General features: G+C 51.4%; 57 protein-coding genes (2 of these 57 cut by a window edge). 16 read left to right on the forward strand and 41 right to left on the reverse strand.

Annotation, left to right across the window (positions count from 1 at the left end; translation table 11 throughout):
• From KI379_RS25460 to KI379_RS25470, 3 genes are all read right to left on the reverse strand, one after another.
• On the reverse strand, nt 1–335 hold the 5' portion of the coding sequence (locus KI379_RS25460) for a DinB family protein (protein ID WP_212985320.1). The gene continues 208 nt to the left of window position 1, outside the view; 335 of the gene's 543 nt are visible here — the first part of the coding sequence; the start codon lies at nt 333–335; the stop codon falls past the left edge of the window.
• 66 nt (nt 336–401) lie between these two features.
• Entirely contained in the window at nt 402–1349 is a 948-nt protein-coding gene (locus tag KI379_RS25465) for a helix-turn-helix transcriptional regulator (protein ID WP_212985321.1), read from the reverse strand.
• 43 nt (nt 1350–1392) lie between these two features.
• Nucleotides 1393–2007 carry a TetR/AcrR family transcriptional regulator gene (locus KI379_RS25470; RefSeq protein ID WP_212985322.1) on the reverse strand — a complete coding sequence of 205 codons (615 nt, stop codon included), beginning with the start codon at nt 2005–2007 and terminating at the stop codon, nt 1393–1395.
• A gap of 127 nt (nt 2008–2134) precedes the next feature.
• On the opposite strand from KI379_RS25470, the gene KI379_RS25475 reads away from it, so the two are divergent.
• Both KI379_RS25475 and KI379_RS25480 read left to right on the forward strand, forming a co-directional pair.
• Nucleotides 2135–3340 carry an MFS transporter gene (locus KI379_RS25475; protein ID WP_373309616.1) on the forward strand — a complete coding sequence of 402 codons (1206 nt, stop codon included), beginning with the start codon at nt 2135–2137 and terminating at the stop codon, nt 3338–3340.
• A gap of 40 nt (nt 3341–3380) precedes the next feature.
• On the forward strand, nt 3381–4340 hold the full coding sequence (locus KI379_RS25480; RefSeq protein ID WP_212985323.1) for an aldo/keto reductase: 960 nt from the start codon (nt 3381–3383) through the stop codon (nt 4338–4340).
• Nucleotides 4341–4446: 106 nt separating this feature from the next.
• Here the strand turns inward: KI379_RS25480 and KI379_RS25485 are convergent, their stop codons facing one another.
• A complete protein-coding gene (locus KI379_RS25485; RefSeq protein ID WP_076173870.1) occupies nt 4447–5103 on the reverse strand; it encodes an SDR family NAD(P)-dependent oxidoreductase in 657 nt (218 codons plus the stop codon).
• Between the two features lie 223 nt (nt 5104–5326).
• Here KI379_RS25485 and KI379_RS25490 point away from each other — a divergent pair, with 223 nt between their 5' ends.
• On the forward strand, nt 5327–6187 hold the full coding sequence (locus tag KI379_RS25490) for a helix-turn-helix transcriptional regulator (protein WP_244879435.1): 861 nt from the start codon (nt 5327–5329) through the stop codon (nt 6185–6187).
• Nucleotides 6188–6335: 148 nt separating this feature from the next.
• Nucleotides 6336–7208 (forward strand): SDR family oxidoreductase, encoded by an 873-nt coding sequence (locus KI379_RS25495; RefSeq protein ID WP_212985324.1) that lies wholly within the window; start codon nt 6336–6338, stop codon nt 7206–7208.
• A gap of 52 nt (nt 7209–7260) precedes the next feature.
• Here KI379_RS25495 and KI379_RS25500 read toward each other — a convergent pair whose 3' ends face one another.
• From KI379_RS25500 to KI379_RS25545, 10 genes are all read right to left on the reverse strand, one after another.
• Entirely contained in the window at nt 7261–7665 is a 405-nt protein-coding gene (locus KI379_RS25500) for a pentapeptide repeat-containing protein (protein ID WP_212985325.1), read from the reverse strand.
• 93 nt (nt 7666–7758) lie between these two features.
• Nucleotides 7759–8694 (reverse strand): sigma-70 family RNA polymerase sigma factor, encoded by a 936-nt coding sequence (locus KI379_RS25505; RefSeq protein ID WP_212985326.1) that lies wholly within the window; start codon nt 8692–8694, stop codon nt 7759–7761.
• An 80-nt stretch (nt 8695–8774) separates the two neighbouring features.
• Nucleotides 8775–9443 (reverse strand): FMN-dependent NADH-azoreductase, encoded by a 669-nt coding sequence (locus KI379_RS25510; RefSeq protein ID WP_212985327.1) that lies wholly within the window; start codon nt 9441–9443, stop codon nt 8775–8777.
• 149 nt (nt 9444–9592) lie between these two features.
• Nucleotides 9593–10732: a toxic anion resistance protein gene (locus tag KI379_RS25515; RefSeq protein ID WP_076173875.1), complete on the reverse strand. Its 1140-nt coding sequence runs from the start codon at nt 10730–10732 to the stop codon at nt 9593–9595.
• A 28-nt stretch (nt 10733–10760) separates the two neighbouring features.
• Complete coding sequence (locus KI379_RS25520; protein WP_212985328.1) at nt 10761–12446, reverse strand: vWA domain-containing protein; 1686 nt, start codon at nt 12444–12446, stop codon at nt 10761–10763.
• Between the two features lie 10 nt (nt 12447–12456).
• Nucleotides 12457–13185, reverse strand: coding sequence for a hypothetical protein (locus KI379_RS25525; RefSeq protein ID WP_076174015.1), 729 nt, complete (start codon nt 13183–13185; stop codon nt 12457–12459).
• Between the two features lie 505 nt (nt 13186–13690).
• Nucleotides 13691–14839 carry an MFS transporter gene (locus KI379_RS25530; protein ID WP_212985329.1) on the reverse strand — a complete coding sequence of 383 codons (1149 nt, stop codon included), beginning with the start codon at nt 14837–14839 and terminating at the stop codon, nt 13691–13693.
• A 119-nt stretch (nt 14840–14958) separates the two neighbouring features.
• On the reverse strand, nt 14959–16020 hold the full coding sequence (locus KI379_RS25535) for an LLM class flavin-dependent oxidoreductase (RefSeq protein ID WP_212985330.1): 1062 nt from the start codon (nt 16018–16020) through the stop codon (nt 14959–14961).
• 93 nt (nt 16021–16113) lie between these two features.
• Complete coding sequence (locus KI379_RS25540) at nt 16114–16392, reverse strand: ArsR/SmtB family transcription factor (protein ID WP_076173879.1); 279 nt, start codon at nt 16390–16392, stop codon at nt 16114–16116.
• A 192-nt stretch (nt 16393–16584) separates the two neighbouring features.
• Nucleotides 16585–17088, reverse strand: a complete 504-nt coding sequence (locus KI379_RS25545) for a GNAT family N-acetyltransferase (RefSeq protein WP_212985331.1) — start codon at nt 17086–17088, stop codon at nt 16585–16587.
• A 311-nt stretch (nt 17089–17399) separates the two neighbouring features.
• Here KI379_RS25545 and KI379_RS25550 point away from each other — a divergent pair, with 311 nt between their 5' ends.
• From KI379_RS25550 to KI379_RS25560, 3 genes are all read left to right on the forward strand, one after another.
• On the forward strand, nt 17400–17987 hold the full coding sequence (locus KI379_RS25550) for a GNAT family N-acetyltransferase (protein ID WP_244879436.1): 588 nt from the start codon (nt 17400–17402) through the stop codon (nt 17985–17987).
• Nucleotides 17988–18212: 225 nt separating this feature from the next.
• Nucleotides 18213–18797, forward strand: a complete 585-nt coding sequence (locus tag KI379_RS25555; protein WP_212985332.1) for a helix-turn-helix domain-containing protein — start codon at nt 18213–18215, stop codon at nt 18795–18797.
• Nucleotides 18798–18818: 21 nt separating this feature from the next.
• Nucleotides 18819–19268 carry a VOC family protein gene (locus KI379_RS25560; RefSeq protein ID WP_212985333.1) on the forward strand — a complete coding sequence of 150 codons (450 nt, stop codon included), beginning with the start codon at nt 18819–18821 and terminating at the stop codon, nt 19266–19268.
• A 76-nt stretch (nt 19269–19344) separates the two neighbouring features.
• Here KI379_RS25560 and KI379_RS25565 read toward each other — a convergent pair whose 3' ends face one another.
• Together KI379_RS25565 and KI379_RS25570 are read right to left on the reverse strand one after the other, a co-directional pair.
• A complete protein-coding gene (locus KI379_RS25565; RefSeq protein ID WP_212985524.1) occupies nt 19345–19830 on the reverse strand; it encodes an EVE domain-containing protein in 486 nt (161 codons plus the stop codon).
• A gap of 1050 nt (nt 19831–20880) precedes the next feature.
• Nucleotides 20881–21300 (reverse strand): hypothetical protein, encoded by a 420-nt coding sequence (locus KI379_RS25570; RefSeq protein WP_212985334.1) that lies wholly within the window; start codon nt 21298–21300, stop codon nt 20881–20883.
• 170 nt (nt 21301–21470) lie between these two features.
• On the opposite strand from KI379_RS25570, the gene KI379_RS25575 reads away from it, so the two are divergent.
• The 4 genes from KI379_RS25575 (at nt 21471) to KI379_RS25590 (ending at nt 29625) form a co-directional block, all read left to right on the forward strand.
• On the forward strand, nt 21471–22292 hold the full coding sequence (locus KI379_RS25575) for a helix-turn-helix transcriptional regulator (RefSeq protein ID WP_212985335.1): 822 nt from the start codon (nt 21471–21473) through the stop codon (nt 22290–22292).
• 107 nt (nt 22293–22399) lie between these two features.
• A complete protein-coding gene (locus KI379_RS25580; protein ID WP_212985336.1) occupies nt 22400–23350 on the forward strand; it encodes an aldo/keto reductase in 951 nt (316 codons plus the stop codon).
• Between the two features lie 249 nt (nt 23351–23599).
• A complete protein-coding gene (locus KI379_RS25585; protein ID WP_212985337.1) occupies nt 23600–24880 on the forward strand; it encodes a peptidase M56 in 1281 nt (426 codons plus the stop codon).
• 266 nt (nt 24881–25146) lie between these two features.
• A complete protein-coding gene (locus KI379_RS25590; RefSeq protein WP_212985338.1) occupies nt 25147–29625 on the forward strand; it encodes a glycosyl hydrolase in 4479 nt (1492 codons plus the stop codon).
• A 137-nt stretch (nt 29626–29762) separates the two neighbouring features.
• Here the strand turns inward: KI379_RS25590 and KI379_RS25595 are convergent, their stop codons facing one another.
• Nucleotides 29763–30890, reverse strand: a complete 1128-nt coding sequence (locus KI379_RS25595; RefSeq protein ID WP_212985339.1) for a beta-ketoacyl-ACP synthase III — start codon at nt 30888–30890, stop codon at nt 29763–29765.
• Nucleotides 30891–31343: 453 nt separating this feature from the next.
• On the opposite strand from KI379_RS25595, the gene KI379_RS25600 reads away from it, so the two are divergent.
• Both KI379_RS25600 and KI379_RS25605 read left to right on the forward strand, forming a co-directional pair.
• Complete coding sequence (locus KI379_RS25600; RefSeq protein ID WP_089548808.1) at nt 31344–31838, forward strand: DUF1036 domain-containing protein; 495 nt, start codon at nt 31344–31346, stop codon at nt 31836–31838.
• Nucleotides 31839–32023: 185 nt separating this feature from the next.
• Complete coding sequence (locus KI379_RS25605) at nt 32024–32554, forward strand: GNAT family N-acetyltransferase (RefSeq protein ID WP_212985340.1); 531 nt, start codon at nt 32024–32026, stop codon at nt 32552–32554.
• 317 nt (nt 32555–32871) lie between these two features.
• On the opposite strand, the gene KI379_RS25610 is transcribed toward KI379_RS25605, so the two are convergent.
• From KI379_RS25610 to KI379_RS25635, 6 genes are all read right to left on the reverse strand, one after another.
• The gene (locus KI379_RS25610; RefSeq protein WP_212985341.1) at nt 32872–34290 is read right to left on the reverse strand and encodes an N-acetylmuramoyl-L-alanine amidase family protein; all 1419 of its coding nucleotides are present in this window, start codon (nt 34288–34290) and stop codon (nt 32872–32874) included.
• Between the two features lie 175 nt (nt 34291–34465).
• A complete protein-coding gene (locus KI379_RS25615; RefSeq protein WP_212985342.1) occupies nt 34466–35323 on the reverse strand; it encodes a copper amine oxidase N-terminal domain-containing protein in 858 nt (285 codons plus the stop codon).
• Between the two features lie 18 nt (nt 35324–35341).
• On the reverse strand, nt 35342–35857 hold the full coding sequence (locus KI379_RS25620; protein WP_163880967.1) for a DUF4241 domain-containing protein: 516 nt from the start codon (nt 35855–35857) through the stop codon (nt 35342–35344).
• A gap of 104 nt (nt 35858–35961) precedes the next feature.
• Nucleotides 35962–36141 carry a hypothetical protein gene (locus KI379_RS25625; RefSeq protein WP_163880965.1) on the reverse strand — a complete coding sequence of 60 codons (180 nt, stop codon included), beginning with the start codon at nt 36139–36141 and terminating at the stop codon, nt 35962–35964.
• Between the two features lie 240 nt (nt 36142–36381).
• Complete coding sequence (locus KI379_RS25630; protein ID WP_212985525.1) at nt 36382–37266, reverse strand: SDR family oxidoreductase; 885 nt, start codon at nt 37264–37266, stop codon at nt 36382–36384.
• Nucleotides 37267–37355: 89 nt separating this feature from the next.
• The gene (locus KI379_RS25635; RefSeq protein WP_089548814.1) at nt 37356–38114 is read right to left on the reverse strand and encodes a glucose 1-dehydrogenase; all 759 of its coding nucleotides are present in this window, start codon (nt 38112–38114) and stop codon (nt 37356–37358) included.
• Nucleotides 38115–38297: 183 nt separating this feature from the next.
• Here KI379_RS25635 and KI379_RS25640 point away from each other — a divergent pair, with 183 nt between their 5' ends.
• On the forward strand, nt 38298–38936 hold the full coding sequence (locus KI379_RS25640) for a TetR/AcrR family transcriptional regulator (RefSeq protein WP_212985343.1): 639 nt from the start codon (nt 38298–38300) through the stop codon (nt 38934–38936).
• A gap of 159 nt (nt 38937–39095) precedes the next feature.
• Here KI379_RS25640 and sigJ read toward each other — a convergent pair whose 3' ends face one another.
• The 8 genes from sigJ to KI379_RS25680 form a co-directional block, all read right to left on the reverse strand.
• Complete coding sequence (gene sigJ, locus KI379_RS25645) at nt 39096–40001, reverse strand: RNA polymerase sigma factor SigJ (protein WP_212985344.1); 906 nt, start codon at nt 39999–40001, stop codon at nt 39096–39098.
• Nucleotides 39979–41286, reverse strand: a complete 1308-nt coding sequence (locus KI379_RS25650) for a phytoene desaturase family protein (RefSeq protein WP_244879437.1) — start codon at nt 41284–41286, stop codon at nt 39979–39981. The genes sigJ and KI379_RS25650 overlap by 23 nt, the downstream gene beginning before the upstream one ends.
• Before the next feature lie 203 nt (nt 41287–41489).
• Nucleotides 41490–42182 (reverse strand): aspartate/glutamate racemase family protein, encoded by a 693-nt coding sequence (locus KI379_RS25655; protein WP_212985346.1) that lies wholly within the window; start codon nt 42180–42182, stop codon nt 41490–41492.
• 197 nt (nt 42183–42379) lie between these two features.
• On the reverse strand, nt 42380–44104 hold the full coding sequence (locus KI379_RS25660; RefSeq protein ID WP_212985347.1) for an outer membrane protein assembly factor BamB family protein: 1725 nt from the start codon (nt 44102–44104) through the stop codon (nt 42380–42382).
• A 172-nt stretch (nt 44105–44276) separates the two neighbouring features.
• Nucleotides 44277–45110, reverse strand: a complete 834-nt coding sequence (locus KI379_RS25665; protein ID WP_212985348.1) for a carbohydrate ABC transporter permease — start codon at nt 45108–45110, stop codon at nt 44277–44279.
• Nucleotides 45111–45113: 3 nt separating this feature from the next.
• Entirely contained in the window at nt 45114–46064 is a 951-nt protein-coding gene (locus tag KI379_RS25670; protein WP_076173906.1) for a carbohydrate ABC transporter permease, read from the reverse strand.
• Between the two features lie 76 nt (nt 46065–46140).
• Nucleotides 46141–47454, reverse strand: coding sequence for an ABC transporter substrate-binding protein (locus KI379_RS25675; protein WP_212985349.1), 1314 nt, complete (start codon nt 47452–47454; stop codon nt 46141–46143).
• Between the two features lie 134 nt (nt 47455–47588).
• Nucleotides 47589–48515, reverse strand: a complete 927-nt coding sequence (locus KI379_RS25680; RefSeq protein ID WP_145028559.1) for a helix-turn-helix transcriptional regulator — start codon at nt 48513–48515, stop codon at nt 47589–47591.
• Between the two features lie 96 nt (nt 48516–48611).
• Between KI379_RS25680 and KI379_RS25685 the strand changes: the two genes are divergently transcribed.
• Nucleotides 48612–49808, forward strand: coding sequence for an acyltransferase family protein (locus tag KI379_RS25685; RefSeq protein ID WP_212985350.1), 1197 nt, complete (start codon nt 48612–48614; stop codon nt 49806–49808).
• Nucleotides 49809–50222: 414 nt separating this feature from the next.
• Here the strand turns inward: KI379_RS25685 and KI379_RS25690 are convergent, their stop codons facing one another.
• The 7 genes from KI379_RS25690 to KI379_RS25720 all read right to left on the reverse strand — a co-directional run bounded on the left by KI379_RS25690 (nt 50223) and on the right by KI379_RS25720 (nt 54493).
• On the reverse strand, nt 50223–51068 hold the full coding sequence (locus tag KI379_RS25690) for a hypothetical protein (protein ID WP_212985351.1): 846 nt from the start codon (nt 51066–51068) through the stop codon (nt 50223–50225).
• Nucleotides 51065–52147: a Gfo/Idh/MocA family protein gene (locus tag KI379_RS25695; protein WP_212985352.1), complete on the reverse strand. Its 1083-nt coding sequence runs from the start codon at nt 52145–52147 to the stop codon at nt 51065–51067. Before KI379_RS25695 ends, KI379_RS25690 begins: the two co-directional genes overlap by 4 nt.
• Nucleotides 52148–52364: 217 nt before the next feature.
• Complete coding sequence (locus KI379_RS25700) at nt 52365–52748, reverse strand: DUF302 domain-containing protein (protein WP_212985353.1); 384 nt, start codon at nt 52746–52748, stop codon at nt 52365–52367.
• Nucleotides 52749–52812: 64 nt separating this feature from the next.
• The gene (locus KI379_RS25705; protein WP_280518784.1) at nt 52813–53211 is read right to left on the reverse strand and encodes a rhodanese-like domain-containing protein; all 399 of its coding nucleotides are present in this window, start codon (nt 53209–53211) and stop codon (nt 52813–52815) included.
• Between the two features lie 108 nt (nt 53212–53319).
• Nucleotides 53320–53631: a rhodanese-like domain-containing protein gene (locus KI379_RS25710; protein ID WP_212985355.1), complete on the reverse strand. Its 312-nt coding sequence runs from the start codon at nt 53629–53631 to the stop codon at nt 53320–53322.
• A gap of 296 nt (nt 53632–53927) precedes the next feature.
• Nucleotides 53928–54269, reverse strand: a complete 342-nt coding sequence (gene mazF, locus KI379_RS25715) for an endoribonuclease MazF (RefSeq protein ID WP_145141154.1) — start codon at nt 54267–54269, stop codon at nt 53928–53930.
• On the reverse strand, nt 54263–54493 hold the full coding sequence (locus KI379_RS25720) for an AbrB/MazE/SpoVT family DNA-binding domain-containing protein (protein ID WP_145141156.1): 231 nt from the start codon (nt 54491–54493) through the stop codon (nt 54263–54265). Before KI379_RS25720 ends, mazF begins: the two co-directional genes overlap by 7 nt.
• Nucleotides 54494–54678: 185 nt before the next feature.
• Here KI379_RS25720 and KI379_RS25725 point away from each other — a divergent pair, with 185 nt between their 5' ends.
• Nucleotides 54679–55524 carry an alpha/beta fold hydrolase gene (locus KI379_RS25725; RefSeq protein ID WP_212985356.1) on the forward strand — a complete coding sequence of 282 codons (846 nt, stop codon included), beginning with the start codon at nt 54679–54681 and terminating at the stop codon, nt 55522–55524.
• Nucleotides 55525–55686: 162 nt separating this feature from the next.
• Here the strand turns inward: KI379_RS25725 and KI379_RS25730 are convergent, their stop codons facing one another.
• The 3 genes from KI379_RS25730 to KI379_RS25740 all read right to left on the reverse strand — a co-directional run.
• Entirely contained in the window at nt 55687–56232 is a 546-nt protein-coding gene (locus KI379_RS25730; protein ID WP_212985357.1) for an HAD-IIIA family hydrolase, read from the reverse strand.
• Between the two features lie 65 nt (nt 56233–56297).
• The gene (locus tag KI379_RS25735) at nt 56298–56825 is read right to left on the reverse strand and encodes a GNAT family N-acetyltransferase (RefSeq protein ID WP_212985358.1); all 528 of its coding nucleotides are present in this window, start codon (nt 56823–56825) and stop codon (nt 56298–56300) included.
• Between the two features lie 227 nt (nt 56826–57052).
• A protein-coding gene (locus KI379_RS25740) for a hypothetical protein (RefSeq protein ID WP_212985359.1) crosses the window boundary here: on the reverse strand, nt 57053–57091 show its 3' end. The gene runs 264 nt beyond the window's last position; the window shows 39 of its 303 coding nt (coding positions 265–303); its start codon lies beyond the right edge, outside the window; its stop codon occupies nt 57053–57055.

Raw genomic sequence — 57091 nt, forward strand, 5'->3', positions numbered from 1 at the left:
TTGCTCTCCGGCTGCTGCGGAGTGTACTGCGGTGATGCCGGGACCCGGACGCGGACCGGCGGAAAGCTACCCAGCTCGTATACCTTCCTGCCAATCTCCGTCTTGTCCTCCGCGGTGGCGAGTGCCGGCCCGTTGCCGGCCAGACAGCTATCGACATGCTGCAGATGCATGAACTGCGCCGTTTGAATCAAATGGATATACATCTGCCCAATCGACCATTCTTCCTCGTTCGTTTTTATCAGCAACTGCTCCATATCAAAGTTCTCCAGTTCAATCAAATACCGTTCTACCGACGTCTCCAAATCCTGCAACGCGTTCGCTGTGCTTTTCAACATGGGAACAACTCCTCTTTATTTATGGATTTTCTCCCATTATAAAAAACCGCTCCTGACAACAGCGTGTCAGTAGCGGTTTAATATGTTTTCGGCCTCGGTCTGAATTTGGCGGCGGAAGGATTCCGGCTCCAGCACGACAACCGCCCCGCCCCAACCGAGGATATAGGGGAGCAGCTCCTCCGGCTGACGCACGCGAAAGGTGACCCGCAGTCCGTCCTCCCGTTCTTCCATTTCCTCCATATAAAAATGCGTGGTCTCGGCGATTTTGTCGGCGATATCCGGATTCGCCCGAACCACCACCCGTAAGTTGCGGTCATCGGGCGGCTGGTAACGCTTCAAATCGAATCCGGCCGGCATGGCAAAGCCCTCCTCGAGCACAGCAAGCTCCGTCATCCGCGACAATCGGAAATGGCGGATATCCTGCCGCAGGTCGCAGTGCGCGACCAATGTCCAATTCCCCTGAACGAGCGTCAGTCCGTATGGAGCCGCCTCCCTTATATTCATCCGGCTCCCGTCCGTTTCCGGGTATTTTTTTAAATACGCAAACCTGATTTTGCGGCGCTCCAGAATCGCACGCCGAATTTGTCCGAGATAGTCCTTTTCCTTCCGGCTGGTTACCGGCTCGCCGGCTTGGAGAAGGCGCATCGTTTCCCGCACTCGCATCGACTCAGCGCGTACCGGCTCCGGCAGAACCGCTTCAATTTTGCGTTTGGCCGCCTCCGCCACCGGGCTGTAGTCCGCATCCAACCTTTGCTCGATAAAGTCCGCGCCCATCAGCAGGGCCACGGCCTCTTCCGCCGTGAAGCTGACCGGAGGCAGGAAATAACCCTCCATCAGGGAATAGCCCTGCCCGGGAGCCCCGGCGATCGGAACCCCCGCTTCGCTTAGTGCCTGAATATCGCGGTAGATCGTCCGGACGCTCGTCTCGAACCGGGCCGCCAAATCCTCTGCTCTGACCAGCTTGTTTCGCTGCAGCTCCAGCGTAATGGCGAGCTGCCGTTCCGTTTTGTTCATGTTCTCTCCCCCGCTGCTATCATCAGACGATTTGTATTCCTTGTCATCCGTTTTTTCGAGACAGGGCATCCCAGATGCTCATCAACTGAGTGATAGCTGCATCAATTTGTTCGAACGAGATACCGTCTCGCGCCTGCGTCGATATGCCAAGGAGAAAGGTGTTGAACAAAGACACCAGCATGGGAACATCGACCGTGTCGGGCAGCTCACCATTCGCAACTGCCCGTTCAATGCAGTCCTTAATCCCGTCCCGGTTTTTTTCCCGCTCCTTGGCCAGCATTTCTTGGATATGCTGGTTCTCGGGCGAACAGCTTATACCGGATAACACCACCAAACAGCCCAGGGGATGAGAGCCTTCGGTCTGCATTCGCGCCGAGCGGCGCAGCCCTTGTTCGATGGCGGCTTTCGGTGCCAAACGTTGATCATGAAAGCTCTCCATCACCCGGCCGTAAGTTGCTTTATACCGTTCCACCGTCTCGCGAAACAGCGCCTCTTTCGATTCAAACGCCGCATAAAAGCTAGCAGCGGATATATGCCCCATCGCCGCGCGCAATTGGGCCAGCGAAGTGGATTCAAAGCCGTGCTCCCAGAACAGAAACATCGCGGCAAGTACGGCCTCGTCCCGATTAAACGCACGGGGGCGTCCTGTCCGTGGCATACGATTACCCCCTTCATGAATTTTATACTAATCGATCCATAAGTTCTTGACAAGTCAGCCGGGCTGAACTTAGTATATGGAATGATTGATCCAGAAATTAGGTTACCATTCGAAGGAGGTCACTCACTTGTCCCATATATCATCTTCCACGAAAGTGGTCCAGCCGGTATCCGTCCCAGCCAGGCTTCCCTGGCTGGCGCTGCTGGCGCTTGCCATGACCGGTTTTATCTGTATTCTCACGGAAACCATTCCGGCCGGGCTGCTGCCGCACATCGTGGAAGGGCTGAATATTTCCAAAGGAATGGCGGGTCAGCTCGTCACCCTGTATGCCATCGGCTCGCTTGTGGCAGCCATTCCGTTTGCCATGTTTACCGCCGGGATGAGGCGGCGTCCGCTGCTGCTCGCCATTATTGCCGGATTTTTGGTATTCAACACCATTACCGCTATTTCGAGCAGTTATGCCCTTACGCTTGCAGCCCGTTTTTTTGCCGGTGTGGCCGCCGGTGCGGCGTGGGGCATGATCGCCGGGTACGCGCGGCGAATGGTACCGGATGCTTTAAAAGGCCGCGCCTTGGCAGTCGCCATGGTAGGAACGCCGATTGCTCTTACCTTCGGCGTACCGGCTGGAACCTTGCTCGGCGACCTGATCGGCTGGCGGGCCGTATTTGGGCTTATGTCCCTTCTGACCCTTGTTCTCATGGTTTGGGTGCTGTGGAAGGTGCCGGATTATCCCGGGCAGCCCGCAGACGAGCGCATGACGATGGGTCAAGTGTTTGTATTGCCCGGCATCCGTCCCATTCTTATGGTGGTACTCACCTGGATGTTGGCCCATAATATCCTATATACGTATATTGCGCCGTTTCTCGAGCGTTCCGGGCTGGGCAGCCGCGTTGATCTGGTCCTTCTGGTCTTTGGTCTCGCGGCGATTGTGTCGATCTGGATTGTCGGTTTGCTCATCGACCGCAAGCTGCGCCTGTTGACGCTGCTCAGTCTGCTCGGTTTTGCGCTGGTTTCGGCCGCATTATGGGTGGGCGGCACATCGGTACCGGTCGTCTATGCCGCCGTCGCATTGTGGGGACTTACTTTCGGCGGAGCAGCTACGCTGCTGCAAACCGCTCAAGCGAATGCAAGCGGCGAAGAAGGCGTGGACATCGTGATGCCCATCAATACGACCGTATGGAATCTGGCCATCGCTGGCGGGGGCATCGTCGGCGGAGCCTTGCTGGAGCTCATCGGCGTCCAGTCGTTTCCGGCCGTGCTGCTGATTCTGCTGCTGATCGCTTGGATCATCGCATGGAGCGCGAAGCGGCATGGCTTTCCCGGAAAAAGATAATCGTCTTTGTCCTATCCCATTGTTAAAGGAGAAATAAACGATGAAAACTTTTCAATTAAAAAACATAACGATCCCGGCTGTAGCCCTCGGTACCTGGTCCTGGGGGAACGGCGCCAACGGAGGAGATGCGGTTTTCGGGAATGACCTGACTGCCGAGGATCTGAGGCCCGTATTTGATGCGGCGATGAATGCCGGATTAAATCTATGGGACACGGCCGCAGTTTACGGCATGGGCGCTTCGGAGACGATTCTGGGCCAGTTCATTCGGGGGAGAGATGACGTCCTGATCTCAACAAAATTCACGCCCCGCGGCGAGCAGACGGACGAGGCTGTTGAAGAATTTCTCGCCGGGAGTCTGCAGCGGCTTGAAAGGGATCATGCCGACGTGTATTGGATCCACAATCCGAAAGACGTCCAGCGGTGGACCTCTAAGCTGATCCCGTTGATGAAGAGCGGAAAAGTTAAATACGCCGGGGTCTCCAATCATAATTTGGAGGAAATCAAGCTCGCCGCGGACATTTTGGCTCAAGAGGGGCTTCAGCTCTCAGCCGTTCAAAACCATTACAGTCTGCTCTACCGTTCCTCGGAAGAAGCCGGCATTATTGAATACTGCAATGCCAATGATTTGATCTTCTTCTCCTATATGGTGCTGGAGCAAGGGGCGCTGACCGGGAAATATGATACAAAACATCCTTTTAAAGCAGGGACCCGCCGAGGAGACGCCTTTGATGAGAAGGTACTTGCCAAGCTGGAAGATCTGATCGGGGTCATGAGAGAAATCAGCCTCCGTCACCATGTTGAACCTGCTGAAATCGCCATTGCCTGGGCGATCGCCAAAGGAACGGTGCCGATTATCGGCGTGACGAAACCGTCCCATATCGCCAGCGCCGTGTCGGCTATGGACGTCCAATTATCGGATGTTGAAATCGAAGAACTGGAACGGTCCGCCAAGTCAACCGGCGTGGAAATTCGGGGTGCATGGGAAAAGAGCATGATATAAGCTCGTCTATACTTACCACTATTGAGGTAAAATAAAGGACAGCTGCGAGCGCTTTGCAGCTGTCCTTTTTATGAAACGATCCTTGCCCATGAATAAGCGCCTATGATTATTCCTTAAATAAATATTCCTTCCGGTCTCTATTGGTATACAATTCCCAATATACATCGGCGATCCGGTCCGGATCGTAAAAAGTCCCTCGCTGAACATGATCGGCGATTAGAACCTGGCCTACATAAATTCCATGGGGCCCCAGCGTCTCGGCCAGGGAAAGCGCAAGTGAGCGGACCGCGGCTTTGCCAATGGATAAAGAAGCATACAATGGATTCGGGTTCAATGCAATACCGCCCCCTGTGAAAAAGAGCGTCCCCTGTTTCCGTTCGACCATGTCCGGAATGACTTGCTGCGCGCTGGTCAACGCGCCGACCGTATTTACTTTCAAATCATCGATCAGCTGCTGTTCCGTTAACGATAACGCATCTCCTGGCGCAATGTGCGCCGCATTATATACCAGAACATCGGTGATTCCATATAAGTTTTCAATCTGTGTAAAGGCTGCTTTGATGGAATCCGGATCTGAAGCATCTGCAGTTATTCCATACGATTCGATATGCACCTGACGAAGATCCTCCAAGCTGCGCTGCAGTGAAGTCTCGGTTCTTGATAGCAGAACCACCCGGAAGCCATTGCTCCCGAATTTGCGGGCTATACCCGCGCTTACGCCCGAACCGGCCCCTACAATGACCAATAGAGGTTTATGACTCATCCTTACCACACCTTCTTTCAGATATTGGCTTCATTCGTGATCTTTATTTCTATATTTCTAATAATATAAATATAAAGATTTTTCGTCAAACCCTTTAATTCCATTTTTTTCAATGCAGTTAAACCGTTCAGAAGCGGAAGATGGAAATCAACAGGTTGAAAGGATTACAATGTTCTAAATGGCTGTTGTCGGCCTACTTGGAAACGCAAGGATGGTGGCGTACATGAAAATGAAAACAACTCGTTCTTCTTCTCCATTGGGCGATTTCATCAAATCGCGCAGGGAACGGCTGCAGCCTTCTGAAGCGGGGATCCAGCCGCTGCCTGGAAGAAGGCGTACCCCAGGGCTTCGGCGGGAAGAGGTCTCGTATCTTGCCAATATGAGCGTGACTTACTACACCTGGCTGGAGCAAGGCAGAGAAGCTAATCCTTCGCCGGAAGTGCTGTTAAATATCAGCCATGCGCTGCAGCTCGACGAAGACGAGCAGAAGCATCTGTTCGATTTGGCCCATGTGGACCCGGCAAGCGCCGGCGCCGTTCCGAACAGCGAGGAGCCGGATTCCGGCGTGCTGCAGCAAATCGTCGATCAACTGTGGTACCCTTCGTTCATCACGGATGCGGGCACGGATGTGATCGCCTGGAACCGCGCCGCAGAACTGATCATCGCCGACTTCGGCCGTATGCCGGAGAATGAAAGATATATGCTGAACATTATATTTTTCAAAGAGGATTACCGTAAACGGCTTGTGAACTGGGAAAATTTCGCCCGCTACTCGGCGGCGGTGCTGCGAGCAAGCTATGACCGAAGCCAAGACAACCCGTTGTATATGGAACGTTTCGAACGCTTGAGACGGGAAAGTGAGGAATTCGAGTACTACTGGAACCTCTACGAAATCAAGCAAAAGCGTGTAACCACCGCTTTGTTCCGCCTTCCGGATGGTCAGGAAATGGAGTTTATGCTCCATTCGGCGGCCGTCATTGACGGCGACCCGGACCTTCACTGGTGTTTCTTCGTACCGGTACCCGGTTCAGGCACGGAGGAGAGGTTAATGTCTATGCTGGAACAAGACCAGCTGCCTCAATAGAGCAGAACCTATCTCGCCTGGATTGCAGGTGGACATTGGCTTATGATCGTAGACTGTTACTCCCGTTAATAGTATAAACATGCTGTGGCTAGGGCCCTTCCGCTGCTCGTATGATACAGAGGAATACAGCGATTGGAGGGCATTTAGCATGCAAACATGGTTTATTACAGGAGCGTCAGGAGGCTTGGCTTCGCGCATCACCCGCCGGTTGCTTGAAAGAGGCGACCGTGTAGCCGTAACGGTGCGCAAGCCGGGTGTGCTGGACGATCTGAAAGCTCAATATGGTTCCCGATTATGGCAGGCTCATTTGGATCTGACGAACCCGCAGCAAATTGTTGAGGTGATCGAACGGGCATGGGAGGAACTCGGCACGATTGATGTGCTTGTCAATAACGCAGCCTATGGATTATACGGTGCAGTGGAAGAAGCAAGCGACGGGCAGATCGAGCATCTGTTCATGACCAACGTCCTCGGATCACTGCGCGCGGCTCGTGCCTTCCTGCCTTTTTTCCGCAAACAGGGCAGCGGGCACATCGTGCAGATATCGAGCATGGCGGGGCATTATTCCACCCCGGGAATGGGGCTGTATTGTTCTTCCAAATGGGCGGTCGAGGGCGCCTTTGAAGCGCTGGCCAAGGAAGCCGCGCCGTTCAATATTAAGACGACTATCGTGGAGCCGGGCGGAATCCGTACAAATTTTATTACGAGCAATGCGGTATTCGGAGAACGGATGGACGTATATCGGGACAAGGAGGTAGGCCAATTCGTCAGCCTGATGAAAGGGGAACTGCCGGGCATCGATATGAACATGTTCAATCAAATGGTTGTCGGCGATCCGGATAAAATGGCGCAGCAGATCATCCGCCGCGTCGATCAGGGAGACGGTCCGATCCGGATGGCACTGGGCAGCGATGCCTATGAGCAAATCCGGGAAGCTCTGCTGGACAGATTGGCCGCGCTTGACGCGCAGAAAGAACTCGCTTATTCCACGGATGCGGATGATGTGGTACGGCAGGCATAACCATGAAAGCCACCCCAGGGTCTGGGGTGGCTTTCGTTGTTTTATCTGTATCCTACTCTCTCTGTTCCGCAGGAACATACTTTTGGATTAATTCTTCGATGTTGATCCCATTGATGACCAATCCCGATATGTCGCAGTTTTGAAAATTGGCGTTCGTAAAATTACAGTCGGTGATCCGCCCGTTCTGGAAGCTGCAGTCTGAAAAACGGACGCCCTCCTTGTTGTGTTCTGCATCAGGCTGGCTTGGATCTCCGTAGCCGATGGATTGAAAATGTGCGCCGCCCCATTGAGCACCGTCAATGGCAAGTTCGCTCAAATTCGCATCGGAAATATGCATTCCCGTCAAATTCACATCGTTCATGCTCATCCCGCTGCCATTGCAGCATTGAATTTCCGTTTCACTGAGGTCGCAGCAATTGAAGCTTGAATGGCTTAAATTTTGTTGTTCAAATTTCAAAATGCATACCTCTTTCCCATCTGGAATTTTTAACCATATGGGATATTCTACATGTTGTTTCCGAAACCCTTTTTATATCTGCCAAAAAAGCCGTTACGGGGTCACATGCTGCAGTTTATCCGGATTCGTGACCATAAACATACGGACAGGCCGCGAGTCGCTGTCAAACTGGAAGGACAACACCGCAAAGAGCTCGTCGCCACGGTTCAACCGCAGGCCGGGCTGCCCGTTGACGTCGATCAGCAGCTGATTCTCCGGCTTGATATTTCCCGGGGCAATCCCTTGAAGGAAGGCCAGGATACGATGGCTGCCGATGATCGGGAAGATCGCCGAGCGAACCTTGCCGCCGCCATCCGTGTACAATCGGGCATCATCCGCAAGCATGCCGACAAATTCCCTGAAATCGCCGGAATTCGCCGCTGCCATAAAAGCGCGGGATAGTATTTCCGCATGCTTGGCCTGGTCGGAAGTGACGCGAGTACTTTCTACAGGCACTGCAATCGGCGGCTCGGCGGCCGCTCTCTCCTCCCGCCCCGGAACCGGCGCGGTGCTGACCTTCTGCTTCGCCCGGCTGTAAAGCTTTCGGCAGTTCGCATCGCTTTTGTCCAGCAGCTCGGCGATATCCCGGTAATCGTAATCGAGCGTTTCCCGGAGAATGAAGACGGCTCTCTCCACCGGCGACAGCTGTTCCAGAAGGACGAGCAGCGCGTAGGAGACCGATTCGGCTTGGATCGCTGCCGTTTCGGGAGTCTGACCTGCATCAGCCGTCTCAGGTTCCGGCAGCCAAGGGCCGGTATATACTTCGCGTGTTTTACGGGCCGACTTCAGCATATTGATGCTCCGGTTGGTCACCATTTTAAGCAAATAGGCCTTCATGTTTAAAATATGATCGGTCTGTATCGTTTCCAGCTCAGCAAAAATATCCTGCACAATATCCTCGGCGTCCGTGAGCGACCCCAGCATTCGGTAGGCGATGCTGCTCAGCAGCGGCTTATACTCTACATATAAACTGGATGTATCTGTTGTCATCTATCCATCTCCGTCCCCGCTCTTTTCCGCTTATTGTAACATAGCCTACGTGAATCCGGGGCTGACGCCCTTACGATGAATTACTTGCTCCCTGCCTGATTGGACACTTGCATTCCCTGATGTGCCAAAGAAGCCGCCGCAGATTCGGCTTCTTGAAATGCCTTAGCCAGCACCTCATCCCTCTTCAAGGAATGATTGCCCTGTGCCCGGATGATTTGATAGTCGACGCCTATAAAGTTAAACATCGATTTCAAATAACGATGGGAGTACTCGACTTCCGTGTACCAGTCCTGGTTCGTATAAATCCCGTCGCTTGCCTGAATGACGACAACGTTCCGGCCGTCGGTCAGCAGGCCGATCGATCCCTTGTCCGTATAGGCGAAGGTCTCTTTGGCGATCAGGATGTTATCCATATAATCTTTGAGCTTCGAAGGAATATTAAAGTTATGCAGCGGCATGGCGATGACGTACCTCTTGGCGCTCTTGAACTGCCGAAGGATATCCGACATCCGTGAAGTGAGCCGCTGCTCTTCTTCCGTTAAGCGCTCATTTTTTTGCATTTTTTCCTGTGCGCTGAAAAATAATCGATCAATGCAGGGCACATCTTCCGAATACAGATCAATTTGTTCGATAGGCCCCTCCGGATTCAGGTTTCGATAAGCTTCTAAAAAGTGCCGGAGCACGGTCAAGCTTACGGATGAAGCGTCCTCCACTTTCGGATGCGCATTAATGACAAGCAGCTTTTCCATAAATTCTATCTCTCCCTCCTGGTTTCAACACTATTGAAGACAATCCACAATTTGATTTTGTGACAAGATGGAGAAATTATTCAAAAAAAAGCAGCCGGTCACAAAACCGGCTGTCTTCGCACTTTCAATATAGAGTTCATGATAACCGGTCACAGCCCCAGCGCTTTCCCTTTTTCCAGACGCTGAATGTGCTTCTCCCCCTCATCGGACAAGGCACGGAACTGATTGATCGTATCCCGCATTTTCGGAAGCGCCGCCTGTTTGTAAGAGCTGATCGCTTCAAAGGCGGAGATGGCATCGGAGAAAGCCTGCTTGAGCGTATCGACGGAGACGCTGGTTTCAATGGCCTGCTTCTGGATCGCTACGCCTTGGTCCTTTAACATCCGGGAGGTACCGGCAATGATATTGTTCGTCGTTTGATTCAGCAGCTCGATCTTCTTGAGCACAATGCCTTGGTTGTACAGCGCACTGGCCACGGTCACCGCGATTTTCAGCGCCGAGATCGTGACGGTTTTGGCCCGGTCCACGCCCCGGATCAGCTCGCGATTGTTGCGGATGACCACTTCATAGGCCATGATGCCCTGCTGGTTGACCACCAGCATCTGCTGAAGATCCATCACGCGCTGCCGCATCGGAAAAAGGACTTCCTCCGTAATAAAACGGACTTTTTCCGGATCTTCTCCCCTTTGCTTGGCCGCTTCAATCTGCGCCTCGATCGATTCGTCCATCATCGTCCCCAGCTGAATTTCTTTCTTCAGCGTCTTCGTCAGCTCCCGGATCGTTTGCTGCTCCAGCTCCAGCGTCGTGTTGTCGTTTTTGAGCGTCGTTTTCCCTTTGTCGAGGGATACGACAATGTCAGCAATGACGTCGTCTGCCTTTTCAAACTTCAAAAAGTATGCTCGCAGCGGGTTGAACAGCTTGCCAAGGAATCCCTTTTTAGCAAAGTCGATCAAACTGGGGTCCAGATCCTTCAGCTGCGTATGCAGTTCCGTCAGCCCTTTGGCAACGGCTCCCCCTTCATCCCCGCCTTTGGAAAGATTGCCGACGGACACCTGCAGCAGGTTGTTCTTCTCAGAAGAAAGCTTCATCGTATCCAGCCCGAAGCTGTCGATCGATTGCAAAATCTCCTTGCGTTTGTCCAGCGACTCCACATCCAGCTCCATAATGGAAGCCACATTCGCATCGGCGATTTCTTTCAGTTTCGCTACCTCTTCCGGTACCGGCTTAACTTCCTCCTCGATCACAGCCTGGATCTGCTCCGCACTTGAGACACTCATCGTAAACGCCATATCTCATCCTCCCCCTTTGACTTCACCCTTACATTTGAACGTTGAACAGATTTCCGATCTTGTACACGACGTCATCGGTATCCGCATTGATGCTGGCGGCTTCGTTAATGCTGGAAATGCTTTGCAACGCCTTGATGTTGGCGTTATAGCCAATGGTATAAATCGGAACCTTATAGTTCTCAATCAGTGCTTTGATGTCGCTGAGCGAATTGCCTTTGTTCGTTTCACCGTCGCTTAGTACGAAAATAACGGGTTTCATGTTCGGATCGGCCGCCAGCTGGTCCTGCAGCATCTTGAGCGCAACCACGATGCCGTCAAACGTTGCGGTCTGGCCGCTGGCCTGAAGGCTGTTCACTGCGCCCACGAACATCGACTGCTGATTGACGTCGTATTTTCCGATCGGGAGCTGGATGGTCACGTCGTCGGAATAAGAAACCATGCCGATGCTGTTGTCTTTGCCCAAATATTTTTGACCCTTAATGAGTGATTCCTTCAGGCGGTTCAGCGGTTCACCATCCATGCTGCCTGACGTATCCGCCACAAATACAGCTACAATCGGCTTGCTTCCGTTCTTCTTCTCTTTCCATACCTTCTGGGCGGATGTCAGCAGCTTCCCGTCAATCGGGGCCATCTCGGATTTGTAATCCTCCAGCCCGTTGAAGCCTTTGTCTTTTGCTGCTTTAGCGTACTTATCCTGGGTTACGAATTCTGCGAACTTTTTCAAAATAGCCAGCTTCTCCGGCTTAGTATCGCCAAGCGCGTAGAGCGGACTGTCGTGACGCACGCCAAATGGAGTGAAGACATAGCCGCTTTTCAGGTCTGGTGCATTGACGAACGTCTGGTACTCCAGAATGAACCCGTCGAGAGAGCCCGATGTAGCCGCATCCCGCATTTGGATCGTCGTCGAGGCAATGAACGGTACGTTGGCTTGGAATTTCTCAAACCCTTGAACCGCTTTATCGCTTAAAATATTGGAGCTGTCAAACGTATTCAGCGAGGTCACCAGGAAATTCAGGCCGGTCGAACTGGCAAAAGGATCCGTATAACCCATGACAAGCTCGTTGCTTGCGATCGCATCCGTTACCGTTTTGACATTGATGGAACCGTACTTTTCGACAAGTGCATCGTATTTGGACTTCTTGATGACGATCCCTGGAACGTTGCCTACGAGGCGCTTAGACACCAATTGGGTTTTGACACCGCTGGACTTGACCATCTCTCCCCATAATTCGTTGGAAGGCGTGAAGGCATCCGGTACGTATTTACCTGACATGATATAGTCCGCTGCCGTACCGGAAGCGATGTTGCGGACCTTAACCGATACGGGAGTTCCGTTTACAGCCACATTCGCTTTATTGAACTCCGTTGCCGCCTCCGTGAGCCAGCCGTCCACGCCGGTTCCCGACTTCTCGGTCGATGAGAAAATCTCGACATAATGATCATTCGTGTTCGGCACCGTAATCGGAAATTTGCTGATATCCGGAAGGGATGAGGCCACATCCACCGGGTCCAGGTCAATTTGTCCTTTTACAGGCGTTGCCGTTGCGGGTGAAATCTTCGAATACAGTTTATCCAGCCGTTTGGCTGCGTCTTCCGCGGTCACCTGGTCTTTCGATTTCCCGAGATTCGAGGTTACCGTAATTCCCCCGTACACGAGCGCAAATACAAATATCAACACGATCACTGAAGTCAGAATAAACCTGCCCTTCTTCACTTGAACACCTCTAATTCTTATAATATTTGGTTTGATTAATTAACAGATCGATTTCCTGCATGCAGGGCATCTTCTCGATGTCGCCGGCTTCGAAGCTGTCCAGGCGGGATATTTCCAGCAGGAGCTTATCCAGCTTGAGCAGGATCTCTTCATTGGTCGCCAGGGAGTTCTTGGTGAATGTTAAATACTCGTTGTAGATCTGCTTTCTTTCTTGGAGCAATTCTGGAGGTAGATGGGAGGCTTTAGATCCACTAAGACTTTTAAACTCGGATTCGTCGAATGCGCCCAGCCGGTTCAGGATGCTTTTGAGGTTGAGGTAAAATACGTTTTCTACCGCCTGGACCGTCGACATGAATTTTTTGTAGCTAAGCTCGCTCGGATCGAAACGCTGGGTCAACACGCCGACCAATTTGTACTTCTTGCGTGCGATGCGGTCGAGCTGATTTAAAGCAAGGGATATATCCGCTTCTAACGCTTTTACTTTCTTGTAGTACTGCAAGGCATTTACGTAGTCATCATGCGTCTGGATCTGTTTGACCGGCACGGCAGCCGGAGTCTTGGCGTTAACACTGTAAACCGAATAAATGAGGACCAGAACACTCGCCAGAAGGAAGGTAATCCCGAATGCCGTCGAAAAGGCGCTGCCGCCGAGGTTAAGACCGATAAACCCCGGGGAGAACAGAACGATGTTCACGACGATGACCCCCAGAGTGATACCCAGCAGTTTTATGTATTTCATTCCCAATTAGGTTCGCACCTCCTTCATCACTAATCTCATCCTTTACCATATTCTACATGATGATGTTTTGGGATGTCATTTTTTGTAACGATTTATTTTTAATACGGTTCGATCTCCGTTTTGGCTTCATTTATATAGATTGAACTAAAGGTTTGCATTGAGCTTCCTTTTACAGCGGCACACTAGAGGCCTATAACGCGTTCATTTCTTTAGTTCATTCTATGTTAACTGGCTACTTATTTTCCTTATGCTCGGCAAAGTGGCAGTATGAACGAGAACGAATGGAAGTCCCCTTAACCGCAAAAAGACAGCCGCTCAACAAGCCGGCTGCCTTCATTTTGGACGGAGCTATTGCATTTACGCTAGATGATGAATCACTCATATGGATAATGGAGCAAGTACGTAAAATGTTCCTGCGACCGCTCTTGTTTTCGGACTTCTTAATGTATAGAGCCTTCTTAAGTGGGGGAAATCCGAAAATCAAAGCCTATGCTTCCAGCTCTTCTCATGCAGCCTGGCGGCGCATTGTCAAAGAATACACGGCCGGGATCAGCCCAAGGGCGACCCCTATTCCACCCAGCCAGCCGGCTGCTGTCAGAGAGATGCTGTCCACAATAACACCTCCGATAACAGCCCCTACAGCCATCCCTAACTGCACAATGGATGTGTTCAAGCTTAAGATGATCCCGGAAGCCTGGGGAGCCATACCGATTAAGTACACTTGTTGAACCGGACCCATCGACCAAGCAAAGAAGGACCACAACATCAGTAGCGGCAGTACAAGCATGGAGTGATGGGCAAACGCCGCCAGCAAAAATAAAATACCCGAGTGAAAAAGCAGACTCCCCACCATCGTGCGGGGGATCCCCCATTTATCTACACCGTAGCCGCCAACTTGGGAGCCCAGGAGACTTGCCAGCCCAAATGCAAACAGCCCGATGCTTACCATCCGTTCGCTCATCCCCGTAATGGTCAGAAGAAACGGTGTGATATAGGTATACAGAATCGTATATCCCATTATCCAGAAAAAGCTGATGGACAGCGCAGCGAAGATCCGGGGCGTTTTGAACAAGGCGAGCTGTTCCCGAATGGGAACGGGAGCCTCTCCCTCTGATTTGGGAATCGCCAGCAGAAGAACCAACATGGCGAGCAGGCTGAGCACCCCGATCCCCGTGAAAATGACCTTCCAGTCATACGAGCCCGCAACGACCCTTCCCAGAGGAACCCCCAGAATGAGCGCGAGATTAAAGCCCAAGAGAACGGTGGCGATCGCCCCCCCCTGCTTACCGGGACTTGCCATCTTGGCCGCTACGGTAAGGGCGACAACCATGAATACCCCGGTGCTGATCGCCAGTATGATTCTTGCTCCCATCAGCATGCCGTAGCCGGTAGATGTGATGGTGATCAGGTTACCTATGAAAAACAAACCCAGAGCCAACAGCATAAGCTTCTTCCGATCCATCCTTGCCGTGAGCGCAACCAGAATCGGAGTACCGATCGCATAGGCAAGCGAGTAGACGGTAATCAGTTGGCCGGCCGCCGCTACCGACACGCCAACGTCCTTTGCAAGCATATCCAGTATGCCGGCAATCACAAACTCAGAGGTTCCGACTAAAAAGCTCGCAATCGCCAATATATAAATTTTCCATCTCATATCGTATCTCTCCTCATCCCATCAATTTTACAGTTCTAAATCTGTAGAAATCATGACTAAAAAAATATTGCCCTCATCCTTAGGCATCTAACGCCCGATCGGGTCACTGCGCTCCATCATTACCGCTTGATGCTTGACGGCCCTAGCTCTTGACGGACTATCGGTGCTACCTTGGTGCCGAGCAGCTCAATCGTTCGCAGCAATTCGCGATGGGGGAGCGTGCTGAAATCCACGTACATGAGAAATCGGGTTAGGCCCAGATTCTTGTGCAGCAATAAGATTTTCTCCGCCACATATTCAGGGTCCCCGACATAAAGAGCGCCATGAAGGCTGCTGGATGCATCATATGAGTCACGTGTATAAGGAGACCAACCGCGTTCCCGTCCGATCCGGTTCATTTGGGCCGCCATCACAGGGTAATACCGCTCTGACGCCTCTTGTGTCGTATCGGATATAAAGCCATGCGAGTGCGTAGCAATCTGCAGCTGATTTGGATCATGCCCGGCTTTCACAGCCGCTTCCTTGTAGAGCTCCACCAAGGATGCGAATCGCTGCGGAAGTCCGCCAAGGATTGAGAAGACGATCGGAAGTCCCAGCAAGCCGGCCCGTATGGCCGATTCCGGGCTGCCGCCCGTGCCGATCCAGACCGGTAAAGGCTGCTGCACAGCACGAGGATAGATGCCCATATTGTCAATCGCAGGACGATGTCCGCCGCGCCATGTCACCCGCTCTGAAGCGCGGATCTTGAGCAGCAGTTCCAGCTTATCTTCGAACAATTCCTCGTAATCCTTCAGGTCATAGCCGAACAGCGGGAACGATTCGATGAACGAGCCTCGTCCGGCCATGATCTCAGCCCTCCCGTTCGATAGTCCGTCAAGCGTCGCAAAGCTCTGGTATACCCGCACCGGATCATCCGAAGACAACACCGTCACCGCGCTCGAGAGCCGGATGTTCTTTGTTGTCGCCGCAGCAGCAGCCAATATGACGGCTGGCGACGAGCTTGTGTAGTCGATACGGTGATGCTCACCGATGGCAAAGACATCAAGACCGACTTGATCGGCCAATTGGATCTCTTCGATGGCTTGACGCAGGCGCTCGGCATGTGAGACACCCCCTTTTTCGTGATCTGCGTGAAGAAACGTACTGATTCCAATCTCCATCGTATTTGCTTTGTCGCTCATAAGAGTGCACTCCTTCTTTATAGGGTATAGAGGATAACTTGTACAACCATCAATTCCTCAGTTCTAGAACTATCGAAATGTAAGTTAAAAAAATTACGCCATTAAATAAGGCGCAAATTTTTCCGCCACATCCCGATTGACGTTATAGTGAATATACGATCCGCTTTTCCGTGAATCAATCAGACCGGAATCCGTCAGCTGCTTCAGATGATGCGACAGCGTCGAACCCGCAACTGATTCAAGCTTTTCACCGATGGCCGTGAAGCATAGATCGCTTTCTTTCGAGAGCAGCAAGGCGATCTTCAGCCGGGTTGGTTCCCCCAGAGCTTTATATACCTTAACGGCCTGCAGATCTGTTTGATGATCACCCATGATGATGCTCACCTCCTCCATCTATTCCGCAGTTCTATAACTATCGAAATCCAGTTTAGCATGATGCCGTTGTAAAGTAAAGGGCTTCACCTAGGAGCTGCAAATGGCCTGCTAGATCAATGAAAAGCAGCCGGTCCTTAGGCCGGCCGCTGCTTGGTTTTAGGTTTGGTTTTGCGTTTGACGTGTCTGTCCTCAGACACAAGTAATAGAAGCCTGTGAGTTGAGCCGCAATACCGTGATTTGCTCGTCTCCGATCACTTCACCACTGTCACGGAAGCCGAGGCTTTCATACAGCTTTTTGGCGGGCGCATTATCGGCCTTGTAAGAAATCCAGCAGTATTGTGCTGGACCTGCCGGAAAAGTGAGGATAAACTCCAGCACCTTTTTCATGGCTTCCCGGCCATAGCCTTTATTTTGGTGCCGCTGATCCATCATCAGCCGCAAAATACAATAGCCGTCATCTGCGATGGATGGGGTATCGTAACCGGTAATTTTATACGTGATCATCACAAAGCCGACGGGCTGCTCATCCGCGTAAATCGCAAACGGAAAAGGATGCCCTCCATTGGTCGCAAGAACATAACACGAAGCTACGCTGGACAAATTGGACGCAACGAAGCGGCGCTGATCTTCCGAAACCTCTAGTTTAAATATTTCGCGTCTGTTTTCGAGCGTGATTTTTCTGAGTGTAATCATGCAGGATTTCTCCCTTCCTTATCTTCGGCAAGATCACCGATTCGTTTTTGCGCCGCGGTCGCTTTAATAACATACAATCTATGCAAAAAAAGTAATAGACTTATATTGAATTTTTTTATAGACTATTCTGTATCCATGGCATTTTTAGGAATATGTCTATATGGGCATTTCGTGAACCGGCGCGTCGTTGTGCCGGTTTTTTATTTTTATAACGATAATAAAAAATTAAAACCATTCATTATCCCCAGAATTAGGATATCCCGTGCTAATATGGATTTTAACTAAATTCATGCTTATCATCGGAGGTCGTTATGATGCGAGAGATCGATTACAGCCATTATTTTTGGCAAGATGATAAAATTAGATTGCGTGCCATAGAACCTGAAGATTGGGAAAGTTTTTACATAGGTCTCTATGAAACTCCCGCACGTCTCCTACTGGAATGTGCGATGGAATTACCCCCTACCATTTCAGGAGCAAAGAGGTTTACAGAGGAAAATGCTGATTTCACCTCTACGAACGGACGCATCATGTTTACGATTGAAACATTACATGGGGAGAGTATCGGCGGAATCAATTTAAACAGCATCGACGAGAGAAACGGAACGTTTAGTATCGGGATCGTCATCGATAAAGAGCATCGTGGTAAGGGTCATGGTACCCGGGCAATGGAAATCCTCTTAAAGTATGCTTTTTTGGAACGAAGGCTTCATAAATTTAATGATTGTGTTCTTGAAGGAAATGAAGGTTCTTCGAGGATGATGCAGAAACTTGGCTGCGTTCAAGAAGGTGTGCGGAGACAAGTGGTATATATCAATGGTAAATACATGGATTTTATTTTGTATGGTTTAACCAAAGATGAGTTTATTCAAAAGCAAAACGAGAAACTCAACATATAAACGGAGAAGGGGCTGCCTAGCGCAGCTCCTTTTTTTCTATAAATTCACCAAAGAAGAAAAGTACAGAGCCGTCGATTTTTCACAATACTCCTGATGGTGTACTCTGTTATGATCTCGTTAGAACTTCCATAAATGAAGACACCTAAATACAAGTGAAACACTGGTGTGTGTGAAGCTCTTTCTAAAACCTGTTCTCGTTGAACTCATGAGGAGGTGAGTTGCACGATGGAAATACCCGGTACTATTTATCCAAAACAAATGCCATTGCTTGATCAGAAGACTATGCCGATCTATGTCCCACGTGATGGAATTTGGCTCCGCCTTGCCCTCACATTGGAAGGAACGGTACGCCGCAGTTCTTATGCCAAGCAAATCCTTTGCTCACAGCAATTTAACGCTGCACGAACGCGCTGGACTCTTGCCGATTTGACTTTTCTGCAATCAGCACTTGAGCTGCTTTACAATACACAGGGACAGATCCGTATGAGTACCCTTGCCGCTGAGTGCGATCTTTCATTGCGCCAATTTGAGCGACGATTTAAGCAGTGCATAGGCGTTTCGCCCAAGGTGTTCGCACGTCTCCTCCGCTTCGAGGCGCTGCTAACCTCATTGATACAAGGGCCAGCCACTTCTCTCGCTGACGTCTCTTCCCATCTTGGCTATCATGATCAAGCCCATGTCATCCATGAATTCAAGACATGGGCAGGCTGCACGCCAACGGCGTTTCTCGCACGGGCAAAACAGCGGATGATGCAAAAGCCTATTGTTCCCGACCCTCGTAGTGCCCCTATTCCCTTATATAACGTCTAAAAAAGAAGGAGCTGATGTAGTATGTCTCACACAGAGCAATCTTTTCAAATTCCCTGGCAAAGTATTCATCACATTGCCTTGAATACAGCGGATCTGGACGCAACGATTCGCTTCTACCGAGACGTGTTGGGGATGCAAGCCAGTGATATCGCCCCATCCCAAGAAGGGCGCGGCAGGCATTGTCTTATTTTGGTTAAACCCAACGACGACAACGTATGGGGCTTCCATTTCTTTGAACGACCGATAGCAAGGACAACGCTGGGTGCTTCAGATACCCATCCGCAGAGTTTCGTCCCCCATGTGGCCCTGCGACTCCCGAACGGGAATGCAGCACAAGCCTTGCGTGAGCGTTTGAGCCATGCTCATGTATCCGTCACAGAGATTCCTGAACTGGGGACATTTGTGTTTTTTGACAACAATGGTCTATGTTTAGAAGTCACTTGGCCCAAAGGCGAACATATCTCTTTGTGAAGAGGCTTTGGTCGTTTTTTCTGCCTTTTAAAAGAAAAAAAGTCACAGCCACGGATCGTGACTGTGACTTTTCGCGCTAAAGATCAATAAGCACGCTTCGGCTGGCATTGTCCCACGTTACTTCACCTAACATAATGCTGGCAATCGTCTGAAAATCCTCATATCCGATCTCAAATTGCCCATAGCGGAAAGCATATCCCCAGCTGCGCTTCCCGCGGGTAAAGGTAAGCCGGTCCAATAGAGGGGCAATCTTCACTTCACGGCATGGAAGGTAACGGATATCCCGGCGAAAAGGCACAAAGGATTCGGACATCGGATACTCGTAGACCCTGTCACCGGTCACCTGCCCAATGGCGGTAAACGCTTGAAGTGGTTCCCCTTTCGACATGTCGGTTCGTGGAGAGTAGTATATGAGCCAATCGCCGGGACTCATCCGGCGCAGAGGCGTTGCTTTTCCATGACAGAGCTGGGCAAATCCGCCTTGGACCCCCCGCTTCACGTGAGAGGCAGATACAACGCCAATCCAATAGCGGCTGTTTTGCTCATCTGCGGTAACCGGCATGATTTGATCTTCGTTTTTCTTATCCAATATGGGTGCCTCCTAATAAATCATCTCCTATGACTATATAAAAACGCTGCTGACAACGGTCTGTCAGTAGCGTTTTAGCATCTCGGTATATACTTTTGTTCTAGCGCACGAACGGAATGACATATCAATCTCTTCCTAACTAACACGGCACCGGCCTCTCTGCAAAACCTCGCTAACGGCCGGCAAGCCGTTCACTGTCAAAAAAGGCCCGACTGTGGTCAACTGTTGTCGGAAATGAATGTGAGTTGGGTTCAAAACGGACGAAGCTTCTCGAAAGTAGGGCTGGAACATGTTTTGTTTGACGGACGAGACGGAACGTGAAGCGGATTATTATCAATAAGCTGTTGAAAAAGACTGGCTGGTACGTAATAAGTTCAATACTCCTTATTATTCGTACCTGGTGCCGGGCAGTTGCGGGGAAATCGAGCGTGTTCTGGTTGGGCAAGTTAGAGCAGAGCTTTGAAGCGGGCTTTAGAGAATGCAGAGCTAAAACTCCAAGTAACAGTTTGTTACCTGGAGTTTTGTCCATTACTTGGTATCCCGATGAATTATCACATAGATTAATAAGGATAAAAAAAGTAAAGTTATATAGGTGATTATATACTTTGAAAGTGGCGATTGAGGATTTGATGTGAACGTTGCAAAAGTTATAATGAACGGTAAGGCGACAAAATCCAAGAGATATCTTTTTCGAACCTTGTACAATTTGAATAATACCTTTATTCGAAGGTTCAATAGATACCATCTCCTATCGATTGTATTTATGGCGTTTAAATCAAGACTCACCCAACAAATTTTGTTTGAAATTGTACCGAAGGCGTTTTTCCTGATAAGGGTCGCTGAAGAATCAAAGGTGCATTTCATGCTCCTGATTCGGATCGCCGACCTGCGCGTCTCACCTTTAAATCTATAATTTTCCTAACCAAGACTTGAGTTAGTAAGGAATTCGTCAATCTGAAAGAATATCCTTCTACCATGACATGCTGTTTAAGTTAAAAGCGGCCGCGCCCTCTTCTTCATTTCTTACGAGTCCTGAGAAAAACGAAAAAACTTGCTAAGAGGCATGGTGTGATCCTCCGGATATCCCTTGGCTTGCAGCAAACGGCTTAAAGCATGATCATAATCGTCCTCCTGCTGAAAGAGTACCGTGACATGGCAATGTGCTAGTGCCACATGATCCGTCAGATGTTCGGCGATGTGGTACAACATGCGTTCTTCACTTTTCTCCAAACTTTTAGATGAAAATACATGCGCCGTGATATGATTTTCTCTTTTGTCCTCCCCTATTCCATCCTTAAGCCATGGAAAATCCTCATCACGGCTTGGCCGCCCCTCATCCACAATGATAATCCGGCAATCTTTACCGTTCATGGCAACATCCCATGCTTCCAAATCCTTTAATTTTAGGATTCTTTGAAGTTGTTTTAAAAAATCGATGTTCATGTTAAGCTCCTTTCAAAACAAAACTTACACCTGAGTGACGGCTACTTGATTCAGTCTATACCCTTCCTATCGTCACAGGTCTCTATGGTATACTTGTATCGTAAATCAGCCTCAATGATCATGCTGATACCTTGAACGAAACCCAAACCAACAGGTGGTGATCGACATTAATGACGGTACATAACAGTAGGGCCAAAACGATGGGAGCGTTCTTCAAATCGCGCAGAGAACGTCTCTCGCCAGAGGATGCGGGATTAAACTTCTCCAGCGGTCAGCGCAAAACACCCGGCCTTCGACGGGAGGAGGTAGCCATCCTGGCAGGCGTAAGCGCCACTTATTATACGTGGCTGGAGCAAGGAAGAGAGCTATCCGCCTCCAGGGAAGTCATCGAGAGCATTGCCAATGCTCTTCAACTGTCTCCGGACGAGAGAGGCCATTTGCTTCAGCTGTGGAATCCATATGAGCCCGATCCCAATGCTGCGAGTTCGGCGCCTCCCGCTGCCGTGGATCCACAGCTGCAGAAGATCATCGATCAAGTAGCCTACCCCTCATATATCACCAATAAGAGAACTGAAGTTCTCGCTTGGAACGAGGCGGCCAGCAGAATGTTAACCGATTTTGCTTCCATTCCAGCCGAGGAGCGTTCATTAATTCGGTTGGCTTTCGAAAATGAACAATTGCGCCGACGGATCGTGAATATCGATGAATTCGCGAGTTATGGGGTTGCGGTATTCAGAACCCATTATGATAAACACCGGGACGATCCTTGGTTTGAATCAACGGTAGAGCATCTGATCCAAAGTAGCGAGGAATTTAACCGCTTGTGGAAGCCGTATGAGATTCGACTCAAGAAATTAGACCGGGTTATTTTGCAGCCCTCGGCCTCTGATGATCCTGTTGCTTATGACATCCGGCCGCTCGCGAATCTGTCCGACAGCCCGGATCTGCACATCTGCGTCTATATGCCGGCTGCAGTGGATAAGAAAGACTGACGGGTAATATTTTTACTAGTAAAAACGCTGTGTGGTTGCCTCAAGTTGGATCGCTTAGAATTGGTTCATGTTCGAGCGATACTAACGCAGGAAACGAGGGAATCTCTATGGTACAGAAAAGAAAACTAGGTAAAGAACTTGAAGTGTCGGCCATCAGTCTGGGCACGATGACGATGCCGAATAACGAGGAATCCGTTCGCACGATCCAGGGAGCGTTGGATCTGGGCGTAACGATGTTCGATACGGCCGATTTTTACGGCGACCCGGAATTCCGCCGGTTCGGTGAGAACGAGAAGCTTGTTGGACGCGCCCTGAAAAGCCGACGCGGCGAGGCGATTATCGCTACCAAATTCGGGATCACACACGGACAAGGCCCGAAAGGCGACCCCGCCTATATAAAAAAATCCGTCGATGCCAGCCTCTACAGCCTGGGTCTCGATTACATCGACCTCTACTACCAGCACCGGCCCGACCCCAACACCCCTATCGAGGAAACGGTCGGAACGCTGGCCGATCTCGTTCAGCAAGGAAAGATCCGCTACATCGGGTTATCGGAGGCACCCGCGGACATCATCCGGCGAGCCCATACCGTCCACCCTATCACCGCAGTCGAAACTGAATATTCGCTTTGGAGCCGGGAAGTAGAGGATGAAGTCCTCCCTGTTCTTAAGAAGCTGGGTATCGGCCTCGTCCCTTACAGCCCGCTTGGCCGCGGCTTTCTAACCGGTCAGATCAAGAAGCCTGAGGACTTGCCGGCGGACGATTACCGGCATCGTTTTCCAAGGTTTCAAGGCGAGAATTTCGTCAAGAACGTCGAGGTTGCCTCCTTGGTCGAGAAGTTAGCCGCGCAAAAAGGCTGCACCCCCGCCCAACTAAGCCTGGCATGGCTCCTGGCCCAAGGCGAGCAGATCGTTCCGATTCCGGGAACGAAACGGCTTGACCGTGTGCAGGAAAACCTTGGCGCGCTGAATGTAAAGCTAACGGCCGACGATTTGGCGGAGATCGAGCGAATCTCTCCTAAGGGCATTGCCTCCGGCAGCCGTTTTCGTCAAGCCTGACTCATATAAAAACCGGTGAGAATATGATTCTTAAACAGATGAAGGGCGCCCAATTGGGTTGCCCTTACTTTATTTCTGCTGGCAAGCACTAGGAGTCCTTGGGCGTCTTGAATCCTAACCCCTTTCCCCTTGCATTAAAAAGAAATTCGTAACATCCATTCATTCGATTACGTTATACCAATGTGGAATGCCCAAGCTGTAGGTTATCTGCACTTTTTGATGTTAACAACAAGGAAAGGAGGATATTGCATGATCCCCAAATACAATAAGGGCCGCTCTATGGTCTCCGTTGCGGTGATTGTTGTCCTGATCATAGCTGCAGGCGCCGTATGGCTGACACAAGGTAACAAAATCGGGGAACACAACTCATCGGATCAAAATACTCAGACCGCTCCCCAGGCCCAAAGCGCCTCATTTAAGATCGAAAGACCGATGGACTGGTTCAAATGGTTTCACAGCCTTGACCGGGCAACCGATTTTTCCAAATTCGAATACAAAGTCCCGGATTACTTGCCCGATGGTTATCAGCTCAGAAATGTAGATCAGAATATGCTCTTCTCCACTCCCGGTCGGAGGGATCTCTTAGATGTCGTAACTATCAGCTTTGTATCCCAATTCGGAAACAACAACGAACAAAATATTGAAATAGTGGCCTCCAAGGGGCCAGGTAATATGCTCGAGCAGGGTTTATTGTGGGGCGCTCCCCGTACATCTTCCTCGGGAACAGCCGAGGCTCCTTCTTTCCAGGAAGAACAAGTGTCACTCGGATATGTTACTGGCGTACAGTACACAAAAACGCAGGGCACCGAGCGCAAGCCGAATGGAGCCACAAGCTTCGTCTGGCAGGATGGCGGGGTCACTTATGCAATCAACTACTATAGAGGGAAAGAGACTTCAAAAGAAAAACTTCTGCTGCACCGCGGAACACTCACACAAGAGGATTTGGCGAAAATCGTCCAATCGTTCGTTCTCCCGCAGCAAGTCCAACACATTCGCTACGACGGGGAGGGAAATTCCTTCCCTCTTTACGATGAAACGGATTTGACCGAGGCTCAGAAGATTCTCGGCTTTCAGCCGAAATTTCCCATGAATATGCCGGACACTCAGCTTAAGCTAATTGACTCGACTTTGCTGCGTCCGAAAGATCAGAACACCGGTTTCGATCTTAGACCCTCTGCAGACACACTGTGGAATATTTATAGCCCACCCTATGATTCAACCACATATGATCTGAACGACCAACTATGGCTGTACGAGAGTAAACAATATCTGGTCGATCCGGCGAAGCTGCCGCTCCTGCGCAAGCTGGAGATCGATGGCGTGGAAATCATGGCATATAACGACAACGCCCACGTTTATTTTGGGCCATTTTACGGTGCGGACAAGACAAAAATAAAAAACCAAACCTATTATTTATGGAAGCAGGACGGAATCTGCTATACTGCGGTCTTTGTAGGCTTGGACAAATATCAGGAAGAGAACCTCAAAACGCTGATTCTCGCTCCCTCCCCTCCATTGAAAAGCGCATAATCCCTCGGCCTCCTCATTCTTTTGGAATGTGGGGGCTTTTTCCTTTGAACGATGATCCAGGCAAAAAGATAACGATTTATTATTTGTTATTATTTTATTAGCAAATTAATATAACTAAATTCTTGCCAGACACACCCCGTTATGATAGTATATTGACTCGAAAAGGGATAAATAAAGCGGTTACATAATTTCTAAATATGATATCCTGTTAGCTTAAAAAACCGCTTTGTTAGCCCTTTATCTTCTATCAATCAAGGGGAGTTTTCATGAAAAAGTCATCCAAATGGCTGGGCACTACCCTATCGGCGGTATTGATCGCTTCACTATTGTCTCCTGCCTACGGATCGGCAGCTGTCCAAACGGACACCAGCGGCATGACCGCCAATGACCTTACAGGGCACTGGGCACAGGCCAGCGTGCAAAAATGGCTGAGCAGCGGGCTGATCCAGGGCTATCCGGATCACACCTTCCGCCCCAATGCAGAAATCACGCGTGCAGAATTCGTATCTCTCTTAAATCATTTGTTCGGCTTTACAACCCAGTCGAAGGAAGCTTATGCGGATGTCCCTGCCGACACCTGGTTTGCAAGCGCTTTCTCCATAGCCAGGGAGGCCGGCTACTATACTGGATATCCCGGCAACGCGGCCAAACCGGGTGAACCGCTAACCCGTCAGGACGCTGCGGTGCTGCTGGCACGGGCGTTTGAATTCAGCGGAAACGAAACAGCCTCCTCCCTTAGCTATCTAGACCAAGAGAACATCGGGGTGTACGCCCGCAAAGCGGTCCGGACCCTCTCCGGTTACTTCCAAGGCTACCCGAACGGGACCTTCCGTCCCGAGGAACCGATTACCCGCGCGGAAATCGTTACCCTGATCGATAAGCTGGTCAGCGCGTACTATCCGGCTGCCGGTACTTATACCGCCGGGAAGATTCAAAGCAGCGCCGTGGTGAACCACGGGGGTGTCGTCCTGAAGGACGCCGTCATTCAGGGCAATTTATATCTGGCGCCAGGAATTGGCGACGGCGAAGTCACCCTGGATCATGTCACGGTTCAGGGCACCACTTTCATCGAAGGCGGCGGCGCCCATACGGTCATCGTCAAAGACTCCGACCTCGGCAGCGTTCTCGTCAACCGCCGCGACGGCCAGGTGCATATGCAGCTGGCTGGCACGACCCATATCGGGCAGCTGACGGCAAACAGCCCGTCCCAACTGGACGCGGGTGACAGCTCGATCATCGACAGCGCCGAGTTCAATCAGCAGGTGCAGCTGGCCCTCGGCGTCAGCGCCTCCATCGCTTCCCTGACCGTGAACCCGTCGGCCGCAGGCACCGCAATCACGGGCACGGGCAGCATCAAGCAGGCGGTGATCCAAGGCAGCGGCGTCACGCTGAACGGCAAGGCGCTTCCGCCTGGAACGACCAGCATCTCAGGTGGAGCAGCCAATGCAAGCCCTGCGCCTTCCGGAAGCACAGGCACCACAGGCACAGGCGGCAGCCCTTCGGGCAGTACAGGCGGAGGTTCCAATTCCGGGGGGAACGGAAACAGCAGCGGCGGTGGCAACGGCGGCAGTCCGGTGGAAAACGTCACGACCGTCAACCTGACGGATGCAGCGGCAACGGACCGCACCAAATCGCTGTTCGTCTATTTAAACCAGCTCCGCGGCAAGAACATCCTGTTCGGCCAGCAGCATGCCACGACCGAAGGTATGTCCATCACGGCGAAGGACGGAACCCAATCAGACACCTTCAACAGCGTCGGTGCCTATCCGGGGCTGTTCGGGTGGGATACGCTGAGCTTGGAAGGCAAAGAAAAGCCAGGTGTCGCCGGCAATGCCGAACAGAGCCGCGACAACCTCGTCGCCGTCATGAAGAAAGCATACGCCGACGGCGGCGTGCTGACACTCAGCTCTCATATGCCGAACTTCGTCACCGGCGGGGATTTTTACGACACCAAGGGCAACGTCGTGTCCCACATCCTGCCTGGCGGGGACAAGAACGCGGCGTATAACGCTTTTCTCGATCAGATCGCCGACTTCGCCCTGCACCTCAAAACCGATGACGGCAAGCCGATTCCGGTCATCTTCCGACCGTTCCATGAGCAGAGCGGAAGCTGGTTCTGGTGGGGGGCTGCTTTTACAACGACTGACGAATACAAGGAGATCTACCGTTATACAGTTGAGTATCTCCGCGACAAGAAAGGCGTCCACAACTTCCTGTACGCCTACTCGCCGGGCGGCGGTTTTGGCGACTCTGCGGATACCTACTTAAAAACCTACCCGGGCGACGACTACGTCGACATTCTCGGGTTCGACAGCTACTACAACGGCGAGGGCGACTCCTGGTTTAACGGCGTCAAGACGGAAGCCAAAACCGTGTCCAACATCGCGGACAGCCGCGGCAAAGTCGCTGCCTTTACCGAGTTCGGCTACCAGAAAATGAAGGTCACTGGCAATACGACGCCCGGCTTCTACACGAAGCTGGCAAACACGCTCACATCCGATCCGGACGCGAAAAAGATGGCGTTCATGCTGACCTGGGCCAACTTTGGGCCGGACTCCATTTACGTCCCTTACCCGACCGGCGATCCAAATCAGGAGCATGAAATGCTGCCGGATTTTAAAAAGTTCTACCAGGATGCGTACACGCTGTTCAGCGACGGGGTCATTGGCGCCTATGATAAAAAGGTCAACACTGCCTCCGAACAGGGCTCCATGCATATCGCCTCTCCGACGGACCAAAGCACCATTAAGGAGGCTTCAACGACGATTCGCGTCCGCGTCCTGAACGAAACGCCGGATCGTGTCGTCTACAGCGTGCAGGGTTCGGATACCGAGTATCCGATGACCCTCAACCCGGACAGCGGGTACTACGAGGCGCAGTGGACGCCGGCAGCGGAGCAGAACGGCAAAACCGCGGACATCACCGTCAAAGTGTATGGCAGCAGCGGGGCCGTGCTGCATGAACAGACAAACACGGTGTTCGTGAAGATCGGCGAGGTGCTGGCCGGTGCCTACACTTTCGATACCGCCGCTGACACGGAAGGCATCCAATACAACGGCGAATATACCAGTTCTTCGGAAGAAACGAATGACGGAAGCGCGGTGTACAGCGATTTTAACGGCGGATCCCTGAAGATCAGCGCTCCGCATTTGAACGGAACCGATTCATGGCAGGAGCTGAAGCTGGAGTTGAAGAACGCCAAGGCTAAAGCCAGCGCCGGCTCGCTCGCGGGTATCCAACGGGTCAAAATGGACGTGTGGGTCCCCGCTGCAGCCGGGGCATCCAGCGAGCAGGCCAGCCTGCGCGCCGTAGGGCAGCTCCCACCGGACTGGACTAATAAGTACGGCATGGACACAACGTATTCGTCATTTGCGTCCCTGCCCAAAGAAACGATCGATGGCGTGGAGTACGTTAAATTCAGCCCGACGATCGATTTTACGAACGCGGATGCGCTGGCGGCTGCCGACGACATCGCCTTGTCCATCGTGGGCAGCGCGCTGCAATCGGATGGAGATACGCTCCCGGTCTACGTCGATAACATTAGGCTCTACAGCGCCTATGCCGAATCGGCGGGCGACCCGTCCGTCGTCGACGACTTCGAGAGCTACCTGGGCAGCAGCGACGCGCTGGCAAGCAAGTTCGTGCACGCCGGCGGCGACCCGGCCGGTGCTGCGCTGGACGGCACGCACAAGCACGGCGGCAGCTACGGGCTGAAGTACACGTACACGCTGGCAGGCAGCGGCTACGCCGGCATCACCAAGGCGATGAACGGCGCCGATTGGTCCGGCTTCAACGCCCTGCAATTCTGGTACCAGCCGGACGGCCAAGGCCAGAAGCTGGTGATGCAGATCAACGCGGACGGCAAGACGTACGAGTACTACCCGGACACCAAGACGACCGAGCCGGCGCTCATCACCGCTCCGTTCAGCGAGTTCAAGCCCGCCAACGGGGCGACCGGCACGTTGACGAAGACGAACCTGAAGAACGTCCAGGCGTTCTCCATCTATACGAACGCGGTGCCGGACGGCAACCGGCTGACGTCGTCGATGTATTTTGACGACATCCATGCCCTGCTCGATCCGAACGCTGGCACCGTGCCCAGTGGCAGCGCAGGCGGCGGCACCGCACCCGGCGTGCTGTTCGACTTCAACAGCTCCATCACCGGCTGGTCGCTGAACGACGACACGCTCGGAGCCGGCAACCTCGCCAATCCGGAGGATGGCGGCAGCAAGGTGCTCAGCGCGGACTTTCCGTCTGCGGGCGCAGCCGACAAGCACTTTGAGCTCGCCTACATGAGCGACCAGGACCTCAGCCAAGGCAGCACCCTGATGGTCCGCTCCCGAGTGGCCGGCGGTACAGCCAAAGCGAAGCTGTTTATCAAGACCGGGTCGAACTGGGCATGGGCTTCCACTGACGAAGTCGAGCTGACAGGCGAATACCAGTGGATCAAGCTGAATCTGAATGGTAAAGACATCAGCGGCGCCGCCATCGATAAAACGCTGATCAAGGCCATCGGGCTGCAGATCGCCTCGCCAAGCGGTGAAGGAACGATGACCGTGTATGTGGATGACGTGACGCTGGATGAGGAAACACTGGATGCCGTGGTCAATGGCGACGCTGAGGTCAGTGGGGATAGCGTTGCCAGCAACACGGGGAATGACATCTCGGGTTCCAACGAAGCCGGTAACGCCACTGGAGAAGGTACTAACAGTCAAGAAATTGTGGATGAAGGTAGCGAACATTAGGGGACGATGAATGAAAGCCTGGAGCCATCTTCATTACTAAATTCTCCTTAATCAACGATGCAAAAAGGACCCTCCGCTGAGGGTCCTTTTATGCGAGTTATGGAAATTGCATTGAATACATTGTTACAAGAAGGCTGTCAAGCCCCAACCACCGTCAACAGCATCGTCGATGCCTGAAAGCGGCCGCTTTCCGGAACGACGCACACGATCTGCTGCCCCGCGGAGAGGCGTCCGGAATACAGCAGCTCCTCCAGCATGATGTAAATCGAAGCCGCCGCCGTATTTCCTTTGGTGTACAGATTTGTAAACCATTTTTCCTCAGGGATCGTCACGCCGCCCTGCTCCAGCAGCTGGAAGATCTCTTCCCTGAACACATGCGACGAATAATGGACCACCATCCAATCGACCGCGTCCGGGTCAATCCGCCCTTCTTCCACCAGCTCCAAAAACCGCCGCGTCCCGACCTTCGTAATTTCATTCACCAGCCGGACGTCCTGCTTCAAATTCAGCGCGCCGTGATCGGCCGCTTCATGAATCGAGGCGTAGTCCAGCCACGAACGTCCGCCATCCTCCTTGCTCATGCCGGAATACATGCAGGTCTCGTACTCATTGGCATACGACTTGTTGTCGATCCACTCGATGCGCAGGGAGAGCCCCTGTGCAGAGGGTTCATTTTGCAATAGGGCTGCCCCCGCTCCGTCTGACAGCATGAACCGCAGAAAATCCGTGTCAAACGGTACCCGGCCGTTGCTGTAAATGCTCTGCGCCTCGAATTTTGTATGTTTGAACTCGCGGCTCAGAAACTCGCTGGAACAAGCGATGGCGGTCCGGTGCTCTCCTGACTTGATATGTAGAAAAGCGTTTTTCAGCGCATGCATCCCGCTCGCGCATAACCCCGAGTGCGAAGAAATCTCCATCACCGGCAGTCCCGTCTCGGCATGCACCATACTCGCAAAACCCGGCAGCAGCAGGTCCGCTCGTGTCGTACCGGTCGCCAAGAACTCGACGTCCTCCGGAGAGACACTGGCGCTGCGCTCCAACGCCTCGCGTATGGCCAGGGCCGCCATCTCCGCGTTGGTGTACAAGCTTTTCTGCTCCTTGTCCATCGCGTAATAGCGCTGCTTGATCTGATTCTTTTCCAAAATGATACGCTTCGTCTTGGAGGATCTGCCTCCGATTTTACCAAGGTAATCTTCCATTTCCTCATTGCCCACCGGGGCGCCGGGAAGGAACTTCCCCATGCTCGTGATATAAACGGATTTCATATAACACCTCACTAAAGATATGATTACTAATTATGATATTAATCCCACTAATTGTAAAGTAGATGAAAAATTAGTAGATTCAAATACTCTCCAGGTGTATTTTTAAACAACAAAAAAACCGCTTTATTCAGGCAGCGGCAGCCTCTGCGATCCACTCTTTTACCGTTGCAGTCACGGGATGAAGGAAGCCGGTTCGAATGCAGCGCAGACAATGGAGATAATCCAGGAAGGCTCAATCAAGAATGGCATACCACATCTTATTGGAAAAGCGTTCATGCGTGTTGGGTAAAGGCGGGATTCAGATCAAAATGGTTGTCTGCCTTTACAATCGGTCCCATGCGGCTGTCTTCAATTTAGACTCTTTCATCTTCCATTTGTCTATGACCCTTTCAAAAATACTCACATAGATTAATAGTGCAGTACCGATTCTTTGATCAGAATGGAGTGGATGCTATGAGTTTTTATGTTAGAAACAGTACGCCGAACCCCGTATGGGTCGCGGTGGGGTACTATGATCCGGATTGCAGTCCGATCACTTATTCAAAAGCTGGCTGGTACCGGATTACCCCTGGAAGACGTATGCTCCTCGTAACGGGATCCTCCGTAAATCAAACGTATTATTACTATGCCTACGACCAATTCGGCAATACGTGGAGCGGAGATTTCCCCACCTATGTTCCGAGTACGGCTTTCAATATGTGCTGGATTGAAAGATGCCAAGGTACGGGCTGCAGAGAAGTAGGGTTTGACGAGGTCAACGTCGGCAATTTCCAAAACTATACCATTACCCTGGTAGAGGCCGCAGGCGCAGCGAAATCAAAAAATATGAGAGCACCAAAAAAGAGTACACGGAAGTTTAAATTAGGCAAGGCCAGCTTGAGAAAAACTCCTGGTAAATTGGGCAAACTGGGCAAAGTTAGAAAGCCGAGATATGGTAAACGGAAATAACGCTTCATTCCAAAGCCGCAAAGATTCTTATCGGGAATCGCGGCTTTTGCTATTTTTCACACATCATGCTATAGTCATTAGTCTGCTTAGATTCTTTTACATAATAATTAAGATAACGACGAAGGAATAGGCCACCCGTATTCAGAATGATTAGTATCCATATCAACCGGTAGGAGTGATGAGTGATGAATCAACACGAGTTTGATATTGTGGTCAAACCAGCCGAGGATTCTCAATTGGATTTGCTCGAGGAAGTGTTCAGCCCCGGGATTCTGACGTATCCCCAGCATCGGCGATTCGAAGTACAGAGGAAAGGTGAGGGCGTATTTCTGATCGCATGGCATACAAATCAACCGATTGGACATTTCTTACTGCGATGGAGTGGCCCTGAGGATCCTCGTGTAACTCAATATATCGATGTGACTCACAGTGCCTTTCTGGAGGGAGGACTCACGAAAGAGGGCTATCGCAAAAAAGGTGTAGCAACGGCGATTATTCGTGAGGCTGAGAAATTAGCAAGCGAAAGAGGCTGCACTCATATCGGCTTGGAAGTGAGCAGCAAAGACAATCCCGAGGCAAGAAGGCTGTATGAACACCTGGGTTATATCGACTGGGGTTACGGTGAATTTCAGATCAGTTGGGAATACCATGATAAGCACGGAACAAGCACCCGCTCCGATATTGTTATTTTTATGCAAAAACCACTAGTCTATTGATCAGGCGAAAGCCCCCCGTTCCAGCCAAGGATATAGGGGGCTTTTCTATCGATTGATCTCATAACCTATCAAATTGTGCCTGTTTGTCCAGTCAAATCTATTCGTAAAAGCATAGATTGTTAATATAGGAGGTGATCATTATGTGTTGTAATCGAAAAAAAGTAATCGTCGTCAAGCTGCACCCCGGTCAAAAAGCTGTAGTCATCTGTAAGAAAAAGAAAAAGCATCGGCATGATCATTGGAAATTTTATTAATGCTCTCTGAAAGAACGCTCTTCGAGCGTTCTTTTTTGTTTCTCTCTCCCTGCGATGTTCTCCCTATGTAATGCTTAAGTACTCTTTGATGCCATCAACAATCGCTTGTGCTGCCTTATACTGAACGGTGTCCGACAGCATGGCTTGTTCATCCGAGACATTGCTTAGAAATCCGACCTCTAATAGAACCGCAGCCATATGGGTCTCACGAATCACCTGCAGGCTGGTGTTTTTAACGCCGCGGTCTTTCAGACCCATCGCCTGGACCAAACGCTTGTGGATCGCATCGGCGAGCTGTTTGCTGCTGCTCCGCTGATAATAATGGCTCTCTGTACCGGTTGCTTGCGGCGATTCCAGTACGCTGTTGCCATGGATCGATACAAAAACGTCCGCATTTAATGAATTGGCCAGCTGCACGCGTTCTGTCCGGGTAGGGTACACGTCGCTGTCACGGGTCATGATGACTTCAATTTCGGGTTCCTTAAGAAGAAGCTCCTGCACTTTCAGAGCAAGCGCGAGGTTAAAGTCTTTTTCATGTTTGTTGCTGATGCTCGTCGTTCCCGGATCGCTGCCCCCGTGTCCCGCATCAATGACTACGATTTTTCTTTCATTCTCGTCGCCTGAAGACACTGGAGTCTGGGGATCGCTGCCCGTCCCAGATAGATCTATAATGAGCTGATCGCCGATAAACTCCTGATGATAGGAAGCCGGGTTACCCTGGCTTAACTCCACCACGACCCGGACTTGCTCGGGGTCTCTGCTAAATAGAGAATATCTGACTTCGGATACATCCGGCTGTCCGCTCACGTCCAATTTCCCCATCATGGCCGAATCCAGCGGCTGAGTCAGAGCCCCGAAGGTCGTATTGGGTAAATCAACAACGATTCGGGCGGGGTTGGTTAACGTTGAAATCTTGGGCGTCACTTGGCCATCCATACGAATGACGAGCTGTTGGTTTAAATAATGGATCTGACTCACATGCGTCAACGGCTCTGTATTGTCTGCTTCGGATTCGGAGTTCGGAACTTTGCTTTGATCCGGGTTTTGAGGCGGGCTTGTCAGGTATACCGTTTTATTGCGATTGTCCCAATTGACAGCCAGTCCCATTTGTTCGGTGACGAATCGGATCGGAACGACCACGCTTTGATTCATATTCCGGGGAGCCGTATCCAGCCGTACGAGCTGATCCGCGACCTTTGCCTCTTTTTTGCCGACGGTTAACATCATGGCTTTGGCGTTTTGCTGGATTGTAACGCTGCGGGACCGTTGATCCCAGTTCACCTGAAACTTTAAATTTTCCGCCACCACCCGAAGTGGAATCATCATGGATTGATCAATGATCGAGACCTTCACATCAGCCGGCAGGGCCAGTTCCTGGCCGTCTAATACAATTTTGGATAGCTTGGATGCGGCACTGATTGAATTGGGGAGCAGGATCAGCAGAAACAAAGACAGGAACAGCAAGGACAAAAATTTCTTCATTGAACACCTCTGTTATCGTTTGAACTTTCTATCGGATTCTAGTAAAAGCGACAAATTACCATTTACAATATATAACAATAAAAACGGAAAATAGTTGCGCTCAAAGTGAAAATGAAGTGAGTTCCTTCTATAGATAAAAAAAGATGACCCCCGAGAGAGTCATCTACCTGTAAATCTATTTAAAAACTCTAGCAACCGTAATGATGTATTCGACATCCCGTAAAGGAAAGTTTTGCGGTATGGTAACATCCTCCCCAGCTTTCACTCCTGGAATAGCAGGGTATGCTGGGCGGCTGTAGGAATCGGTAGCAAAACCGCCATACATTTTTCCGTAAGATACGAGAGGATGAATATCTGCTTTTCCCTTCGGAATATCCTTCCCTGATTTATTATTAGCTGTAATTTTCAGAGCAAAGGTATCATACTTGGACTTTTCAATCGAATAACTTTTGATTTGGAATACGTTGTCTATATTTGTACTCTTCAAATCATTCCCTTTAAAATCAGTAAACGGCTCGCCCACAAGAATACGATCATCATCCAGAACCAGCACCTGGAGTTTATTATCCCAGTGATAATTGAGGTTTGTTTCGTCTAGAAACAAGCGGATAGGCAATGAAATTGCTCCATTCTTCATCACTGGCTTCGTATCCATGACGTAACTTTTACCATCAATCTCTGCAAGATTGGAACCTACAACAAATTTAAATTGATGCTGCAGCCATTCGACCTGAGCGGTTTTGCTCTCGGGTAAGTATGAAACGCTCCCTCCAAATAATTCTTCTAGTGATCGAAGAGGAACGAGCAAGCGATTATTTTGGTCTATATAAGGCGCAGCAGGATGAGTATATAAAATATAAAACGGGCCTGCCTTTAAATACACGTGAGCACTTGAAGGAAGAGGCAATACAGGAGATGCAGCCGACACTTGATTTACTTGGGTGACAAAAATCAATGAAATCGCACTTAGAACGAGTAAAAGGGTTTTCTTCAGCACAGAATTCGCCTCACCTTTGAGATCTTTCTCGTACAAAAACCAGCCGCCTATAAACTAGCCCTTAATAAACACAATCTTCACGCCAACTACCTGATTGTCCGCATTTACAGCCTTGTACACTCCATACGCCCCGTCACCCATGCCTGTCCGTGATACGACGCCGCCTTCCATGACACCTGCTTCCTCCCCGCTCTCGGTGAGATCGCAGCAGGCGAAATACCATTCGGTATCTTGGTCCTGCTTACCGTCAGGGGCATCCGCATCCGGAATCCGGTGCTTGTCGATATCAAAAATCCCGGCCTGCCCGCTGTCCACCCCCGCCACAAAAGAGCACTTGATCCATTCCAGCGACGCTGCCTGTTCCGCCACGGAATGATGGTAAGCCGTCAGCTTGGCGTTGGCTTCGCCCCAGTCGCGAACCTCGACCTTCTCCACTTCTCCTACCCATGTGCCAGTTAAGGCGGATTCCAATACGCCCATAATAATCGTATCCCGATCCAATTCGTAACAAGGATCCGCTACGACCAATTGCCCGGAATTCACTTCAAAATTGCCTAGTTGAATGACCACTGAGGATACCTCCAATAACTGTGATGATTTGGGTTTATTGTAACATGTGTGGGGGAAAAAGCGTCTGTACTTCGGTCTACCAAACCCGTATGATTGGAGAAAGTTCACTCATCGGAACGAGATCCCGGACTATTCACTGTCTGAATGTCACCGTTTGCAAATTCCTTAATAATCCGACCGCTATTTGTCTTGTATACAATGTATGTCCCATTTACTTTAGCCTCTAACCTTGCACGTTCACCTGTAAGTTTAATTAACTTTTGAAGATCTTGGATAATATCCATGGTGTATCTTCCTTTCCATAGGTTATTCATATTAACGCTATCATATCATAGCCTTCGAGATTCCATAGACGGTTTGGAACTAATCGTTTCCCTACCAAAAAAGTCTTGACCTGTGCCCGATACTTCCATGTAGGAGGTACCGAGTCACAAGCCAAGACCTTTTTATTCATAAATGTTACGATCAGGCGATTTCATTAGATAACCTTTAAAAAACCTCTTCATTCACCCAATCCATCAATTTTAACGGTTAAAGTAGTGCCCCTGTTCCAGATCCGCGATCAAACCAGGGTTCACGGGCTGCCATCCTAAGCGTTCCTGGGTCAGTGCGCTCGACGCCAGATTGTCGGTTGACGCGGCGAAGGCGAGCCACCCGAAGTAAGCGTCTGCCTCCTCGCGGGGAATGCTGCGCACCGGCAGGTTCAGGTGCCGGCCGATGATCTCAGCGATCTCCCGGAAAGGCACGCCCTCATCGCCAACCCCGTGGTACACGGCGCCTGCGGCCCCTTTTTCCAACGCCAGTCTGAACAGGCGCGCCGCATCAAGCTGGTGAACCGCCGGCCAGTGGTTAAGCCCCTCATCCACATACGCCGCAAAACCTCTCTCCCGCGCGATGCCGATCAGAGTCGGAACAAAGCCCTGCTCGCCCGGGCCATGCACGGACGGTGACAGGCGGACGACGGAAGCTCTCACTCCGCGTCCAGCCAGCGCGAGCGCAGCCTCCTCGGAGCGGCGCGGCGTAGACTGTGTCGACGCCTCTTCTTCCGTCCCGAGCCGCCCCGGCGTAAGCATCAGCGTTCCCGAGGTCGCCACGAATGGCTTTCCAGTACCCTCAAGTGCCTCCCCGATCGCCTCGATTGCCTTGCTGTCCGCCTCAGCGGCTGCCGCAAAATCCGCGAAGTCGTGTTTAAAAGCCAGGTGAATCACGCCGTCCGCTGCGGCGGCTCCTTCCTGCAGGCTGCTAAGATCATCCAGGGAACCACGGTGCACTTCAGCCCCGGCAGCCGTCAGCGATTCGGCAGACTTTTCCGAGCGGGCGAGCCCGACGACTTGATGTCCTGAAGCAATAAGTTCGCGAACAACAGCGGTGCCGACAAACCCCGTTGCGCCCGTTACAAAGACGCGCATATTTTTTGTATTTTCCATATTGATCACTTTCCCTTCCTTGGTTCGTTTATTAAAATCGGTTGGCCAGCCAACCGCGGGTTTAGACGTACTTAGATTTGCGAGCCGCCGCCGTCAACGGGGAACTCGGCCCCGGTTGTGTAAGTCGCGTCGAACGCAAGGAATGCGACAGCTTTGGCCACCTCGCTGGGCTCACCAAAACGCAGCATCGGATTCTCCTGTCTCATTTGTGCCTTGGTCTGTTCCGCGGCTTCGGCCGGCATCGATCTGTCCAGAATGCCTGTGTCGATCGGACCGGGGCTGACCGCATTCACACGGATCTTCCGAGGCAGCAGCTCGCGGGCGAGACTGCGCGTCATGGAACGAAGCGCTGCCTTGCTGGCAGCGTATGCGCTGATCATCGGAATTCCAAGCACGTTCGCGACCGAAGTCGTGAGAACCACGCCGCTCCCCTCGTTAAGCAGCGGGACGAGCTTTTGCACGGTAAAATACGGCCCCTTGGTATTGATGGCGAGAACTTCGTCGTACACCTCTTCGGTAACGGACTCAAAAGGAACGAAGCGCGTCACGCCAGCATTTACGAACAAGGCGTCGATCGTACCAAACTCCGCCTTCACCCGGGTTGCCAGGGCTTCAATATCACTCAACGATGAGGCGTCACTCACGATAGCAACCGCGTTGTTCCCCAATTGTTTCAGAGCCGAATCGAGCGTGGACTGGGTGCGGCCGGTAACCAATACACGCGCTCCCTCATCCACCAGCAACTTCGCTGTCTTCAGGCCGAAACCGCTGCTTCCTCCTGTTATGACGACCCGCTTGCCCTCGTATTTCCCTTTTTCCACAGTACTCATCTTTTATTTCCTCCCTTGGCTCAGTAGCTCAATTATTTTTGCAAGACCGATTATAGACCGGAAAATTAAATAAGTAAACAAAATTAATAAAAAAAGTTAATTTATTAATTTTAGTAAAAAGTGTTTGTGATCCCAGCGAAATCGTTATAATATGTTGTATAAGCACAAAGGAGGCTTCATTTCGTGAGAAAAGCCGTAGGCGCCGATCATTATATCGAGAAAATAAAACCGGTCATTCGAAAGAACAAGTTCAGCCAACTCAAAATAGACGATATCGCCAAATATATGGACATCAGCAAAGTGACGCTGTATAAGCATTTTTCATCCAAAGATGACATCATTCAGCAGGTTGTAGAGTATGAGATGAACTACTTACAGCAGGCCGATGTCGTTGTGAACGACGAAACCGTTTCTTATATCGAGCGTTTTCAGCAAACGTTCCTGCAATCGCTGATCTGCGTCATTTATATATCCGATTTGTTCCTGGAGGACCTCAAGGAATTCTATCCGCGGTTATTTGAAAGTCTTGTTATTGCCCAGCAGAATCGGAATAAAAAGCTGGAGAGCTTTTTTGAAGCCGGAATGGATCAGGGAATTTTCAACCGGATGAATGCAGTATTGTCTCTGGTTCAAGATGACGCTACGCTGCGACGGATTATGGAACCGACGTTCAGCATCCAGTGGTACGACCTCACCTTGAAACAAGCCGTGATGGAGTTTTACCGTATGAAAAAATATCAAATGATTCGCCCTGAGCATTGGGACAAGGTTGATGAATCCCAGATTGAGGATGAAGTCGTTAGAATTTTGCAAACCATATAATTCATCATTTTGTTCATCGTTCCAGCACGAGTTGATCCATAAACGCCAAAAACCCCGCTGGCTCGCGCCGGCAGGGTCTTTTTCACACTTTCTTCTATTGTTCCTCTAGGTTAACGATACTCGCGGTTGAGTCATCGTTTGGTTTGTTATCCGTGGATGTCACGGCGTGCCAACTTCATCATCCCTCTGCTCGAATGCTGGCAGGTGCCTTATTTTCTCTGGATTTCCTACGGCATAAATCGATTGAATCTTGTCATCCTTAAAAGAAAAAGAATACACGTACTGATCCCCATTATCCATCGCAAGCCGGAAGCCCGGTATGCCGTTGACAGAAACGAACGAATACGCAAATTTACCCTCATGCATTTTGAGCAGATTAAGCAGCAGTTTGGTAACCTGCTCGAATCCAATGACAGGCACCCGTGCCGCCTTGACCTTGCCGCCGCCATCGGAGATCATGACAGCGCCCTCGCTGACCAGTTCCAGTAATCGGCTTGTATTTCCTTGCAGAAGGGAACTGACGAAATCCCTCAGCTTCTCTTCGGCTATGTGAACCGGCAGGCTTTGCTCAGGATCCACCTGGATGCTCTTTTTGGCCCGGTGGAAAATTTGCCGGCAGTTCGCGGTGCTCTTGCCAACCATCCCGGCAATCTCGTCGAACGAATAATGAAAAATTTCGCGGAGGAGAAAAACGGCTCTTTCGACGGCACTCAGCTGCTGCAGGAGCAAAAGGTATGCCGTTGATATGGATTCGCGCCGCATATAGATCTCGGACGGGTCGGCCTCGGCGGCATCCAGCAAACCCATCAGAGGCTCAGGAAGCCAGGGACCGACATAGAGCTCCCGTTTCTTCGCCGAGGAACGGAGCAGATCCAAGCAGCGGTTGGTGACGATTTTGTACAAAAAGGATCGCTCATTTCGTATCGCATCAGGCTCCTCCAGCCGGCCATAACTTATAAAGGCCTCCTGCACGATATCCTCCGCGTCCATGACACTGCCCAGCATCCGGTAGGCATAGGATATCAGCGGTTTTCTATAGGCTTCATACAATTCTTCTATGCTCATGGGTCGCCCTTTCCTCGCTCTCCAGGGAGAGGATGTGCCGAACGGCTCTTTTCGCGCTCGCTGTCGCGGCGTCGGTTAGTAATTCCCCGTGCGAAGCCCAATCTCCTGCCACATACAGCCCCTTGATTTCCGGGACGGCGGGCCCCGGGTTCTCCTGACGGTTCAGGTGCATAAAATCGTGGCAAACCGTAATCTTCGGCAAATACTGCCGGACGACCAGCTCATCCCTCCAGCCTGGCTGCACGAGATCCAGCGTTTGTTCGAGGTCTTGCAAATCCCGTTTAGGATCGCTTTCCAGCCCCTTGTATTTCATCACGGAAACGACCTGGTATCCATCGTCGCTAAGATCAGCAGCACGTGACTGGTTGGAAAGAAAGACCGTCCTGTCGATGCCGTACACGAATTGCTGATTCGGCTTCGGCAGGCGACGGAGCGCGACATCCAGGCACGCAGCCGTAATTTCGACTGCCTGCTCCTTCCAGGTATGAAGGGCGGTCGTTTCAGCTCCGGGTACCAGCTGGTGAGCGATCGTGGGCGATGCGGCGACGATGATGGAATTCGCTTTGATTGTCGTTCCGTCTTCGCAGAGCACATGCCGTACGGAGCCTTCAGCGTGCCCAATGGACACGGCATTGCTCTTCGAGAGCAGCTTCACGCCGCCATCCTCAGCCAGCTTGCCTAGCTCGTCGACCATCGCGCCCCAGCCCCGGTCAAGATACAGCACGCCCTTTAGGGAGTTCTGAAGCTGCCGCAGTACTGGACCCGCCGTCTGCAAATCCGGCGCTACCACGTAGCTTGCCGTGCGAAAAAGCGAATAAAACAAATGCCGCAGCATGGGGTCCTTGATATTCCCCTCCAGCCATTCCCGGAGACTGACCCGCTCGTACCGGAGCGTATCCAGTTTGCCAAGCTTCGCCAGCCAGGAGGCCAGCTCCACCTTCCCTTTCCAGGACAGCAGCGGCGTGGTAAAGAGCGATTTGACCCCCATCGGCATGGTCACTAGCTTCCCGTTCCAAATGCCGAGTGCATCGGTGGAAGGCTGACCTCCCTGCAAACTTAGCCCCAGCTCGCGGAAGGTCGCAAACGCATCGCCGTGATACAGGGCGTGCCCGCCCAGATTGAAGTATGCTCCCTTCTTTTTCACCGTGATGGCTCGCCCGCCGAGGCGCTCCTGCTTCTCGATCAGAATCGTCCGCTTTCCCGCCTTCGCCGCATACACCGCTGCCGTCAGACCTGCTATGCCCCCGCCAACTACCGCCACATCATAATCGTATTCCATCTCCATCTCGATCATCCCTTTCGGTGATTTTACCCGTATGACGGGGAGTGAGGATGGGATGTGACAACATCGGCCGGGAAATTTCTTTAACTATTTTTTGGCTGTACTGGCGTTCTTCAAACCCTATATCACATTAAAAAACGCACCCTGGCGGGCGCGCTGGGATGAACTCCTATTTTAATTGGTCCGTACGGGATTCAGCTCCAATTTCACGCTTTCAAAGACAGATTTACAGCCTCGCAAGCATGGATGTAGGTTGTGTCAAACAGAGGAACTTCTGCGTCTTCCGGCTTCACCAATAGTCCAATTTCTGTACAGCCTAATATAATCCCTTCGGCTCCAGATTCGATTAAGCCCTGAATAACCTTTTTATAATAATCTCTGGATTCCTGATGAATCTTGCCCAGGCATAACTCTTCGTAGATGATCTTGTTTACGGCCTCTCTGTCATCCCGATCTGGAACGATCACTTGAATCCCGGTCTGTTCCAAGCGTGATTTATAAAAGTCCTGTTCCATGGTGTACTTCGTGCCAAGCAGCCCAACCTTCTGAATCTGGCTTTCTTTGATTTGGGCTGCTGTAGCATCCGCTATATGCAAAATGGGGATGTTGATCTGGGACTGAATATCATCGACAACTTTATGCATCGTATTGGTGCAAATGACGATAAAGTCAGCGCCCCCTTTTTCCAAAGTCCTTGCGGTTTGGCCTAGCACTTCTCCCGCCTTTTCCCAGGCTCCTTCCGCTTGGTAACGTTCAATTTCTTCAAAATCAACGCTATATAACAGGCATTTCGCAGAGTGCAGCCCGCCTAACCTACTTCTTACTTCTTCATTGATCATTCGATAGTACAAAGCAGAAGATTCCCAGCTCATTCCGCCAATAAGACCGATTACTTTCATTTTATGCTCATCTCCATTGTCCTTGGTTTATCTTTAAAAATCAGCTACGATTAACCTTCAATTCTGTAAAATGAATGTGGAAAAACGGCGGTCATCCCGCCGTTTTCAGTATACATTAGGCTGCTTAAGGACAATAGGAATTTTTCCATTCGTTCGGTGTTCCTTACTCCTGCTCTAACCTCAAGGAATCGTCAACCTTATTTCGTGGCAGCCGCCTTGGTTACCTCCACCGTACGCTTGCCGGCGTTCCATTTCACCTGCACGCCCAGCAGATCGCCGAAGTCCTTGATCGGCACGTAGAGCGAGCCGTTCAGCGTCGCCGGGGAGTAAGACAGTGCGGCTTGCTTCCCTTCTATGAGAGCAAAAGGGGAGCCGTCGGCGATCGAGAAAACGCGCGTTCCGTAGGTCACGGTCGTCCGCTTCGTCTTGGCGTCGTAAGCGACCTTGGCTCCGAGCGCTTCCGTCAGCGACCGGAACGGGATGAACATCCGGTTATCTGCCGACATGACACCCGCTCCAACCCGCAGCGGAAGTGCCTTCCCATCCAGCGTGACCTTGGCATCCGACTTCGCGAAGGCTCCCGCCGCGCTGCCCCCAGCAGCGGGCTTCGCCAATTCGGAAGGCAGCGGGTACGCATACAGCTGGCTCTCCGCCTGGACGAGCAGCATGCCGCCCTCAACCTGAAAAGCTCCGTAACTGCGCGCCTTCGTCTGCGCACGGAACAAAGCCTTCCCCGTCGAGACGTTCAGCGCATAGACGGTACCGTCACTCTGCCCAACGTACAAACCGGATTGAATCATATCGACGCGGCTGGCCGGATTATCGGGGCCGTTATAATTCACATACGAACGATCCACGATTTTGCGCGCATGAATCCCGCAGCTGTCCTCGTCCAGGAAAAACAGCTTGCCGTTATAGGGGCCCGCGATAAACTCCCCCCGATCCGGTATCAATTCCGGCTTCACAACAGCGGGGTCGGCGTCGTAATTGAAGCGGAAGACACCCTCGCCGGCAATGGCCGCATAGATGTCATTCCCTTCCATCACCACTTTGGATGTGGGATAGACCGGACTGCCATCAGTCTTTAAGGCAACAAACTTCTTGCTTGCCGTAATCTTGCCGGTCTTCACATCCACCTCGTCGATGTTCGCCGCAGTCTCCACATAATCAGCATCCGGCCACTGGTCCTGGAAGTACAGCTTATTCCCTTCCGACTTGAGAAGCCCCGTATGATCACCCGGCAGCCGCCACAGCGTTTTGCCTGTGGCTGGATCGATTGCGTAAGTTGTGTAGACGGTAATCGCTCCCGATTCCACGGCGCCCGAGAGCAGCGTCCCGCCGACGCGCTGAGGCAGGGACTTACCGTCCTGATTCCGCCATTTCTCCTTGCCTGTAGCAGGATCGACCGAGATGAGTGAACCGGCGGCAAAGACGTACAAGGTTCCACCGTCCACGGATATCTCGGGCGCATGCCCCGATGGAGCACGGTAGATGCGCGCGCCCTTGCCGGTCGCCTTATCGACCCGGTAAACCGAGCCGTCTTTGGCACCGACGTAGAGTTTCGTTCCGTCGGTACTCGTGAGGGTTGCATAGCCAAGTCCCGTCCCGAACGACCACAGCGTCTTCCCGGTCGCGGCCTCCTTCGCGATCAGCTTGCCGCCCGCGATGTAGTAGACCTTCCCCTGCCCCGCTATAACGACGGAAGGATTGGAGGCGGACGAGTCCTTCGGCGCATCAAGCGCCGCCGTCCATTTCGGCTTGGCGAGCGGTATCGGATTCGTCAAATAAAATTCCGAGCCCGGGCTCGAATAACTTGCGTTCGGTCCGGAGGTTTGAGCCCACACGGACGGACCTGTCCAGGCGCTCCCGAGCGTCCCGGCAAGCAGCAGCCCGGCAGCGGCCATAGTCCATTTTCGCATCATCGATATCCTCCCAGCTTTTAACGAAATTTACCTACTGTCTTATGGACGCTACGAGCCGGGGCAAAGTTACAAGGTTGGAGAATCGAAAAAAGGCTGATTGGGGTTTCCAACCAGCCTTTATATATGCGGCACAGACTTGCCTTCCCTTTGGGATCGCCAAGAGGTGCACGAATCATTTGAACCCCGTAAAAGCAGATCCGGATTGCATATAGTACTTCTGCCCGAAAAAATAGAGCAAAATCATCGGAATCGCCATGATCGTCGACGCGGCCATCAGTTTTTCCCATTGCGCCCCGTGATCCTGCTGGAATCCCTGCAGACCGAGCGTCAGCGTCCACTTGGCGGCATCGTTCAAGTAAATGAGCGGTCCCATAAAGTCCGTATAGGCACCCACAAAGGTAAACAACGCCACCGTCGCCAGTGCCGGCTTCAAGGTCGGCATAATAATTTGCGAGTAGATGCGGAACTCTGAGGCCCCATCCATTTTTGCGGCTTCGGACAGCTCCTTGGGGATGCCTAAGAGAAATTGCCTCAATAAGAAAATGTAGAACGGCGCGCCGAAAAAGGCCCCGATCGTCAGCGGCAGGATAGTGTTGATCCAGCCCAGCTTGGCGAAAATGATGTACTGCGGAATCAGCTGCACCTGTGCGGGCAGGATCATCGTTGCCAGGACGATCGCGAAAATGATCTTGCTCCCCACCCACGGAATCCGGGAGATCGAATAGGCCACCAGCGGGGAGGCAAACAATTGCCCGATAATGCAAACGACGCAGATAACCAGGGTGTTCAGCATATAGTGTCCGAAAGGCACCGTTTCGAACGCGGCCTTGTAATTCGACCATTGAAACGATTCCGGCAGGATGCGCGGCGGCAGTTCAAAAATTTCGTTCGACGACTTGAGCGATGTGAACACGAGCCAAACGAACGGAAAGAGAAAAAAGAATGCAAACAAAATCAGCATCGTATGCGGAAAAACTTTCGTGCGAAACAGCTTGCCAGCGCTCATCCGCTATTCACCCCCGTAGTAGACCCAGCGTTTGGACGTTTTCAGGACCAGCAGCGTAATCAGCATGACGATCACGAACAAGATCCAAGCCAGCGCCGAGGCGTATCCCATTTTCAGATTGATAAAGGCTTCCTGATACAAATTGACGGCATAGAACAATAACGACTGCCCCGGCCCGCCGAGAGCGCCGCCGCTTGACTTGCCACCTGCCAGAATGTAGGATTCCGTGAAAATTTGAAAAGCCCCGATGAGTCCCATGATCAGCTGGAACAAAATGATCGGCGACAGCGCCGGTACCGTGATTCTCCAGAACCGGTGCCACCAGTTGGCGCCGTCGACCTGGGCCGCTTCGTAGTATGTTTGCGGAACCCCTTGCAGCGCCGCAAGAAAAATGAGCGCCCCCGCGCCGGAACCCCAGAGCCCCATCAGGATCAGGGAAGGCTTGGTGAACCGGGGATCAAGCAGCCAGGCCGGATCGGGAAGATGCAGCCAGCGCAAAAAAATGTTGACCAGGCCGAAGTCCGGATTCAGCATCCAGGTCCAGAGCAGGGCGCTCGCCACGCCGGGAATAACGGCCGGAAGATAAAAGATCGTGCGGTAGTAACGGATGCCCTTGACCTTGAAGTTCAGCAGCAGCGCAATGAGCAGCGAGCTGAACAGCGTTACAGGAACGGATATGAACGCCATGAAAAGCGTGTTGCTGATCGATTTATAGAAGCTGCGGTCTTTCATGATCGCGGCGTAATTGTCCATACCCACCCATTTTGGCGGATTGAACAGATCGTATTCCGTCAGGCTGAAGTAGAGGGAGCTGAAGAAAGGATACACGGTAAAAATCAGAAACCCGATGATCCATGGGGAAGCGAAGATCAGCCCCAGCCAAAAATAATGCCACTCCTTCCTCGTCCAGCCCTTTCTCCGCCTAGGCGCCGCTGAGGATATCGTTTCAATCATCTGCACGTCCTCCTCGTGATTGTTGGAATGCGGGCCCGGCCCAGAAGCGGACCGAGCCCGGATGTAAAGAACCGGATTATTTGACTAAAGGCTGAATTTTGTCCTTCACCCGTTTCAGCCCTTCGTCCAAGCCGACTTCCCCGCGCAGAATCGCGTTATACTGGTTCGAGAATTCGGTCATGTACTCCGTCGAAAAGGACGTAGCCGGGAAGGAATGCAGGTTTGGGCTGGAGGAATACTGTAAAAACTCCTGGAAGCCCGGTACTTCCTTGTAGATTTCATGTGACTGCAGTGAGGTTCGGGTCGGCAGATTGCCGATGGCCGCGGTGAACTCCGCCATCTGCTCCGGTTCGGTCATCCATTTCAGGAACTGCCACGATTCTTCCGGATGCTTCACGCCTTTCGGAATGTAAAATACGCTGGTCGAGACGTTGCCCGGGTCCTTCAGGCTCGTGTTGCTCTCATCGTAAGGAATGGGCGCAATGCCGTATTTCAGGTTCGGGGCGTACTGCTTAATGAACGTCGGCAGCCATTCGCCGTCGATCGTCATCGCGTATTTGCCTGTAAAGAATGGATTCTGCGGCGACATGTACTGCCCCAAGCCGGACGCGAAGCGATCGAGCTCCTTCGATCCGAATTGGTCCCAGATTCCTTTTCCGAATTCCACGGCCTTCTTGACCCCCGCATCGTCCGGCGTGACCTGCTTCTTATCCGCATCGTAATAGGATCCGCCATAGGCATAGCTGAACGTATAGGCATCGACGCCGGGCCACAGGCCCAGCTGCTGCAGCTTGCCTCCATCCTCCTTGACGCTTAGCTTCGCAATGTACTCCTTGAGCTGGCCCATCGTCTCCGGCGGCCCGCTAAAGCCCGCCTTTTCCAGCAGCTCCTTGTTATAGAAAAGCATTGAGACGTGCATCGCGATCGGTAAAGCGTACGTTTTTCCATTCGATTGGGAAGAGCTCAGTGCAGCAGGCACGAAGTCGCCGAGGTCGACGTTGTCCTTCTTGATGAAATCGTCCAGCGGCATCATGGCCCCGCGTTCGCCCCACGGCACGACGTCCTGACCGAAGTTGGACGCGACGTCCGGCGGGTTACCTCCGGTAATCGCCGTCAGCTGCTTCTGGTAATCGCTCTGGGACAGCCCCTTTACCTGAATGTCCGGGTTGGCGTCATTCCATTTCTTGATCAATTTCTCGAGGGCTTCCGCCTCCATGCCAGTCCAGCCGTACCAGAAGCTCAGCTGCACTTTTTCTTTCGGGGCATCGCCGCCCTTCGCTTCGCCGCCTTCCTGGCCACCGCTTGCCGCATCTTTGCCGCCGCAGCCCGACAGGACCGCGACCAGCAGGAAAACCATCATGAGCCCCCATGTACTCCCTTTTCGCATCATGTCTCTTCCCTCCTTAATCTTGGGGCGGCAGCGCCGCCAATGCGCGCTTGCCGCCGTCAACTACCCACATGTTATCATGTAAGCGTTTTAGTTAATTTCACTATTGTCTCTAGTAATTGGATTATCGTTAAAACTTAAAATGGCTTGCCCATCACCTGTTTTCGGAACTGGTTTGGGGAAATGCCCGTGTATTTTTTGAAAATCCGGCAAAAATACGCGAGCTCGTTGAACCCCGTGGCATAGCATACGTCCGTGATGGACATGGACGGCCGCTGCAGCAGGACGAGCGCGTTGGATATCCGTAAATCGACGAGATAGCGGTTGAAGGTCTTGCCCGTCCACTCCTTGAACAGCCGGCAAATCGTCGGCTTCGACATGTTGGATATGGCGCAGATATGCTCCAGCTTGATATCTTCATGCGCATTCCTGTCGATGTATTCGACGACCTTGTTCATCGTGTCGCGGTACCTTTCGATTTTTTGGAATCCGGCCTTCACCAATTCCCCGTTCACCTGGCGGATGATGATCGACAGCAGCTGCAGGAGACTGGCCTTCAGCACAATTTCAAAAAAGGGCGTCCGCTCCTCGTATTCCCCGAGCATATCCTGCAGCAGGCCGCGGATTCTGCCGTCCGTGACGCCGTCGAAGGCGATCTGCGAATGCGGCGTGCAGTCCGACTGCGAGAAATGCTTCAAATACTCGGCGTCGAAAAATCTCCGCTCTCCCGAAGGATCCGCGAAGCGCTCGTTAATGAAGGACGGCATAAATTCGCAGCCGAGGATCTCCCCCTCTGTCTCGAAAGCCTGCACGCGATGCAGCGTAAAGGGGGGAACGAGGAACAAATCGCCTTGTCGGATCCGGTACTGCCGATTGGAGATCGTGTGCACAAATTCGCCTTTGGATACGTACCAGATCTGATAATAGTCATGGAAATGGGTGGACAGGCTGACGAGGGTGTTCATCCGGTACATCTTGCAGTGCAAATTCTCCAGCATCTCGAGCTTCGAATTGAAATAGATGACTCCGGCGCGGGTCAATCGATCGATATCGAGCTTTTTCATTCGGCACGACTCCTCTCATTTGATACGGAAGTACAATCTTTCCCCTCGCGAATCGCCTAGAATGGGATTCAAAAATCGAGGGAGGCTTGCACTTACATGAAGACTAAAATCGCTTATTTGGATGGTTTAAGAGGACTGGCGGCCTGCGTCGTCGTGGTGTCCCATTTTTTTCAGGTCTTCGCGCCGTCTGTCTTCGAAGGAAAACCGGAGATCGCCCACTTTCCCTTTGAAGGCCTGGCCGCGCGAACGCCGATGAACCTGATGTTCAACGGCAACTTCTCGGTTTGTGTCTTTTTCGTACTGAGCGGATACGTGCTGAGCTGGCGCTATTTTCTCACGAAGGACAAGATGCATATTTACGCGTCCGCGCTGCGCAGGTTTTTCCGGCTCGCCATTCCGGCTTCGCTGTCCGTTTGCCTCGCTTTCGCGGTTATGCGGCTGGGCTGGGGATTTTATGACGACATCCGCCAAACGACCCAATCGTCGATGCCCGATCCCTTCACGGCCAGCCCCCGTGTACTCGACATGATCCGGGAGGCGCTGTACCACACCTTCTTCACTTATGGATCCGCTTACAATCCTGTGTTATGGACCATGACCTACGAGCTGCTGGGTTCCTTCCTCATCTTCGGGTTTCTGTTGACCCTCGGCCGCTTCAGGCTGCGGATCATCGGTTACGCCGCTCTTGCGGTGCTTCTCGCCGATTCCTATTACCTCGGGTTTGTGCTCGGCATGGCACTCAGCGACTTGACGTACAGCGGCCGCAACCGGCTGACCGCCGTTCTTCCGCCCTGGAGCGCTCCCCTGTTTCTGGGGGCCGGACTGTATCTCGGCTCTTTCCCTTACGTGGGAACCCAGAACACTATTTACTCCATCCTGGTATGGAAAGGCTCGTCCACCTTTTCGTTCTTCGTGTTCTACCATACGCTGGGCTCTTGCCTGACCTTAACGGCCCTGCTCATCTCGCCCCGCCTCAAGTCGCTGTTCGGCCGGCAGCCCTTCCTCTACCTCGGCACGATATCCTTCTCTTTATACCTGGTTCACTTCACCATCATTTGCTCGCTGGGTTCCTATCTGTTCTATCAGTTCCACCTCCTGTTCTCTTACGGCCTTAGCACAGTCCTCACCGTTATCCTAACAACTCCTTTTATCTTTGCATTAGCCCATCTTTTCTGCCGGTTCGTCGATGCTCCCACGTTGGCAACGCTTAGTCCGTGGAGCAGGCGGGTCATGGATCGGCTGGTTCGGAAAAAGCCCGGCGCCATGCCGGTTGAAAAATCGAAGGGGATATAGCATTAGCTTCTGGCGTTTATGCGACGGAAAAAGGGAACAAAATTCTTAACATTGTGCAAAGTGGCCGCTGCGGTTACGGATCGTTCTTCCGATCGCTGTTGTCTCCAAATTTCTTGATTTTATATCACCAAAAGGTAGAAATTCGCAGACAAAGGCGAACGCTAACGCTTCTACAGATCGATTCCGTCCCCTCCACTGCTTTTGCTTACCAAGACTGCCAAAGCCCGTGATCGTTCGCTGGCCAACCCGTTCCAATGCAAAAAAATCTCCGGAGACTCATTTCCAGTGCCATCGTGCGCTAGGGCGAGTCTCTATGGAGATTGAATACTGCGCCCTATATGAATGTTCAGGCGCAACGCAAAGCAGCCATTCCCGTTCTCCGCGAAAATGGCTGCTTTGTTCTGTTCCTGCCTCTTACCGGCTCTCCGGCAGATCGATCCAGCGATACGGCTGCTTGGCGGCGATCCGGCCGTTTTCGATGATCGACATAATGGCGACCGTCTCGGCAGGTGGCACGCTCACCTGTCCGTTCTCGAAAAACGCCACCAGATCCCGAATGAAGCGCTGAAAATAATCCGAAACCGGCTGCACGACGCGGCAGGTACCGGAATCGTAGTTGACGGCCATCATGAACGGACAGCCCGGACCCGGCTGCTGGATCGTGGCCTGCCGGCCGCCCGCGAACTCGATTAGCAGTCCCGGCGCAGCCTCCGTGCCGATGAACATGATGCGCTTCACGTCTGTACCCATAAGCGCGACAACCGGCTCGATCTGGTGGATCGAGTAGTTCTCGAACGAGCCCGGGCCAAGGCTCGCAATCACCCGAATCCCCGCGCGCTCAATCTCCCCGTATTCGTCGGCATAACGCAGCGCGGAAGATGAATACAACGGCGTGCGATGCTGCCTGGCCCGCTCGAACAGACGCAAGGCGGCTGCCCGGTCCGGGGCAAACGTCTTGTCCACGTACGTCGGTTTACCCGAGACGAGCGGCAGCTCCGCCAGCGCCTCATGCTGCTCCGGGTTGTCAGGCGACAGCACGATCAGATAGTCGCTTTGGGCGATTACCTCTTCGATCGTGTCGCACCATGCCACGTCATGCTTTGCGCACCATTCCCGATTGGTCATCCCATGCTCCGCGTCCTTAACCGCATACGCAAAGGCGACCTCCATCTTCCCGCGCGAGGCGTCCTTGATCCATCCGGGATATTGATTAGCATGCCATTCGTCCAGGAAGTAGTCGATAAAGCCGATTTTCTTCATGCCGGTGCCACTCCAGCTTCCGTTAAGGAAATCTCACGGCTTTCTTCGGAGGATTGATAAATAGCCTCGATCATTTGCGCAGTCAAAATCACGGTGTCAATGTGCGACGACAGCTTTTCACCGGAATGGATGCCTGCGATAAAGCCGTCGATCTCCTCCTGGAACGCATTGGTCTTTGGATAGTTCGGCGTGCTTTCGATCAATGCGCCATACTTCGCCGAATACAAGGTGAACTCCTGACCGTACTGAAGGCGAATGCCCGCCTTGTCGCCGAGAAAATCAATGTACGTTTCTTCCACGCCGATGTTTTGCGCCCAAGCGCCATTGACCGAAATCGACGGGCCTTCGGTCCGAATCATCGCCGTCACGAAGTCGTCGACGTCATAGTTGCCTGCATAGTTTGGGGGGCCCGCCCACATGTTCAGGTAAGCATAATTTTGCATGTCTTTGCCCAGCTTGGAGTACGCCTGCCCCGTCACCGTCTTCAGCCGCGGATCGCCCGCGCAGTACATGACGATATCCAGGTAATGAACACCCCAGTCGATCAGAGCCCCGCCACCGGCGACCGCCTTGGTCGTAAAATCACCGCCGAGCCCGGGAATGGATCGATGCGCGCGGAAGCTTACGACGACGTGGTACAGTTCGCCAAGCTCGCCGCTTTCGATCATCTGCTTGATGATGTTGACGCCTTTATTGAAGCGGTTGACGACGCCAATGTTCAGCGTCATACCGGTTTCATGCTGTACCTTCTGCATCTCCAGCGCCTCCCGGTACGTCCGCGCCGCCGGCTTTTCGCACAGCACATGCTTGCCCGCACGCATGCAGTCGATCGCGATTTGAGCATGAACGTTGTTCGGCGTGCAGATTGATACTGCCACCACGTCCGGGTCCTCCAAAATGACCTGATAATCCTCCACCGCCGTGCCGCAACCGTACTGCTCGACAGCTTTCTCAGCCCGCTCCTTGCGAATGTCGCAGAAATACTTGATCTCGGCATCCTTGCTCGCCATGTACGCCGGGATGTGCGCATTGTTGGCAATGGTTCCGCAGCCGATCACGGCTACAATCGTTTTTGACATAACCTGTTCCCTCCGATGGTCCTGAACCCGGTTAGGCAGATCCGGATTGCAGAGAATAGTTTGACCGATATACGATTCATAAAAAAAATGCCATCAGCCTTCTCAGCTGACAGCATTTCATTTGTCTATCGTTCACGGCCAACTTACCGACATGTTATCATGTAAGCGGTTTAGTTGATTTTACTATCGTATGGGAAAATAGGATTATCGTATCCGTTTATATACTCTTATCTACACATGCCGTCAGGCGCTTTTCGATATCCGATGCAATGCTCATCAAGGCGTCATTCTCTGCCAACCCGATCAATGCCGTTGGTTTCGGCATGCCGATCTTGGTTGTTCCGTTCTCCACGTACACAGCCAGCTTGCACGGCAGGAAATATCCGACCAATGCATCTTCAGACAATACCCGTTTAGCTTCAACCGGATTACAAACCTCCAGGATCTCATACGGCATATCGAACTCAACACCCTTTTCGTGAAGCTTCTCCTTCATGTCCAACCGCCAAAGGACGCCGAACTTTTCCGCCTTCAAGTTTTCCGTCAGAGCTTCAATCGCTTGTTCAATCGTTTTGTTCGTTTCAACCGTGTAATGAAACATCGCATGTCAGCCTCCCGTTTTTATCTCACTATTAGGTTAACTTAACCAAACATAAACATGGATATTACTTACGCGACAGTTTTCCGTTCCAGGCACCCAGACCGCCCTGTAGATGCGCCAGTTCCTTGTGCCCGTTTTTGAGCAGCATCTTCGCCGCGTTTTTACTGCGCATACCGCTGCGGCAGTAAAGGAGCACCGGTTGATCCTTCGGGATTTTAGTAAGCGATCCAGGCAGCTGGGACAGAGGCATGTTTTGCGCCCCGGCAATAAATCCTCCCTTAAATTCACCCGGTTCACGGACATCGATCAGCAGGGGTTTAACCGGTTTTTTCATTTCGTCACTAAACTCCTGTGCGTTCAGGCTCCGGAGTCCCTTAACTGGTTTTAACCTCGAAAATATAAACCATCCAAACAGTGCAATGATAACGAAATTAATGATTGTTCCCGTTTGCAAAGTTTTCACATCCTTTAGCTTTCGCTTGTTTCAGAAAAGCATGAGCTTGTACCGTTAACAGCTGCCGGAACCCACACTTATGCTGAATTCGGGCCATTTATATGGTTTTGCCGGAGGTCAGCGGACAACATCATTCCAGTCGTTCATGCCTCCCGTCATATTCACCACGTCGAATCCTTTTTCACTCAGCAATTCACAGGCAAGGCCGCTGCGATTGCCGCTGCGGCAAATCACGATAATCTCCTTCGACTTATCAAGCTCATGCAGACGTCCGGAAAGCTGCCCGAGCGGAATATGCTTGGCGCCTTCTAGATGACCCGCAGCCCATTCCTCAGGCTCGCGAACATCCAGCATATACAACTTCTCACCACGATTGAGTCTTAATTCCACTTCCTGCGGTGTCGTTGCTTTGGGAAATTTGAATGCCATGCTGTTTCACTCCTTATCGATGTTATACGTATACCCCTATAGGTATATTAGTTTCGATTTCCCCCTTTGTCAACTTTGGTAAGTCCCTATGAAGAAATTACCAGTCCCTTGGAAGCAAAATCAAATGCCAGCTCATCAACTGAGCTGGCATTTTTAAGCGGAACCATAACCTTCTATCACCTATTTTATAATTAATCGGGTAAGCAATGCTTAGTGGTGACAAGACAACAAAAAAGCCCGGGATCGTCGTCCTCGGGGCTTATAACATTCATTTCTTTAGTTCATTCTATATATCGTTATTGGATTAGTAAGTTCAGTTTGGAGATAACCTCCGACAAGGTCGTCTGCGGAACTTTACAAATGAACACGGCATTCCGCGATTGCCAGTCAAGGCATTTGACCTGATCGGCAAGGATTACCCCCTCAATCGGCAAACTCTGCGGAATCATCACTTCAAAAGGGTAGCCCTTCCGTTTTGAAGTGATCGGACAAAACAAGGAAAGTCCAACCTTCTCATTATAAGCTGCTGGAGAAATAACAATTGCCGGCCGTTTACCAGCTTGTTCATGACCAGCTTGCGGATTAAACTGCAGCCACACCAAGTCGCCACGGTCTGGTACATACTCGTTGGCTACCATGCTTCCTTACCTTCCGGATCCCCCGTGGAGATCTCTTTATGAATATTCTCGGGTGTAACTTGGGTAAGGAGTTCCTCCAACGAGGACGACTTCGGTTTGATGATCAGATGTCCGTTTTCTACGTCAAGATCGACTTCAGAGCCTTCCTCCAGACCTACCTTCAATGCAAGGGATTTCGGTATGCGAATACCCAAACTGTTCCCCCATTTTTGAACCTGAAACATGGAAAACCGCCTCCCTCGATTGTATATACAAAGTATATACTTTATTTCGTGACGAAGTCAAATCGTGGGTTCGATATCGGTAAGGTGTCATCAAGTCCTGTACCTATGACCACTTCATCCCTTAGCCTTGGTTCATATTCAGTTCATAAAGCTGCTTTATGATCTTCCTACAAGGAGGAGATGAAATGAGTAGGATAAAGACGGATATGTTAACTGTGCCTGAAGCAAACATCCACTATGAGGTGCGCGGGGCAGGGCCTGTACTTCTGATGATCCACGGGGGGTGCGGTGATGCCGATGTATTTCAGGAGGTCGCGGACCATCTCGCCGATCAGTACACGGTCGTCACTTACGACCGCCGGGGCCACTCCCGCAGCAAACTCACCAATCCGGCTGAAGATTACCGGATCGAGGCGCACAGTGACGATGCTCACCGCCTCTTGGCCGCTTTAACCGATGAGCCGGCATACGTTTTCGGAAGCAGTTCCGGGGCAGTCATTGGACTTGATCTGACGATGCGCTATCCCGGACAAGTGCGTGTGTTGATTCCGCATGAACCGCCTTTGCTGGATCTTTTACACGGCGATGAACGATTACAGGCCAAGACGATTATGGAGGACCTGATCGCAGATCACCGCAAGTTAGGCTTATTTCCGGCTTTTATCAAGTTCACTTCATCCATTGGACTTCGAGATGATGATGGCCCCAGCCCTTCTTCGCCGCCGAGCGATGAGCAAAAGGAGCGCATGATTGCAAATATGGAATACTTTATGGCGAAGGAAGCTCCGGGCGTGCTCGGATATGCTTTCAAGCTGGAGCAGCTCCAAACTGCGCTATCTCATTCTACGGCCCAAGTCCGCCCCGCTGTAGGCAGTGCTTCCAGACATTACTTTCCCGCCCGCTCCGCCCAAGGATTGGCAGAACGTTTGGAGGTAGACATTGCCGAGTTCCCGGAAAATCACATTGGCTACCAGGTTCAGCCAAAGTCGTTTGCCGAGCGGCTGAAAGAGGTTTTGAGCTCACTAGGGTAGTGTACGAGAACTTATTTTAAAACCCGCCCTCTATCGCCACTACGCAAGAAAAGCCAAGAAGGTGATGTTCTCCCTCTTGGCTTTTCCCATATCTCATAAAAACAGAGGAATGTCAGCGACAATAACGTTGGTAGCTGCGCCAACGTTGGACTAACTGAATAGCTATTTTAAGAGCCAGTTAACAGCCTCTAGTACATTTTCAGCTACATAATCTGGAGCAGCTTCAAGCCATTCTCCAAAAAATTGATTATTGCGATATTTGGCCAAATCCTTCTCGCCAGAACCTGTTTTTACTAACACCTTGATACACCCTGCTCTTTGGGCAGCAATCATATCGGTCCACCTATCTCCAATAACAGCACAATTCTTCAACTCCAGATCGTTATCTACTGCTGCCTGAATGAGCAAAGCCGACGAGGGTTTGCGGCAGGTACAGCCCTCCTCATGTTGGTGCGGGCATATGTATACATGATCAAAGCCAAAGGAAGTTAGTTCATCCTGAAAGTCGCCATTCGTTGCATCTCCACGAGATATACCGGGTTGATTTGTAAAAGCGTATATTGGTATCCCAGCACTCACAAGGACTTCAAACGATTGTTTGGCGAAAGGAAATAATTTAAAAGTACCGGGGTATATAACCTCTTCAGAACCACCAATAGTCCCATCCCTGTCAATAAATACAGCCTGAATTTTCCTCGAAGTTGACATGTGATCACCACCAAATTGTTATATATAACGTAATCCTGGTGTATCGATTATCGGTTTATTCTAGACTATTTCAAATAATAACGATAATACTTAAAATCATGTCGCTCATTCATCATATGTATCAGCAAATTTTGCTCACCAACGAGCTGGAACCCGCAGTATTCAAGAACCCTTTGAGAAGGGATGTTATCAATTTCAACTGTTCCAATGATATATGGAATATCATACTTTTTCTCTATCCATCCAAGGGTTGCTTTTGCAGCCTCCTTAGCATACCCGTTCCCTCTTGCGCACGGGAGAATCCCATAGCCAAATTCAGGTTCATGCAGGTCATTATGTTCTTGTGCAGCGACCTGACCAAGAATACCACCTGTTTCCTTTTCAAAAACACCTAAGCATAATGCTCCAGTTATAATATCCATCTTCTTATAATTAGAAAGGTGCCACTCAAAGAACTCTTTTGCTCTTGGCTTTTGCATTTGCCAACCCCCATACAAATCCATAAGCCTTTTAAATTGCTCCAAGTCCTTCTCCTCAAAAGTTCTGACGACCAGTCTTTCTGTCTCGATATAAACAGTATTTAAATCACCCATTAATAAAACCTCACTCTCTGAGTGTCTGTGAATTAATAAGTATACAGCTTAGACGTTAACATATGTATTTTTGATTTGTCTGTTTTACATTAATCTGCCCATTAACATAAGGACGGCAACCGCACATTTTTGCCGGCTGCCGTCCTGTCATCGATCTATAGTTTTCCTTTAGTTTAGTACAGTAGCAAACGAACCCTCCATTTCGGTAATTTACTTTGGAATCAAGGCTATTCAAAAAGTACGTAAGAATTGTCCAAGCCAACCGC

This window comes from Paenibacillus cineris, assembly GCF_018333335.1.
Classification (GTDB): domain Bacteria; phylum Bacillota; class Bacilli; order Paenibacillales; family Paenibacillaceae; genus Paenibacillus_AQ; species Paenibacillus_AQ favisporus.

What these genes read in the sequence shown, in the direction of transcription:
- KI379_RS25465 (WP_212985321.1), bottom strand. Translation starts at nt 1,349, where the DNA reads ATGAACAAAACGGAACGGCAGCTCGCCATTACGCTGGAGCTGCAGCGA.
- KI379_RS25470 (WP_212985322.1), bottom strand. Translation starts at nt 2,007, where the DNA reads ATGCCACGGACAGGACGCCCCCGTGCGTTTAATCGGGACGAGGCCGTA.
- KI379_RS25480 (WP_212985323.1), top strand. Translation starts at nt 3,381, where the DNA reads ATGAAAACTTTTCAATTAAAAAACATAACGATCCCGGCTGTAGCCCTC.
- KI379_RS25485 (WP_076173870.1), bottom strand. Translation starts at nt 5,103, where the DNA reads ATGAGTCATAAACCTCTATTGGTCATTGTAGGGGCCGGTTCGGGCGTA.
- KI379_RS25490 (WP_244879435.1), top strand. Translation starts at nt 5,327, where the DNA reads ATGAAAATGAAAACAACTCGTTCTTCTTCTCCATTGGGCGATTTCATC.
- KI379_RS25495 (WP_212985324.1), top strand. Translation starts at nt 6,336, where the DNA reads ATGCAAACATGGTTTATTACAGGAGCGTCAGGAGGCTTGGCTTCGCGC.
- KI379_RS25505 (WP_212985326.1), bottom strand. Translation starts at nt 8,694, where the DNA reads ATGACAACAGATACATCCAGTTTATATGTAGAGTATAAGCCGCTGCTG.
- KI379_RS25510 (WP_212985327.1), bottom strand. Translation starts at nt 9,443, where the DNA reads ATGGAAAAGCTGCTTGTCATTAATGCGCATCCGAAAGTGGAGGACGCT.
- KI379_RS25515 (WP_076173875.1), bottom strand. Translation starts at nt 10,732, where the DNA reads ATGGCGTTTACGATGAGTGTCTCAAGTGCGGAGCAGATCCAGGCTGTG.
- KI379_RS25525 (WP_076174015.1), bottom strand. Translation starts at nt 13,185, where the DNA reads ATGAAATACATAAAACTGCTGGGTATCACTCTGGGGGTCATCGTCGTG.
- KI379_RS25530 (WP_212985329.1), bottom strand. Translation starts at nt 14,839, where the DNA reads ATGAGATGGAAAATTTATATATTGGCGATTGCGAGCTTTTTAGTCGGA.
- KI379_RS25535 (WP_212985330.1), bottom strand. Translation starts at nt 16,020, where the DNA reads ATGAGCGACAAAGCAAATACGATGGAGATTGGAATCAGTACGTTTCTT.
- KI379_RS25540 (WP_076173879.1), bottom strand. Translation starts at nt 16,392, where the DNA reads ATGGGTGATCATCAAACAGATCTGCAGGCCGTTAAGGTATATAAAGCT.
- KI379_RS25545 (WP_212985331.1), bottom strand. Translation starts at nt 17,088, where the DNA reads ATGATTACACTCAGAAAAATCACGCTCGAAAACAGACGCGAAATATTT.
- KI379_RS25550 (WP_244879436.1), top strand. Translation starts at nt 17,400, where the DNA reads ATGATGCGAGAGATCGATTACAGCCATTATTTTTGGCAAGATGATAAA.
- KI379_RS25555 (WP_212985332.1), top strand. Translation starts at nt 18,213, where the DNA reads ATGGAAATACCCGGTACTATTTATCCAAAACAAATGCCATTGCTTGAT.
- KI379_RS25560 (WP_212985333.1), top strand. Translation starts at nt 18,819, where the DNA reads ATGTCTCACACAGAGCAATCTTTTCAAATTCCCTGGCAAAGTATTCAT.
- KI379_RS25565 (WP_212985524.1), bottom strand. Translation starts at nt 19,830, where the DNA reads ATGCCGGTTACCGCAGATGAGCAAAACAGCCGCTATTGGATTGGCGTT.
- KI379_RS25570 (WP_212985334.1), bottom strand. Translation starts at nt 21,300, where the DNA reads ATGAACATCGATTTTTTAAAACAACTTCAAAGAATCCTAAAATTAAAG.
- KI379_RS25575 (WP_212985335.1), top strand. Translation starts at nt 21,471, where the DNA reads ATGACGGTACATAACAGTAGGGCCAAAACGATGGGAGCGTTCTTCAAA.
- KI379_RS25580 (WP_212985336.1), top strand. Translation starts at nt 22,400, where the DNA reads ATGGTACAGAAAAGAAAACTAGGTAAAGAACTTGAAGTGTCGGCCATC.
- KI379_RS25585 (WP_212985337.1), top strand. Translation starts at nt 23,600, where the DNA reads ATGATCCCCAAATACAATAAGGGCCGCTCTATGGTCTCCGTTGCGGTG.
- KI379_RS25590 (WP_212985338.1), top strand. Translation starts at nt 25,147, where the DNA reads ATGAAAAAGTCATCCAAATGGCTGGGCACTACCCTATCGGCGGTATTG.
- KI379_RS25595 (WP_212985339.1), bottom strand. Translation starts at nt 30,890, where the DNA reads ATGAAATCCGTTTATATCACGAGCATGGGGAAGTTCCTTCCCGGCGCC.
- KI379_RS25600 (WP_089548808.1), top strand. Translation starts at nt 31,344, where the DNA reads ATGAGTTTTTATGTTAGAAACAGTACGCCGAACCCCGTATGGGTCGCG.
- KI379_RS25605 (WP_212985340.1), top strand. Translation starts at nt 32,024, where the DNA reads ATGAATCAACACGAGTTTGATATTGTGGTCAAACCAGCCGAGGATTCT.
- KI379_RS25610 (WP_212985341.1), bottom strand. Translation starts at nt 34,290, where the DNA reads ATGAAGAAATTTTTGTCCTTGCTGTTCCTGTCTTTGTTTCTGCTGATC.
- KI379_RS25625 (WP_163880965.1), bottom strand. Translation starts at nt 36,141, where the DNA reads ATGGATATTATCCAAGATCTTCAAAAGTTAATTAAACTTACAGGTGAA.
- KI379_RS25630 (WP_212985525.1), bottom strand. Translation starts at nt 37,266, where the DNA reads ATGCGCGTCTTTGTAACGGGCGCAACGGGGTTTGTCGGCACCGCTGTT.
- KI379_RS25635 (WP_089548814.1), bottom strand. Translation starts at nt 38,114, where the DNA reads ATGAGTACTGTGGAAAAAGGGAAATACGAGGGCAAGCGGGTCGTCATA.
- sigJ (WP_212985344.1), bottom strand. Translation starts at nt 40,001, where the DNA reads ATGAGCATAGAAGAATTGTATGAAGCCTATAGAAAACCGCTGATATCC.
- KI379_RS25650 (WP_244879437.1), bottom strand. Translation starts at nt 41,286, where the DNA reads ATGGAGATGGAATACGATTATGATGTGGCGGTAGTTGGCGGGGGCATA.
- KI379_RS25655 (WP_212985346.1), bottom strand. Translation starts at nt 42,182, where the DNA reads ATGAAAGTAATCGGTCTTATTGGCGGAATGAGCTGGGAATCTTCTGCT.
- KI379_RS25660 (WP_212985347.1), bottom strand. Translation starts at nt 44,104, where the DNA reads ATGATGCGAAAATGGACTATGGCCGCTGCCGGGCTGCTGCTTGCCGGG.
- KI379_RS25665 (WP_212985348.1), bottom strand. Translation starts at nt 45,110, where the DNA reads ATGAGCGCTGGCAAGCTGTTTCGCACGAAAGTTTTTCCGCATACGATG.
- KI379_RS25670 (WP_076173906.1), bottom strand. Translation starts at nt 46,064, where the DNA reads ATGATTGAAACGATATCCTCAGCGGCGCCTAGGCGGAGAAAGGGCTGG.
- KI379_RS25675 (WP_212985349.1), bottom strand. Translation starts at nt 47,454, where the DNA reads ATGATGCGAAAAGGGAGTACATGGGGGCTCATGATGGTTTTCCTGCTG.
- KI379_RS25680 (WP_145028559.1), bottom strand. Translation starts at nt 48,515, where the DNA reads ATGAAAAAGCTCGATATCGATCGATTGACCCGCGCCGGAGTCATCTAT.
- KI379_RS25685 (WP_212985350.1), top strand. Translation starts at nt 48,612, where the DNA reads ATGAAGACTAAAATCGCTTATTTGGATGGTTTAAGAGGACTGGCGGCC.
- KI379_RS25690 (WP_212985351.1), bottom strand. Translation starts at nt 51,068, where the DNA reads ATGAAGAAAATCGGCTTTATCGACTACTTCCTGGACGAATGGCATGCT.
- KI379_RS25695 (WP_212985352.1), bottom strand. Translation starts at nt 52,147, where the DNA reads ATGTCAAAAACGATTGTAGCCGTGATCGGCTGCGGAACCATTGCCAAC.
- KI379_RS25700 (WP_212985353.1), bottom strand. Translation starts at nt 52,748, where the DNA reads ATGTTTCATTACACGGTTGAAACGAACAAAACGATTGAACAAGCGATT.
- KI379_RS25710 (WP_212985355.1), bottom strand. Translation starts at nt 53,631, where the DNA reads ATGGCATTCAAATTTCCCAAAGCAACGACACCGCAGGAAGTGGAATTA.
- mazF (WP_145141154.1), bottom strand. Translation starts at nt 54,269, where the DNA reads ATGGTAGCCAACGAGTATGTACCAGACCGTGGCGACTTGGTGTGGCTG.
- KI379_RS25720 (WP_145141156.1), bottom strand. Translation starts at nt 54,493, where the DNA reads ATGTTTCAGGTTCAAAAATGGGGGAACAGTTTGGGTATTCGCATACCG.
- KI379_RS25725 (WP_212985356.1), top strand. Translation starts at nt 54,679, where the DNA reads ATGAGTAGGATAAAGACGGATATGTTAACTGTGCCTGAAGCAAACATC.
- KI379_RS25730 (WP_212985357.1), bottom strand. Translation starts at nt 56,232, where the DNA reads ATGTCAACTTCGAGGAAAATTCAGGCTGTATTTATTGACAGGGATGGG.
- KI379_RS25735 (WP_212985358.1), bottom strand. Translation starts at nt 56,825, where the DNA reads ATGGGTGATTTAAATACTGTTTATATCGAGACAGAAAGACTGGTCGTC.